46 protein-coding genes and 1 other annotated feature (2 of these 47 only partly in view) are annotated in these 57,671 nt (G+C 57.0%); of the genes, 30 read left to right on the top strand and 16 right to left on the bottom strand.

Going from position 1 to position 57,671, the window contains the following annotated elements; translation table 11 throughout:
• On the bottom strand, positions 1–478 hold the 5' portion of the coding sequence (gene arcA, locus ACUTSW_RS15660) for a two-component system response regulator ArcA (protein ID WP_004949989.1). Its footprint begins 239 nt before the window's first position; the window shows 478 of its 717 coding nt (coding positions 1–478); it begins with the start codon at positions 476–478; the stop codon falls past the left edge of the window.
• 631 nt (positions 479–1,109) lie between these two features.
• On the opposite strand from arcA, the gene ACUTSW_RS15655 reads away from it, so the two are divergent.
• The 5 genes from ACUTSW_RS15655 to thrC all read left to right on the top strand — a co-directional run bounded on the left by ACUTSW_RS15655 (position 1,110) and on the right by thrC (position 6,843).
• Positions 1,110–1,796, top strand: coding sequence for a tRNA/rRNA methyltransferase (locus ACUTSW_RS15655; RefSeq protein ID WP_006323532.1), 687 nt, complete (start codon positions 1,110–1,112; stop codon positions 1,794–1,796).
• A gap of 194 nt (positions 1,797–1,990) precedes the next feature.
• Positions 1,991–2,077 (top strand): thr operon leader peptide, encoded by an 87-nt coding sequence (gene thrL, locus ACUTSW_RS15650; protein ID WP_071531426.1) that lies wholly within the window; start codon positions 1,991–1,993, stop codon positions 2,075–2,077.
• Positions 2,016–2,134, top strand: a sequence feature (Thr leader region). It overlaps the preceding gene by 62 nt.
• Positions 2,135–2,159: 25 nt before the next feature.
• The gene (thrA, locus tag ACUTSW_RS15645; protein ID WP_445584814.1) at positions 2,160–4,619 is read left to right on the top strand and encodes a bifunctional aspartate kinase/homoserine dehydrogenase I; all 2,460 of its coding nucleotides are present in this window, start codon (positions 2,160–2,162) and stop codon (positions 4,617–4,619) included.
• A 1-nt stretch (position 4,620) separates the two neighbouring features.
• Positions 4,621–5,550 (top strand): homoserine kinase, encoded by a 930-nt coding sequence (thrB, locus tag ACUTSW_RS15640; protein ID WP_004949998.1) that lies wholly within the window; start codon positions 4,621–4,623, stop codon positions 5,548–5,550.
• Between the two features lie 3 nt (positions 5,551–5,553).
• The gene (thrC, locus tag ACUTSW_RS15635; RefSeq protein WP_004949999.1) at positions 5,554–6,843 is read left to right on the top strand and encodes a threonine synthase; all 1,290 of its coding nucleotides are present in this window, start codon (positions 5,554–5,556) and stop codon (positions 6,841–6,843) included.
• 58 nt (positions 6,844–6,901) lie between these two features.
• Here the strand turns inward: thrC and yaaA are convergent, their stop codons facing one another.
• Together yaaA and ACUTSW_RS15625 are read right to left on the bottom strand one after the other, a co-directional pair.
• The gene (yaaA, locus tag ACUTSW_RS15630; protein ID WP_062791352.1) at positions 6,902–7,675 is read right to left on the bottom strand and encodes a peroxide stress protein YaaA; all 774 of its coding nucleotides are present in this window, start codon (positions 7,673–7,675) and stop codon (positions 6,902–6,904) included.
• A gap of 93 nt (positions 7,676–7,768) precedes the next feature.
• Entirely contained in the window at positions 7,769–9,193 is a 1,425-nt protein-coding gene (locus ACUTSW_RS15625; RefSeq protein WP_445584813.1) for an alanine/glycine:cation symporter family protein, read from the bottom strand.
• A gap of 381 nt (positions 9,194–9,574) precedes the next feature.
• On the opposite strand from ACUTSW_RS15625, the gene tal reads away from it, so the two are divergent.
• From tal to ACUTSW_RS15610, 3 genes are all read left to right on the top strand, one after another.
• On the top strand, positions 9,575–10,528 hold the full coding sequence (gene tal / locus ACUTSW_RS15620; protein WP_004950006.1) for a transaldolase: 954 nt from the start codon (positions 9,575–9,577) through the stop codon (positions 10,526–10,528).
• 139 nt (positions 10,529–10,667) lie between these two features.
• Positions 10,668–11,255: a molybdopterin adenylyltransferase gene (mog, locus tag ACUTSW_RS15615; protein ID WP_004950007.1), complete on the top strand. Its 588-nt coding sequence runs from the start codon at positions 10,668–10,670 to the stop codon at positions 11,253–11,255.
• Between the two features lie 124 nt (positions 11,256–11,379).
• On the top strand, positions 11,380–12,687 hold the full coding sequence (locus tag ACUTSW_RS15610) for an MFS transporter (RefSeq protein WP_004950009.1): 1,308 nt from the start codon (positions 11,380–11,382) through the stop codon (positions 12,685–12,687).
• A gap of 46 nt (positions 12,688–12,733) precedes the next feature.
• On the opposite strand, the gene satP is transcribed toward ACUTSW_RS15610, so the two are convergent.
• On the bottom strand, positions 12,734–13,333 hold the full coding sequence (gene satP, locus ACUTSW_RS15605; RefSeq protein ID WP_062869592.1) for an acetate uptake transporter: 600 nt from the start codon (positions 13,331–13,333) through the stop codon (positions 12,734–12,736).
• 324 nt (positions 13,334–13,657) lie between these two features.
• Between satP and dnaK the strand changes: the two genes are divergently transcribed.
• From dnaK to nhaR, 4 genes are all read left to right on the top strand, one after another.
• Complete coding sequence (gene dnaK, locus ACUTSW_RS15600) at positions 13,658–15,571, top strand: molecular chaperone DnaK (protein WP_004950026.1); 1,914 nt, start codon at positions 13,658–13,660, stop codon at positions 15,569–15,571.
• Between the two features lie 106 nt (positions 15,572–15,677).
• Positions 15,678–16,808, top strand: coding sequence for a molecular chaperone DnaJ (gene dnaJ / locus ACUTSW_RS15595; RefSeq protein ID WP_006323543.1), 1,131 nt, complete (start codon positions 15,678–15,680; stop codon positions 16,806–16,808).
• A 243-nt stretch (positions 16,809–17,051) separates the two neighbouring features.
• Positions 17,052–18,218 carry a Na+/H+ antiporter NhaA gene (gene nhaA, locus ACUTSW_RS15590; RefSeq protein WP_062869594.1) on the top strand — a complete coding sequence of 389 codons (1,167 nt, stop codon included), beginning with the start codon at positions 17,052–17,054 and terminating at the stop codon, positions 18,216–18,218.
• Positions 18,219–18,412: 194 nt separating this feature from the next.
• Positions 18,413–19,312 carry a transcriptional activator NhaR gene (nhaR, locus tag ACUTSW_RS15585; protein ID WP_004950031.1) on the top strand — a complete coding sequence of 300 codons (900 nt, stop codon included), beginning with the start codon at positions 18,413–18,415 and terminating at the stop codon, positions 19,310–19,312.
• A gap of 72 nt (positions 19,313–19,384) precedes the next feature.
• On the opposite strand, the gene rpsT is transcribed toward nhaR, so the two are convergent.
• Positions 19,385–19,648 (bottom strand): 30S ribosomal protein S20, encoded by a 264-nt coding sequence (rpsT, locus tag ACUTSW_RS15580; RefSeq protein ID WP_006317535.1) that lies wholly within the window; start codon positions 19,646–19,648, stop codon positions 19,385–19,387.
• 390 nt (positions 19,649–20,038) lie between these two features.
• On the opposite strand from rpsT, the gene ribF reads away from it, so the two are divergent.
• Genes ribF through ispH form a run of 5 tightly spaced genes read left to right on the top strand, consistent with a single transcriptional unit; the run spans position 20,039 to position 25,755 of the window.
• Entirely contained in the window at positions 20,039–20,977 is a 939-nt protein-coding gene (gene ribF / locus ACUTSW_RS15575; RefSeq protein WP_004950032.1) for a bifunctional riboflavin kinase/FAD synthetase, read from the top strand.
• A gap of 32 nt (positions 20,978–21,009) precedes the next feature.
• Entirely contained in the window at positions 21,010–23,826 is a 2,817-nt protein-coding gene (gene ileS, locus ACUTSW_RS15570; protein ID WP_445584812.1) for an isoleucine--tRNA ligase, read from the top strand.
• 13 nt (positions 23,827–23,839) lie between these two features.
• On the top strand, positions 23,840–24,349 hold the full coding sequence (lspA, locus tag ACUTSW_RS15565) for a signal peptidase II (protein WP_445584811.1): 510 nt from the start codon (positions 23,840–23,842) through the stop codon (positions 24,347–24,349).
• 1 nt (position 24,350) lies between these two features.
• Positions 24,351–24,821, top strand: a complete 471-nt coding sequence (gene fkpB, locus ACUTSW_RS15560; RefSeq protein WP_013811451.1) for an FKBP-type peptidyl-prolyl cis-trans isomerase — start codon at positions 24,351–24,353, stop codon at positions 24,819–24,821.
• On the top strand, positions 24,802–25,755 hold the full coding sequence (gene ispH, locus ACUTSW_RS15555; RefSeq protein WP_006323551.1) for a 4-hydroxy-3-methylbut-2-enyl diphosphate reductase: 954 nt from the start codon (positions 24,802–24,804) through the stop codon (positions 25,753–25,755). The genes fkpB and ispH overlap by 20 nt, the downstream gene beginning before the upstream one ends.
• A 299-nt stretch (positions 25,756–26,054) precedes the next feature.
• Here the strand turns inward: ispH and ACUTSW_RS15550 are convergent, their stop codons facing one another.
• On the bottom strand, positions 26,055–26,978 hold the full coding sequence (locus ACUTSW_RS15550) for a LysR family transcriptional regulator (protein WP_006323552.1): 924 nt from the start codon (positions 26,976–26,978) through the stop codon (positions 26,055–26,057).
• A gap of 190 nt (positions 26,979–27,168) precedes the next feature.
• On the opposite strand from ACUTSW_RS15550, the gene pvcA reads away from it, so the two are divergent.
• The 8 genes from pvcA to kefC all read left to right on the top strand — a co-directional run bounded on the left by pvcA (position 27,169) and on the right by kefC (position 38,903).
• On the top strand, positions 27,169–28,134 hold the full coding sequence (gene pvcA / locus ACUTSW_RS15545) for an L-tyrosine isonitrile synthase (RefSeq protein ID WP_445584810.1): 966 nt from the start codon (positions 27,169–27,171) through the stop codon (positions 28,132–28,134).
• A gap of 91 nt (positions 28,135–28,225) precedes the next feature.
• Positions 28,226–29,089 (top strand): TauD/TfdA dioxygenase family protein, encoded by an 864-nt coding sequence (locus tag ACUTSW_RS15540; protein WP_445584809.1) that lies wholly within the window; start codon positions 28,226–28,228, stop codon positions 29,087–29,089.
• A gap of 24 nt (positions 29,090–29,113) precedes the next feature.
• Entirely contained in the window at positions 29,114–30,373 is a 1,260-nt protein-coding gene (locus ACUTSW_RS15535; protein ID WP_445584808.1) for a glycosyltransferase, read from the top strand.
• A 262-nt stretch (positions 30,374–30,635) separates the two neighbouring features.
• On the top strand, positions 30,636–31,457 hold the full coding sequence (dapB, locus tag ACUTSW_RS15530; protein ID WP_062869599.1) for a 4-hydroxy-tetrahydrodipicolinate reductase: 822 nt from the start codon (positions 30,636–30,638) through the stop codon (positions 31,455–31,457).
• A gap of 470 nt (positions 31,458–31,927) precedes the next feature.
• A complete protein-coding gene (carA, locus tag ACUTSW_RS15525; RefSeq protein WP_004950050.1) occupies positions 31,928–33,076 on the top strand; it encodes a glutamine-hydrolyzing carbamoyl-phosphate synthase small subunit in 1,149 nt (382 codons plus the stop codon).
• Positions 33,077–33,093: 17 nt separating this feature from the next.
• Positions 33,094–36,318 carry a carbamoyl-phosphate synthase large subunit gene (gene carB / locus ACUTSW_RS15520; RefSeq protein WP_004950052.1) on the top strand — a complete coding sequence of 1,075 codons (3,225 nt, stop codon included), beginning with the start codon at positions 33,094–33,096 and terminating at the stop codon, positions 36,316–36,318.
• A gap of 181 nt (positions 36,319–36,499) precedes the next feature.
• The gene (gene kefF, locus ACUTSW_RS15515; protein WP_311994043.1) at positions 36,500–37,057 is read left to right on the top strand and encodes a glutathione-regulated potassium-efflux system oxidoreductase KefF; all 558 of its coding nucleotides are present in this window, start codon (positions 36,500–36,502) and stop codon (positions 37,055–37,057) included.
• Positions 37,050–38,903 carry a glutathione-regulated potassium-efflux system protein KefC gene (gene kefC / locus ACUTSW_RS15510; protein ID WP_445584807.1) on the top strand — a complete coding sequence of 618 codons (1,854 nt, stop codon included), beginning with the start codon at positions 37,050–37,052 and terminating at the stop codon, positions 38,901–38,903. Before kefF ends, kefC begins: the two co-directional genes overlap by 8 nt.
• A 138-nt stretch (positions 38,904–39,041) precedes the next feature.
• On the opposite strand, the gene ACUTSW_RS15505 is transcribed toward kefC, so the two are convergent.
• Entirely contained in the window at positions 39,042–39,656 is a 615-nt protein-coding gene (locus ACUTSW_RS15505; RefSeq protein WP_062869602.1) for a LysE family translocator, read from the bottom strand.
• Between the two features lie 130 nt (positions 39,657–39,786).
• On the opposite strand from ACUTSW_RS15505, the gene ACUTSW_RS15500 reads away from it, so the two are divergent.
• From ACUTSW_RS15500 to ACUTSW_RS15485, 4 genes are all read left to right on the top strand, one after another.
• On the top strand, positions 39,787–40,587 hold the full coding sequence (locus ACUTSW_RS15500) for a threonine/serine exporter family protein (RefSeq protein ID WP_445584806.1): 801 nt from the start codon (positions 39,787–39,789) through the stop codon (positions 40,585–40,587).
• Positions 40,584–41,048 carry a threonine/serine exporter gene (locus tag ACUTSW_RS15495; protein ID WP_004950063.1) on the top strand — a complete coding sequence of 155 codons (465 nt, stop codon included), beginning with the start codon at positions 40,584–40,586 and terminating at the stop codon, positions 41,046–41,048. Before ACUTSW_RS15500 ends, ACUTSW_RS15495 begins: the two co-directional genes overlap by 4 nt.
• 142 nt (positions 41,049–41,190) lie before the next feature.
• Complete coding sequence (gene folA, locus ACUTSW_RS15490) at positions 41,191–41,673, top strand: type 3 dihydrofolate reductase (protein ID WP_004950065.1); 483 nt, start codon at positions 41,191–41,193, stop codon at positions 41,671–41,673.
• 179 nt (positions 41,674–41,852) lie between these two features.
• Positions 41,853–43,742, top strand: coding sequence for a PhoX family protein (locus ACUTSW_RS15485; protein WP_004950067.1), 1,890 nt, complete (start codon positions 41,853–41,855; stop codon positions 43,740–43,742).
• A 46-nt stretch (positions 43,743–43,788) separates the two neighbouring features.
• Here ACUTSW_RS15485 and apaH read toward each other — a convergent pair whose 3' ends face one another.
• From apaH to lptD, 6 genes are all read right to left on the bottom strand, one after another.
• The gene (gene apaH, locus ACUTSW_RS15480) at positions 43,789–44,640 is read right to left on the bottom strand and encodes a bis(5'-nucleosyl)-tetraphosphatase (symmetrical) ApaH (RefSeq protein WP_004950070.1); all 852 of its coding nucleotides are present in this window, start codon (positions 44,638–44,640) and stop codon (positions 43,789–43,791) included.
• A gap of 2 nt (positions 44,641–44,642) precedes the next feature.
• Complete coding sequence (gene apaG, locus ACUTSW_RS15475) at positions 44,643–45,020, bottom strand: Co2+/Mg2+ efflux protein ApaG (RefSeq protein WP_063198674.1); 378 nt, start codon at positions 45,018–45,020, stop codon at positions 44,643–44,645.
• Between the two features lie 12 nt (positions 45,021–45,032).
• On the bottom strand, positions 45,033–45,851 hold the full coding sequence (gene rsmA, locus ACUTSW_RS15470) for a 16S rRNA (adenine(1518)-N(6)/adenine(1519)-N(6))-dimethyltransferase RsmA (RefSeq protein WP_004950073.1): 819 nt from the start codon (positions 45,849–45,851) through the stop codon (positions 45,033–45,035).
• Positions 45,844–46,836: a 4-hydroxythreonine-4-phosphate dehydrogenase PdxA gene (gene pdxA / locus ACUTSW_RS15465; protein WP_445584805.1), complete on the bottom strand. Its 993-nt coding sequence runs from the start codon at positions 46,834–46,836 to the stop codon at positions 45,844–45,846. The genes rsmA and pdxA overlap by 8 nt, the downstream gene beginning before the upstream one ends.
• Complete coding sequence (gene surA / locus ACUTSW_RS15460) at positions 46,823–48,121, bottom strand: peptidylprolyl isomerase SurA (RefSeq protein ID WP_445584804.1); 1,299 nt, start codon at positions 48,119–48,121, stop codon at positions 46,823–46,825. The genes pdxA and surA overlap by 14 nt, the downstream gene beginning before the upstream one ends.
• Before the next feature lie 65 nt (positions 48,122–48,186).
• Positions 48,187–50,550 carry an LPS assembly protein LptD gene (lptD, locus tag ACUTSW_RS15455; protein WP_062869607.1) on the bottom strand — a complete coding sequence of 788 codons (2,364 nt, stop codon included), beginning with the start codon at positions 50,548–50,550 and terminating at the stop codon, positions 48,187–48,189.
• A 228-nt stretch (positions 50,551–50,778) separates the two neighbouring features.
• Between lptD and djlA the strand changes: the two genes are divergently transcribed.
• Positions 50,779–51,585 (top strand): co-chaperone DjlA, encoded by an 807-nt coding sequence (djlA, locus tag ACUTSW_RS15450; RefSeq protein WP_062869608.1) that lies wholly within the window; start codon positions 50,779–50,781, stop codon positions 51,583–51,585.
• 40 nt (positions 51,586–51,625) lie between these two features.
• On the opposite strand, the gene rluA is transcribed toward djlA, so the two are convergent.
• From rluA to ACUTSW_RS15435, 3 genes are all read right to left on the bottom strand, one after another.
• Entirely contained in the window at positions 51,626–52,276 is a 651-nt protein-coding gene (gene rluA / locus ACUTSW_RS15445; RefSeq protein ID WP_062869609.1) for a bifunctional tRNA pseudouridine(32) synthase/23S rRNA pseudouridine(746) synthase RluA, read from the bottom strand.
• A 54-nt stretch (positions 52,277–52,330) separates the two neighbouring features.
• Complete coding sequence (gene rapA, locus ACUTSW_RS15440) at positions 52,331–55,237, bottom strand: RNA polymerase-associated protein RapA (RefSeq protein ID WP_062869610.1); 2,907 nt, start codon at positions 55,235–55,237, stop codon at positions 52,331–52,333.
• 269 nt (positions 55,238–55,506) lie between these two features.
• A protein-coding gene (locus ACUTSW_RS15435) for a DNA polymerase II (RefSeq protein WP_445584803.1) crosses the window boundary here: on the bottom strand, positions 55,507–57,671 show its 3' portion. It continues 199 nt past the right edge of the window; only the last 2,165 of its 2,364 coding nucleotides appear in the window; the start codon falls outside the window, past its right edge; its stop codon occupies positions 55,507–55,509.

The following is a 57,671-nucleotide window of genomic DNA, read 5'->3' as shown; positions in this document are numbered from 1 at the left end:
TGTATTGTTCGCCCGCCGGGCTGATCAGTGAGCGGCTATTGATGTCCAGCTCCCAACCGTTGAATTTATAGCTTTCTACCAGTCGACGTTCTTCGCCGACGCTGCCCAGGTTCATGGTGCGAGACAGCAGGTTGCGTGCGCGAATGGTCAATTCACGCGGATTAAACGGCTTGGTGATGTAGTCATCAGCGCCGATTTCCAATCCGAGGATCTTATCCACTTCGTTATCGCGGCCGGTCAGGAACATCAGCGCGACGCTGGCCTGTTCGCGCAGTTCACGCGCCAGCAGCAGGCCGTTTTTGCCTGGCAGATTGATGTCCATGATAACCAGATTGATATCATTTTCAGACAGGATGTTGTGCATCTCTGCACCATCATTGGCTTCATGAACAACGTAGCCTTCCGCCTCGAAAATGCTCTTCAGGGTGTTACGAGTGACTAACTCGTCTTCGACAATCAGAATGTGCGGGGTCTGCATATTTGCTACCTAAAATTGCCAACAAAATAGAAAATAGGAAGTACAGAAGTCTTTGCTTTCTTAGACGAGGGCAGAGATAGCGCTCACGTTCCCTCTTACCAAATGACTAAAGTACGTAAACTCGTTCTTGATGCACTTTCCATCTAATGTCAACAAGATCGCTAGCTTGGTGGGGCGGTTATTCCTTACACCCCAAAGGTGCCAAAACGGCGGATATCCTAACCCTATTAACAGCAATATAACAGTGCGTGCCGAATTCATCACCCAACAAAACTACGCTTTGTTGACATATATCAAATTCAATTGTAGCACGTTAACAGTTTTGTGAAAAACACTTACAGAACTGCCAGCTTAAGTCACAGAACCACAAATTCTGTGTACGATTCAGCATTGTTGCGCTTAATAGGTTACAATTATGGGCTTATTGATAAGAATGCTATTTTAACGTATTGATTAATAAGAACAGTAAAACATAAGTGGCAATAATATCTATTCCACTCTATTTATCCGTTAAAAAACCTATTTATACATCTCTGTAGCAATTTTTGGGATTTTTGTTGCGCAGTTGTAAATATAATCAGACTATCCCGAACAGTCAAAAACTCGCGATTCCTCTTTCTGTGGAGTATTGATGCAGCTTCATATTGTTTTAGTGGCTCCGGCACGGCCGGAAAACGTCGGCGCCGCAGCGCGTGCAATGAAAACCATGGGATTCACCTCGTTGCGCATCGTCGACAGCGAAGCGCACCTGCAGCCGGCAGCGCGCTGGGTCGCTCATGGGGCGGGGGAGATCCTCGACGGCGTGCAGACTTTCGCCACCTTGGCTCAGGCGTTAGCGGACGTGGACTTCACCGTAGCCACCACGGCCCGCAGCCGTGCGCGTTTCCATTATTACTGTACGCCGCAGCAACTGTTGGGGCAATTGGGCGAGCGCAGCCAGTGGGTGAATCAGGCTGCCCTGGTATTTGGCCGCGAAGATTCCGGCCTGACCAATGAAGAGCTGGAACTGGCCGATCTATTGACAGGCGTACCTATGCAGGCGGACTACCCTTCGCTGAATCTCGGCCAGGCGGTCATGGTGTATTGCTATCAACTGTCGGAACTGATGAACGTCAGTGCGCCGCAGGAGACGATGGCCAATGAAGGGCAGTTGCGGGCATTGCGTCAGCGCGCCGAAGGATTATTGGGCGCGTTGGGGGTCAGCGATGACCAAAAATTGCGCGATTGGCTGCATCAGCGGCTGGGCGTTCTGCCACAACGGGATACGGCGATGTTGCACAGGTTGCTGCATGACATCGAAAAAAAGCTCACAAAGTGATACCTGCAAGCTCTGGTCATTATGCAGTGTGATCCACTGCAAAACTGCCTTCAGGTTGTTTTTTTGTTCTGCCATTTGGCTTTTCTGCTATCGCATTGCCCACTCGCCAAGCGGGGCGGAAAAGGGGCAAAAACAAGAAATAATTTGACTTGGGAAAGCGATTGCTTTAACCAATAGAGGGGACAGAGTATTTAATGAGACAGACAGAAAAAATGCGAAACATCAGCCTGAATATCACAATTATTACCACCACCGAAACCACAGGTAACGGGGCGGGCTGACGCGTACAGGAAACAAAAGAAAAAAGCCCGCACCTAAACAGTGCGGGCTTTTTTTTCGGCTTAAATTCGGGAGAGATCAGAAATGCGAGTGCTGAAATTTGGCGGAACTTCGGTAGCGAATGCAGAACGTTTTCTGCGCGTTGCCGACATCATGGAAAGTAACGCACGTCAGGGACAGGTAGCCACGGTATTGTCCGCGCCTGCAAAGATCACCAACCACTTGGTGGCGATGATTGAAAAAACGGTGGCCGGGCAAGACATTCTGCCAAATATGAGCGATGCGGAGCGCATCTTCGCCGACCTGCTGAGCGGCCTGGCGCAGGCTCTGCCAGGTTTCGAATACGATCGCCTGAAAACCCTGGTCGATCAGGAGTTCGCCCAACTGAAGCAGGTGCTGCACGGCGTAGCGCTGCTGGGGCAATGCCCGGACAGCGTGAACGCGGCGATTATCTGCCGTGGCGAGAAGCTCTCCATCGCCATCATGGAAGGCGTATTCCGCGCCAAAGGTTTCCCGGTGACGGTGATTAACCCGGTAGAGAAACTGCTGGCGCAGGGGCATTATCTGGAGTCGACCGTAGATATCGCCGAATCCACGTTGCGCATCGCCGCAGCGGCTATCCCGGCGGATCACATCGTGCTGATGGCCGGTTTTACCGCCGGTAATGACAAGGGCGAACTGGTGGTGTTGGGCCGTAACGGTTCCGATTACTCTGCTGCCGTACTGGCCGCTTGTCTGCGCGCCGACTGTTGCGAGATCTGGACCGACGTAGACGGCGTTTATACCTGCGACCCGCGCACCGTGCCGGACGCCAGGCTGCTGAAGTCGATGTCGTACCAGGAGGCGATGGAGCTTTCTTATTTCGGCGCCAGCGTGCTTCACCCCCGTACCATCACACCGATTGCCCAGTTCCAAATCCCTTGCCTGATCAAAAACACCTCCAATCCGCAGGCCCCCGGCACGCTGATCGGCGGTGAAAACGTGGATAGCGATACCCCGGTGAAGGGCATCACCAACCTGAACAACATGGCAATGATCAACGTCTCCGGCCCGGGGATGAAGGGCATGGTCGGCATGGCCGCGCGGGTGTTCGCCGTGATGTCGCGCACCGGTATTTCGGTCGTGCTGATTACCCAATCCTCTTCCGAATACAGCATCAGCTTCTGCGTGCCGCAGAGCGAGCTGCAGCGTGCGCGCCGTGCGCTGGAAGACGAATTCTATCTTGAGCTGAAAGACGGCTTGCTCGAGCCGCTGGACGTGATGGAGAAGCTGGCGATTATCTCTGTCGTGGGCGACGGCATGCGCACCTTGCGCGGCATCTCGGCCCGCTTCTTCTCCGCGCTGGCGCGCGCCAATATCAACATTGTCGCCATTGCCCAGGGCTCGTCGGAGCGTTCCATCTCGGTGGTGGTCAGCAACGATTCCGCCACCACCGGCGTTCGCGTCTGCCACCAGATGCTGTTCAATACCGATCAGGTGATTGAAGTGTTTGTCATCGGCGTCGGCGGCGTCGGCGGTGCCTTGATCGAGCAGATTTATCGCCAGCAGCCGTGGCTGAAGCAAAAGCATATCGATCTGCGCATCTGCGGTATCGCCAATTCCCGAGCCATGCTGACCAATGTGCACGGTATTGCTCTGGAGAGTTGGAAAGAGGAACTGGCCGCGGCTAAAGAACCGTTCAATCTGGGCCGCCTCATCCGTCTGGTGAAGGAGTATCACCTGCTGAACCCGGTGATTGTCGACTGTACCTCCAGCCAGGCGGTTGCCGACCAATACGCGGATTTCCTGGCCGATGGTTTCCACGTGGTGACGCCGAACAAGAAGGCCAACACCTCGTCGATGAACTACTATCAACAGCTGCGCACCGCCGCTGCCGGCTCACGCCGCAAGTTCCTGTACGACACCAACGTCGGCGCGGGTTTGCCGGTTATCGAGAACCTGCAAAATCTGCTGAATGCCGGCGACGAACTGACGCGTTTCTCCGGTATCCTGTCCGGTTCGCTGTCGTTTATTTTCGGCAAGCTGGACGAAGGCATGTCGCTGTCGGCGGCGACCCTGGAGGCCAAGGCCAAAGGGTTCACCGAGCCGGATCCGCGTGACGATCTTTCCGGCATGGACGTGGCCCGCAAGCTGCTGATCCTGGCCCGCGAGGCGGGTTACAAACTGGAACTGGGGGACATTGAGGTCGAGTCGGCGCTGCCGCCGTCCTTTGACGCTTCCGGTGATGTGGAAACCTTCCTGGCGCGCTTGCCGGAGTTGGATAAGGAATACGCGCGCAACGTGGCTAACGCCGCCGATCAGGGTAAGGTGTTGCGCTACGTCGGCGTGATCGAAGATGGCCGCTGTCAGGTGCGCATTGATGCGGTAGACGGCAACGATCCGTTGTATAAAGTGAAGAACGGTGAGAACGCCCTGGCCTTCTACAGCCGTTACTATCAGCCATTACCTTTGGTGTTGCGCGGCTACGGCGCCGGTAATGATGTGACTGCGGCGGGGGTATTTGCCGACCTGTTGCGCACACTGTCATGGAAGTTGGGAGTTTAATATGGTTAAGGTGTATGCACCGGCCTCAATTGGCAACGTCAGCGTCGGCTTCGACGTTCTGGGTGCAGCGGTGTCTCCGATCGACGGCACCCTGTTGGGCGATTGCGTCAGCGTGGAAGCCGCCGAAACGTTCAGCCTGCAAAACGCCGGCCGCTTCGTCAGCAAACTGCCTGACGATCCGAAAGAAAATATCGTCTACCAGTGCTGGGAGCGTTTCTGCCAGGAGATAGGCCGGCAGATCCCGGTGGCGATGCGGCTGGAGAAAAACATGCCGATCGGTTCCGGGCTGGGCTCCAGCGCCTGTTCGGTGGTCGCCGGATTGATGGCGATGAATGAATTCTGCAATCGTCCGCTGGACAAAATGACGCTGCTTGGCCTGATGGGCGAGCTGGAAGGCCGCATCTCCGGCAGCGTGCATTACGACAACGTGGCGCCATGCTACCTGGGCGGCCTGCAGCTGATGTTGGAAGAAGAGGGGTTCATCAGCCAGGAAGTGCCCTGCTTTAAAGATTGGTTGTGGGTGATGGCCTACCCGGGCATCAAGGTGTCCACCGCCGAAGCGCGCGCTATCCTGCCTGCGCAGTACCGCCGTCAGGACTGCATCAGCCATGGTCGCTATCTGGCGGGCTTTATCCATGCCTGCCATACCCAGCAGCCGCGTCTGGCAGCCAAATTGATGCAGGACGTGATTGCCGAGCCGTACCGCACCCGCCTGCTGCCGGGCTTTGCCGACGCGCGCAAGGCCGCGCAGGACATCGGCGCTCTGGCTTGCGGCATCTCCGGCTCCGGCCCGACGCTGTTCGCCGTCTGTGACGACGGCGCCACCGCACAACGCATGGCCGACTGGCTGACCAATCACTATCTGCAAAACGACGAAGGTTTTGTTCATATTTGCCGTCTGGATACCGCAGGCGCACGACTACTGGGATAACGCATGAAACTGTACAACCTTAAGGATCACAACGAGCAGGTCAGCTTCGCACAGGCGATCAAACAGGGCCTGGGCAAACAGCAAGGGCTGTTTTTCCCGCTGGATCTGCCGGAGTTCGAACTGACCGAAATCGATCACCTGCTGGAGCAGGACTTTGTCACCCGCAGCACCCGCATCCTGTCGGCGTTTATCGGCGATGAAGTATCGGAAGAGGCGCTGCATAAGCGCGTGGCGGCGGCGTTTGAATTCCCGGCGCCGGTTGCGCCAGTAGAAGACGACATTGCCTGCCTGGAGCTGTTCCACGGCCCGACGCTGGCATTCAAAGACTTCGGTGGCCGCTTTATGGCGCAGATGCTGGCGGAAGTGGCGGGCGATCAGCCGGTGACTATCCTGACGGCGACCTCCGGCGATACCGGCGCCGCCGTGGCGCACGCTTTCTACGGCCTGAAGAACGTACGCGTGGTCATCTTGTATCCGCAGGGCAAAATCAGCCCGCTGCAGGAAAAACTGTTCTGCACCCTGGGCGGCAATATCCACACCGTGGCGATCGACGGTGACTTCGATGCTTGCCAGGCGCTGGTGAAACAGGCCTTTGACGATCAGGAGCTGAAAGAGGCGCTGCACCTGAACTCGGCAAACTCCATCAATATCAGCCGCCTGCTGGCACAGATTTGCTACTACTTCGAAGCGGTGGCGCAATTGCCGCAGGAAGCGCGCAATCAACTGGTGATCTCGGTGCCAAGCGGCAACTTCGGCGATCTGACCGCCGGTCTGCTGGCCAAGTCGCTGGGCCTGCCGGTGAAGCGTTTTATCGCCGCCACCAATGCCAACGACACCGTGCCGCGCTTCCTGACCAACGGTCAGTGGCAGCCGCACGCTACGGTCGCGACGCTGTCGAATGCGATGGACGTTAGCCAGCCGAACAACTGGCCGCGGGTGGAAGAGCTGTTCCGCCGTAAAATCTGGCAGTTGAAAGATCTGGGCCACGCTACGGTGAGCGATGAAACCACCAGGGACACCATGCGGGAACTGGCGCAATTGGGGTATCTCTCAGAACCGCATGCCGCGATCGCTTACCGCGCTCTGCGCGATCAACTGCGGGAAGGGGAGTTTGGTTTGTTCCTCGGCACCGCGCATCCGGCCAAGTTCAAAGAGAGCGTAGAAGAGATCCTCGGCCAGGAGTTACCGCTGCCGAAGGCGCTGGCGCTGCGTGCCGATTTGCCGCTGCTGTCCCACAGCCTGCCGGCCGGTTTCGCCGAGTTGCGTAAATTCCTGATGGCTCTGCCGGCCTGAAATCGCCCAGCCTAAAAACGAAAGCCGTCATTGCGACGGCTTTTTTTTGCGTTCTTTTTTACTGTTCGGGGCGTTTGAACACCAGTTCATTGCCCTGGGAACCGGCTTCGTCAAAGACATAGCCTTCCAGGTTAAAATCCACCAATTGCTCGCGCTGCGTCAGGCGGTTTTTGATGATAAAGCGGCTCATCAACCCACGCGCTTTTTTGGCGTAGAAACTGATCACCTTATATTTGCCGTTCTTCTCGTCGAGAAATACCGGTTTGATCAGCGTGCCGTGCAGTTTGGCCGGTTTCACCGACTTGAAGTACTCGTCGGAAGCCAGATTGACCACCACGTCGTCACCCTGTTGTTCCAGCGCTTCGTTCAACTTTTTGGTGATCTGCTCGCCCCAGAAACTGTACAAGTCCTTGCCCTTGGGATTCTCCAGCCTGATGCCCATCTCCAGCCGATAAGGCATCATCAGATCGAGCGGGCGCAGCACGCCATATAAGCCGGACAGCATCCGCAGGTGCTGCTGGGCGAAATCAAAGTCCTCTTCGCTGAAGTCCTGCGCCTGCAGGCCGGTATACACATCGCCTTTAAACGCCAATAACGCCTGGCGGGCGGTGTCTGGGGTGAATTTAGGCTGCCAGTCGCTGAAGCGAGCGGCATTCAGGCCGGCCAGTTTATCGCTGATGCCCATCAGGCTGGAGATTTGCGCCGGCGTCAGCTCGCGGCAGATTTTGATCAGTTGCTTCGACTTGTCCAGCAATTCGGGCTGCGTGAAGCGTTCTGTCGCCAGCGGGCTTTCGTAATCAAGGGTTTTTGCAGGTGAAATAATAACGAGCATGGCCAGATCCTGTTTATCCAAGAGCGGATACTGTAGCAAAAAGCGCGAGAAAAAGGGGCAATGGGTCTGATAGGCGAGACGCGCCCGTAAAAGTTAACCTTTATCCCACACGCCCGGTTCAAGCTGGGATTTCAGCTCGGGAAAACGCTTCGCGTCGAAAGTGGGCAATTGCCCCAGCTTGCGCTGGCGGTGGTAGTCGTTGGCCAGCCTCAGCGCCACGCGCGACAGCAGCAGGATCGCCGTCAGGTTGGTGATCGCCATCAGCGCCATCGAGGTGTCGGCCATTTTCCATACCACCGGCAGCTCGGCCAGCGCGCCAAACATCACCATGCCCAGTGCCGCGCAGCGGAAAATCGTCAACCCGGCCGGGTGGTTATGCTCAAGGAACACCAGATTGCTCTCGGCGTAGGCATAGTTGGCAATGATCGAGGTGAAAGCGAAAAAGAAAATGGCGATGGCGACAAACGGGGCTCCCCAACTGCCGACGGCGGCGGACAGCGCCCGTTGGGTCATATCGATGCCGCTGACGCTGGCTACCGGCTGATCCAGCACCCCGGACGAGAGAATTATCGCGGCGGTGGCGCTGCAGATAACGACAGTATCGATGAAGACCCCGAACATCTGCACGTAGCCCTGCGAGGCGGGGTGCGGCGGGTAAGGTGACGCGGAGGCCGCCGCATTGGGCGCGGAGCCCATGCCGGCCTCATTGGAGAACAGACCGCGCTGAACGCCTTGGGCCATCGCTTGCGAAATGCCATAGCCGACGGCACCGGCCGCCGCTTCCTGTAGCCCGAAGGCACTCTTGAGCACCAGCGTTAGGATCGTCGACATCTGCTCAATATTGTGGCCAATCACCCAGAAAGCCAGCAGCAGATAAGCGCCGGCCATCAGCGGCACCACCCGTTCGGCCACGCGCGCGACGGAACGTATACCACCGAAGATCACGATGCCGCTCAGCAACACCAGGCCGATCCCCACGTGCAGCGGCTTCGCGTTGAAAGCGACAGCGGAAGCCCGGGCGATGGAGTTGGCCTGGACGGCATTAAACACCAAGCCGAAGGCGATGATCAGGAAAAGGGAGAACAGCACGCCCATCCAGCGCATGCCCAGGCCCTTTTCCATATAGTAGGCCGGGCCGCCGCGGTAGTTGCCCTGATCGTCTTTGGTTTTGTAGAGCTGGGCGAGACTGCTTTCAACGAACGAGGTGGACATGCCGATAAACGCCACCACCCACATCCAGAAGATCGCCCCCGGGCCGCCGGCAGTGAGGGCTATCGCCACGCCGGTCAGGTTACCGGTCCCGACACGTGCCGCCAGGGTGGTACACAGCGCCTGAAAAGAGGAGATGCCTGCGCTGTCGCTTTTGTTGCTGTGCTTCAGCACCGAGAACATGTGGCTGAAATGGCGGACCTGAATAAAGCGGGTGCGGAGGGTGAAATAAATGCCCGTACCCAGCAGCAAATAAATCAGTACCGAATCCCACAAAACAGTGTTTATAAAATCTATCAGGTCCGTCACGGATCCCTCCTTGATGAAATTTACCGCACACCGTGCAGCATCCACCGCGGGTGAAAATACATTGAGTCAGTTTTTACAATAGCTTAGCTGAAATTAGCCGGGTTCAGATGAATTGAGATTTGTCTCAAGGCTCAGGATCTCTCGCCTCATTGGGCGCGAATTTAACATAATTCATTTCATCGATAGCACGTTATTGCCTTTTCATTAGCTCGGGAATGACGAAAGATATCTGCGTAAACGGTTGCTCGCCCAAGGAAAAAATCAACGCCGTCTGGCCGCGATTTTCCAGCCTTGCACCGGGCCTTGCGCATGTTATTATCAGGGCAGGGCATGGTTGAACGATGCCAAAAGTTCATGCACAAACGATGAGATAATGCCAACATGACCGATAAATTAACTTCCCTGCGCCAGCTCACTACTGTGGTTGCGGACACGGGCGATATCGCGGCAATGAAGCTGTATCAACCGCAAGACGCCACAACCAATCCTTCGCTGATCCTCAATGCAGCTCAAATTCCTGAATACCGTAAACTGATTGACGAAGCCATTGCCTGGGCGCGCGAGCAGAGCAGCGATCGCGAACAGCAGATCGCCGATGCCGCCGACAAGCTGGCCGTCAACATTGGTCTGGAAATCCTTAAACTGGTTCCGGGCCGCATCTCCACGGAAGTGGACGCACGCCTGTCCTACGACACCGTCGCCAGCGTTGCCAAGGCCAAGCGCCTGATCAAACTGTACAACGATGCCGGCATCAGCAACGATCGCATCCTGATCAAACTGGCTTCTACCTGGCAGGGCATCCGCGCAGCGGAGCAACTGGAAAAAGAAGGCATCAACTGTAACCTGACCCTGCTGTTCTCCTTCGCTCAGGCGCGCGCCTGCGCTGAAGCCGGCGTGTTCCTGATTTCTCCGTTCGTTGGCCGTATCCTCGACTGGTACAAAGCCAATGGCGACAAGAAAGAGTTCGCGCCAAACGAAGATCCGGGCGTGGTTTCCGTTACCGAGATCTACCAGTATTACAAAGAGCACGGTTACAACACCGTGGTGATGGGCGCCAGCTTCCGTAACGTGGGTGAAATCATCGAACTGGCCGGCTGTGACCGTCTGACCATCGCCCCTGCACTGCTGAAAGAACTGGCAGAGAGCGAAGGCGCACTGGAGCGTAAACTGGCTTATACCGGCGAAGTAAAAGCGCGCCCTGCTGCGCTGACCGAGCCTGAGTTCTACTGGCAGCACAACCAGGATCCAATGGCGGTTGAGAAACTGACCGACGGTATCCGCAAGTTTGCCGTAGACCAGGGCAAGCTGGAAAAAATGATCGCCGATCTGCTGTAATTACCGCAATCAGCGCGAAAAAGGTGGCTTAGGCCGCCTTTTTTTATGCTCGCCGCGCCCGGCGGTGGGCCAGACACTTTATACTCTCAGGATTAATAACAGGATGGGAAGTGAACCCATCAGGCTGTAGAGGTTACGCATGGACATATTACGTATTGGTTTGGTTTCTGTTTCCGACCGCGCTTCCGGCGGTGTTTACCAGGATAAAGGCATTCCGGCATTGGAAGAGTGGCTGACCGCCGCACTCGTCTCGCCCTTTAAACTGGAAACCCGTCTGATCCCCGATGAGCAGACGCTTATCGAACAGACTCTGTGCGAGCTGGTGGATGAAATGGGCTGCCACCTGGTGCTGACCACCGGCGGTACCGGCCCGGCACGGCGCGATGTTACGCCTGACGCCACCCTGGCGATAGCCGATCGCGTGATGCCCGGCTTCGGCGAGCAAATGCGCCAAATCAGCCTACACTATGTGCCAACGGCAATTCTTTCGCGCCAGGTCGGGGCGATCCGCAAACAGGCGTTGATCATCAACCTGCCGGGGCAGCCGAAGTCGATCAAGGAAACGCTGGAAGGAGTGAAGGATGAGCAGGGCAAGACGGTGGTGCACGGCATTTTTGCCAGCGTCCCTTATTGCATCCAATTGCTCGAAGGGCCTTATGTGGAAACGCAGGCGGCGGTGGTAGCAGCATTTCGCCCGAAGAACGCACGCCGCGAGATAAACCTCTAAATTTCAGCGATCTGTGAGATTAGCTTCAGTCCGTCTGGTGTGAAAATAATTTGCCGCTATAGTAAGAATTCGTTTACAGAAAGCCTGCGGCTTTTATTTCTACAGCCTTTTCCGACGGTACCCTATGCCTCACGACAATAATCGCCGGTTAAACCGGCAAGACTACAAAACTCTGACGTTGGCTGCCCTCGGCGGTGCGTTGGAGTTTTATGACTTCATCATTTTCGTCTTCTTTGCCGCGGTGATGGGCGAGCTGTTTTTCCCGGCGGACATGCCGGAATGGCTGCGACAGGTGCAGACCTTCGGTATCTTCGCCGCCGGTTATCTGGCCCGGCCGCTGGGCGGCATCGTGATGGCGCATTTCGGCGATCGGGTTGGTCGCAAAAAAATGTTCAGCCTGAGCATTCTGTTGATGGCGTTGCCGACGCTGGCGATGGGCCTGTTGCCCACTTACGCCAATATCGGCATTGCCGCACCGCTGTTACTGTTGTTGATGCGTGTGTTGCAAGGGGCGGCGATTGGCGGTGAAGTGCCGGGCGCCTGGGTATTTGTCGCCGAGCATGTGCCGCGCCGCCGTATCGGCTTCGCCTGTGGCACATTGACCGCCGGCCTGACCGTCGGCATCCTTCTGGGGTCGCTGGTCGCGACGGTGATCAACACCACCTTGAGCCAACAGACCATTCTCGACGGCGGCTGGCGTATCCCGTTCTTGCTCGGTGGCATCTTCGGGCTGGTGGCGATGTATTTGCGGCGCTGGCTGCAGGAAACGCCCATTTTCATCGAGATGCAGGCGCGCAAAGCGCTGGCCAAGGAGCTGCCGCTAAAATCCGTGGTGCTTAATCATCGCAAGGAAGTGGCGGTGTCTATGCTGCTCACCTGGTTGCTGTCCGCGGGTATCGTGGTGGTCATTCTGATGACGCCAACCTACCTGCAAAAACAGTTTGGCATCGCCCCGGCGCTGTCGCTGCAGGCCAACAGCATCGCCACCATTATGCTGATTGCCGGCTGCATTGCCGCCGGGCTGTCGGCGGATCGCTTTGGCGCCAGCAAAACCTTTATCGTCGGCAGTCTATTGCTGGCCGGTTGCAGCTGGCTGTTCTATCAGACGGTGGGCGTACACCCGGAAATGCTGTTTGCTTGCTATGCCCTGGTAGGCTTCAGCGTGGGGGTAGTGGGTGCGGTGCCTTATGTGATGGTGCGAGCCTTCCCGGCAGAAGTGCGGTTTACCGGGATTTCGTTCTCATACAATGTCGCATACGCTATTTTTGGCGGTTTAACCCCCATATTTGTCACGCTGATCATGAAGTTAACCCCGTTAGCCCCCGCTTACTACGTGCTGGCGTTGTCCGGTATCGGGCTTCTGCTGGGCATCTACCTGCACCGCGATTTAAACAGCGAAACCAAGGTGCAACGCGCCGGTTCCTACAGCTAAAAAAAAACCCTGCGACGCAGGGTTTTTTGTTTCAGGCCAAAGGCCATTACGCCGTCGCCGGAACAGGCTCCGCACCTTTGGCAGTCACTGCGCCAATCGGCAGCACCGTACGGCCAAACTGCTCGTTGAGCACTTCCGCCATGGCCAGGTAAATGGCGCTGGCGCCGCAGATCACCCCTTCATAACCGGCAAAGGTCAGCAGCGCATGGTTGCCGGTGATGTTGCCAATCGCCAACAGGGCGAACAGCAGCGTCAGGCTGGCAAAGATGAATTGCAACGCACGATTGGCGCACAGCGTGCCGAAGAACATGAACAGGGTGAAAACGCCCCACAGCGCCAGGTAAATGCCCAGAACGGTAGCGTCGGTCGGTTCGGCCAGGCCCAGGCGTGGCAGCAGCAGAATGCCGACCAGGCTCAGCCAGAAGCTGCCGTAAGAGATAAAGGCGGTCATGCCGAAGGTGTTGCCCTTCTTGTATTCCAGCAGGCCGGCCATAATCTGGGCCAGGCCACCGAAGAAAATCCCCATGCTGATGATGACGGAAGTCAGTGGGAAAAAGCCCGCGTTGTGCAGGTTCAGCAAGACGGTGGTCATCCCGAAGCCCATCAGGCCGAGAGGGCCGGGATTTGCCAACTTGTTGGTGTGCATATGTCCTCTGCGATAACAGAAAATTAACGGAAATAGCTAAGTAAATTCATAAATGGTCTGAATGGCCGAAAAAACCGTAACTTCCATCAGAGCGCGCGGCATCATAATGATCCCCTGAGCAGGAAACAATGATCTGAGTGACGATAAAAAAGAAATTTTTTTCACCTTGCCCCTTGATGCTGAGTGGGATGGCCCCATCTTATTTGCAACCGCAGTTGCTGACCGCGGGAAAGACTGAGATAGCGGGCAGTTGAAAAGCAAAAAATCGCCCGCATATAGGTTAGCAACCTGACCGATTATGAATTTATTAGTGGAGACGTTTAGATGGGCAAAATTATTGGTATCGACCTGGGGACTACCAACTCCTGCGTAGCAATTATGGATGGTGGTAAGGCGCGCGTGCTGGAAAACGCCGAGGGCGACCGCACAACTCCTTCTATTATCGCCTACACCCAAGACGGTGAGATTCTGGTTGGTCAGCCGGCTAAGCGTCAGGCTGTGACTAACCCACAAAATACCCTGTTTGCGATCAAGCGCCTGATTGGCCGTCGTTTCCAGGACGAAGAAGCACAGCGTGATAAAGACATCATGCCGTACCAAATCGTGGCCGCGGATAACGGCGACGCCTGGATTGAAGTGAAAGGCCAGAAAATCGCGCCTCCGCAGATTTCTGCTGAAGTGCTGAAGAAAATGAAGAAAACGGCGGAAGATTACCTGGGTGAACCGGTAACTGAAGCGGTTATCACCGTACCTGCCTACTTCAACGACGCACAGCGTCAGGCGACCAAAGACGCCGGCCGTATCGCAGGTCTGGAAGTAAAACGCATCATCAACGAACCGACTGCTGCAGCTCTGGCTTACGGCCTGGACAAAGAAGTCGGCAACCGCACCATCGCGGTTTATGACCTGGGCGGCGGTACTTTCGATATTTCCATTATCGAAATCGACGACGTTGACGGCGAAAAAACCTTCGAAGTTCTGGCAACCAACGGTGATACCCACCTGGGTGGCGAAGACTTCGACAGCCGTCTGATCAACTATCTGGTTGAAGAGTTCAAGAAAGAACAGGGCATGGATCTGCGTAAAGATCCGCTGGCAATGCAGCGTCTGAAAGAAGCCGCAGAGAAAGCGAAGATTGAGCTGTCTTCCGCTCAGCAGACCGACGTCAACCTGCCGTACATCACGGCAGACGCGAGCGGCCCGAAACACATGAACATCAAAGTGACCCGCGCCAAACTCGAGTCGCTGGTTGAAGATCTGGTTGCTCGTTCCATCGAGCCACTGAAAGTTGCGCTGAAAGACGCAGGCCTGTCGGTTTCCGACATTCAGGACGTGATCCTGGTAGGCGGTCAGACCCGTATGCCAATGGTTCAGAAGAAAGTCGCTGATTTCTTCGGTAAAGAACCGCGTAAAGACGTTAACCCGGACGAAGCCGTTGCGGTAGGTGCTGCGGTACAGGGCGGCGTGTTGGCCGGTGATGTGAAGGACGTTCTGCTGCTGGACGTTACCCCGCTGTCGCTGGGTATCGAAACCATGGGCAGCGTGATGACTCCGCTGATCACCAAAAACACCACCATCCCGACCAAGCACAGCCAGGTGTTCTCTACCGCTGAAGACAACCAGTCTGCGGTAACCATCCATGTGCTGCAGGGTGAGCGTAAACGCGCTAACGATAACAAGTCACTGGGCCAGTTCAACCTGGACGGCATCCAGGCTGCTCCACGCGGTATGGCGCAGATCGAAGTGACCTTCGACATCGACGCCGACGGTATTTTGCACGTGTCTGCCAAAGACAAGAATACCGGCCGTGAGCAGAAAATCACCATCAAGGCTTCTTCTGGTCTGAACGAAGAAGAAATCCAGAAAATGGTGCGTGATGCCGAACTGAACGCCGAAGCTGACCGTAAGTTCGAAGAGCTGGTGCAGACCCGTAACCAGGCCGATCACCTGATCCACGGCACCCGTAAGCAGTTGGAAGAAGCGGGCGACAAACTGCCGGCGGAAGACAAAACGGCTATCGAAGCGGCGCTGAAAGATCTGGAAGTGGCGGTTAAAGGCGAAGACAAAGCCGAGATCGAAGCCAAGACCCAGGCGCTGGTGCAGGTTTCCGGCAAGCTGCTGGAAATGGCTCAGGCGCAGCAGGCTCAGCAAGGTGCTGATGCCGGTGCTGACAACGCGGCGCAGAAAGACGACGACGTGGTTGACGCTGAGTTCGAAGAAGTTAAAGACAAGAAATAATCGCCCTTAAGCGGGCACGTAACGGCCGTCAGGCCGTTACTGGAAACCAGCACGGGCGTCGAGGCAACTCTACGCCCGTGCACGCATGTTAAGGGTAAGAGAAATAATGGCGAAGAAAGACTATTACGAGATTCTCGGCGTCTCCAAGACGGCGGAAGAGCGTGAGATAAAAAAGGCGTATAAGCGCCTGGCGATGAAATACCATCCTGACCGCAACCAGGAGAAAGACGCCGAAGCCCAATTTAAAGAGGTTAAGGAAGCCTACGAGGTCCTGACCGACGCTCAAAAACGCGCGGCCTACGATCAGTACGGCCATGCCGCCTTTGAACAGGGCGGTATGGGTGGTGGTGGCGGGTTTGGCGGCGGCGGCGCCGACTTCAGCGATATCTTTGGCGACGTATTCGGCGACATCTTTGGTGGTGGCCGCCGTCAGCGCGCCAGCCGCGGTTCCGATCTGCGCTACAACATGGAGCTCTCCCTCGAGGAAGCGGTTCGTGGCGTTACCAAAGAGATCCGCATCCCGACGCTGGAAGAGTGTGGCGTTTGTCACGGCAGCGGCGCGAAGCCCGGCAGTTCGCCGGTGACCTGTCCGACCTGTCATGGTCAGGGCCAGGTGCAAATGCGCCAGGGCTTCTTTACCGTGCAGCAGGCCTGTCCGCACTGTCATGGCCGCGGTCAGATCATTAAAGATCCTTGCAACAGCTGCCACGGCCACGGCCGGGTAGAGAAAGCCAAAACGCTGTCGGTGAAAATCCCGGCCGGCGTAGATACCGGCGACCGCATCCGCCTGGCGGGTGAGGGTGAAGCGGGTGAGCATGGCGCACCGGCGGGGGATTTGTACGTTCAGGTTCAGGTGAAAGCGCACCCGATCTTCGAGCGTGAAGGCAATAACCTGTACTGTGAAGTGCCGATTAACTTCGCGATGGCAGCATTGGGCGGCGAGATTGAAGTGCCGACGCTGGATGGCCGCGTGAAGCTGAAGGTACCTGCGGAAACCCAGACCGGCAAACTGTTCCGCATGCGCGGCAAGGGCGTCAAATCTGTGCGTGGCGGCAGCCAGGGCGACCTGCTGTGCCGCGTGGTGGTGGAGACCCCGGTTAACCTTAACGACAAGCAGAAGCAGTTGTTGAAAGAGCTGGAAGAGAGCCTTGGTGGCCCATCCGGCGACAAAAACAGCCCGCGTTCGAAGACCTTCTTCGACGGCGTGAAAAAGTTCTTTGACGACCTGACGCGTTAACCTGCTGTTTACGTTAGCGTAATGCATAAAACCCCGGCGTCGAATCCGGGGTTTTTTATTGATTTTCGGATCTCAACGTCCCCTCATTAGAATGTGACTTACATCGTTAATTACTCGGTTTTTACGATGTTAATAGCATTTATAAACGTGTTTTATCGAGTTAAAACGGCGTCTATACTCATTCCATTACTTTGTCTGAGGGGCGGTTTCTATAAGCCCCGCAATGCTGTGGAGAGACGTATTGTGACCAACATTATTCGTCAGTTTTTACGTCAGGAAGCCGCGGGCGGCATTATCCTGATTGTGGCCGCGATTATCGCGTTGATCATGGCCAACACCCCGGCTCAGGGGATTTATCACGCTTTTCTCGATTTACCTGTCATGGTGAAAATCTCCTCGCTGGAGGTTGGCAAACCCTTGTTGCTGTGGATTAACGATGGCCTGATGGCGATCTTTTTCCTGGTGGTCGGGCTGGAAGTTAAGCGTGAGTTGATGGAAGGCTCATTGGCCGGGCGTGACAAGGCGGTATTTCCGGCGATCGCCGCGTTGGGCGGTATGCTGGCGCCGGCGCTGATTTATTTGATGTTCAACGGCGCGGATGAGGTCACCCGTCAGGGCTGGGCAATCCCGGCGGCAACCGATATTGCGTTCGCCCTTGGGGTTATGGCGCTGTTGGGGAACCGCGTTCCCACCAGCCTGAAGGTGTTCCTGTTGGCGCTGGCGATTATCGACGACCTGGGCGTGATCGTGATTATCGCGCTGTTCTATACCCATGAAGTGTCGATGACGGCGCTGGGCGTGGCTGCGGCTTCCATTGCCGTGCTGGCGTTGATGAACTGGCGCGGCGTGGGAAAAACCTCGCTCTATATGTTTGTCGGCCTGGTGTTGTGGGTGGCGATCCTCAAGTCAGGGGTGCATGCGACGCTGGCTGGGGTGATCGTCGGCTTTATGATACCGCTGCATGTGAAAAAGGGGCCGTCGCCGTCAGAGACGCTGGAGCATGGGCTGCACCCCTGGGTGGCGTTCCTGATACTGCCGCTGTTTGCTTTTGCCAACGCCGGTGTTTCATTGCAGGGCGTGTCGCTGAGCGGGCTGACTTCGCTGTTGCCAATGGGGATTACAGCAGGGCTGTTTATCGGTAAACCCTTGGGTATCTTCACTTTTAGCCTGCTTGCAGTGAAGCTGGGGATTGCCCGTCTGCCTGAAGGAATTGGTTTCAAACAGGTGTTTGCTGTTTCTGTGCTCTGTGGTATTGGTTTCACCATGTCGATCTTCATCGCTTCGCTGGCTTTTGGCGATGCGGATGTTGCATTAAGCACCTACTCGCGGCTGGGTATCCTGATGGGTTCCACCACCGCGGCGGTCGTGGGATACGGTCTGTTGCGTCTGTCGTTACCTCGAGTCAGATAACTCCTTTAGGGGATCCCCTGTTGATGGGGACACACTACAATAGCTGGTCGGAGTTGTTCAGTATAAAATATGTTCAACTTCGACCATTCTGTTTAGGACGAATGCAGCAACAGGTTGTCTGAAACATTACAAGGACATTAATCGCTCATCACGGCAGGTCTTTTGCCGATGCGAAACGTTAAGGAGAGCACCTCGTGAGGATGTCGCATATCAACTTTAATCACCTTTACTACTTCTGGCAGGTCTGCAAAGAAGGTTCGGTGGTCGGTGCCGCCGAAGCGTTGTTTCTGACGCCGCAGACCATTACCGGCCAGATCAAGGCGCTGGAAGAACGTTTGGACGGCAAGCTGTTCAAGCGTCAGGGGCGTGGGCTGGTGCCTTCAGAGCTGGGGCAGCTGGTTTTCCGTTATGCTGACAAGATGTTTATGCTTAGCCAGGAAATGCTGGATATCGTCAACTATCGCAAAGAATCGAATCTGCTGTTCGACGTGGGGGTGGCGGATGCGCTTTCAAAACGTCTGGTGAGTCAGGTTCTGGAAACGGCGGTGGTGGTGGACAACGAGCAAATCCACCTGCGTTGCTTTGAATCAACGCATGAGATGCTGTTGGAACAGCTCAGCCAGCACAAACTGGATATGATTCTGTCAGACTGCCCGGTGGATTCCAGCCAGCAGGAAGGGTTGTTTTCGCTCAAGCTGGGCGAGTGTGGCATTAGCTTCTTCTGCCGCCAGCCGGCGCCGGACCTGCCGTTCCCTGCTTGTCTGGAGCAGCGCAAGCTGTTGATCCCCGGCCGCCGTTCGATGCTGGGGCGTAAACTGCTCAACTGGTTTAACACCCAGGGTATCCAGGTGGAGATTCTGGGCGAGTTTGATGATGCTGCACTGATGAAGACATTTGGCATGTACCACAACGCGATCTTCGTTGCGCCGACTTTGTATGCGCAGGACACTTATAACGATGATGACGTGGTGGAGATTGGGCGTATAGATAGCGTGCAGGAAGAGTACTACATTATCTTTGCCGAGCGAATGATCCAGCATCCGGCGGTACAAAGGGTGTGCAACAAGGATTTCTCGGCGCTGTTTGCTTACTAGATAGAACGGGTATTGCAGACGTAAAAAAACCGGCCTGAGCCGGTTTTTTTTATCAAGCAGACAACACGATGCTTATTGCATTGCGTTGATGCGCGCCGACAAGTTTGACTTATGACGTGCTGCTTTATTTTTGTGGATCAGACCTTTAGCAGCCTTGCGGTCCACGATTGGTTGCATTACGTTGAATGCGTTTTGTGCTACTTCTTTGTCGCCAGCTACGATTGCCGCTTCTACTTTCTTGATGTAGGTACGCATCATTGAACGACCACTAGCGTTGTGCTTGCGGCGTTTCTCAGACTGTACGGCGCGTTTCTTAGCTGATTTGATATTAGCCAAGGTCCAACTCCCAAATATATTCTATTGAGGACAATTCGAAGGCCGAGGAATATGCCCTTTTGGCCTGCGTTTGTCAATGAATTTGTGCAAATAAGCGCCGTTTGTACGGGCGGCACTTGCTACGTTGTGATGGCGCAGGATTTTACCAGCTTCGGTCATGGGAATACAGTCTTTCGCGAGAAAATTCGCCAATGATTTGTCGCCTTGGTCGCAAGCCATTGGCTGTAGTCGGTAATCGCGTTTATAGCACCGGATAAACTGCGGTCTGGGCGTTTCACCTGCAGATTATCTCCGGTATGGTATGTCTATTACATAAAGGCACCAATCGCGGGTTAACCTTAACCGCTGTACAAGGTATAATCCGGCGATTTCCACTGTTTTGAGCCAGCTATGCAGCTAATTCGCGGCGTTCACAATATCCGGGCACGTCACCATGGTTGCGTGCTCACCATCGGCAACTTTGACGGCGTACACCGCGGTCACCAGGCGTTGCTGGAGCAGCTGAAGCAAGAAGGGCAGCGTCTGGGGTTGCCCGTGATGGTCATGATCTTTGAGCCACAGCCGCTGGAAATGTTTGCAGCGGACAAGGCGCCGGCCCGGCTCACGCGTTTGCGTGACAAGGCCAAATACCTGGCACAGGCGGGGGTAGATTACCTGCTGTGCGTCAAGTTTGATCCGCGTTTCGCCGCCAACACCGCCCAGGCGTTCGTCGCCGAACTGCTGGTGGAAAAGCTTGGCGTGAAATTCCTGATGGTCGGGGATGATTTTCGCTTTGGCGCAGCCCGCCAGGGCGATTTTCCGTTATTGCAAAAAGCCGGAGAAGAATACGGCTTTGAGGTGATCAGTACGCCGACCTTCCGCGAAGGCGATCAGCGTATCAGCAGCACGGCCATTCGCAATGCGCTGCGCGATGATGACCTGGCGCAGGCGGAAACGCTGCTGGGCCATCCGTACAGCATTTCTGGCCGGGTGGTGCACGGCGATGAACTGGGCCGCACCATTGGCTTCCCAACCGCCAACCTGCCGCTGAAGCGCCTGGTTGCGCCGGTGAAAGGGGTTTATGCGGTGGATGTTTATGGTCTGGGCCCTGAACCGCTCCCTGGCGTGGCCAATATCGGCACGCGCCCGACCGTTGCCGGCGTGCGACAGCAGCTGGAAGTCCATCTGCTGGATGTCACAATGGATCTTTACGGGCGCCATATTGACGTGGTGCTCCGCGCGAAATTGCGCAATGAACAGCGTTTTGCTTCGCTCGATGCGCTGAAGCAGCAAATCGCCAATGATGTGGTGACGGCCCGGAAGTTCTTCGGGCTACAGACACCGGTTTAATCTCTATAGCCGAAAACGGAACCGAGAATCTAATGAGTGACTACAAGAATACCCTGAACTTGCCGGAAACAGGGTTCCCGATGCGCGGCGATCTCGCCAAGCGTGAACCTGGCATGCTGCAACGTTGGTATGAACAGGATCTGTACGGGATGATTCGTACTGCCAAAAAGGGCAAAAAATCCTTCATTTTGCATGACGGCCCTCCGTATGCGAACGGCAGCATTCACATTGGTCACTCGGTTAACAAGATTCTCAAAGACATCATTATCAAGTCTAAAGGGATGTCCGGTTTCGACTCGCCTTATATTCCGGGTTGGGACTGCCATGGTCTGCCGATCGAACTGAAAGTAGAGCAGCTGTACGGTAAGCCGGGCGAGAAACTGACGCCGGCGGAATTCCGTCAGAAATGCCGCGAGTACGCCGCTGAGCAGGTTGAAGGCCAGAAGAAAGACTTCATCCGTCTGGGCGTACTGGGCGACTGGGATCACCCGTACCTGACCATGGACTTCAAAACCGAAGCCAACATTATCCGCGCGCTGGGCAAAATCATCAGCAACGGTCACCTGCTGAAAGGCGCCAAGCCGGTGCACTGGTGTACCGACTGCGGTTCTTCGCTGGCGGAAGCGGAAGTTGAGTATTACGACAAAACTTCGCCGTCAATCGATGTGGCTTTCCACGCGGTTGACGCGGCTGCCGTGGCGGCCAAATTTGGCGTGACCCACTTTAACGGCCCGGTTTCTCTGGTGATCTGGACCACGACGCCGTGGACATTGCCGGCTAACCGCGCTATCTCCCTGCACCCAGAGTTTGCTTATCAGCTGGTACAGGTTGAAGGTCAGTGCCTGATCCTGGCGGCCGAACTGGTCGAGAGCGTGATGAAACGCGCCGGCATCAGCGCGTGGACCGTGCTGGGCAGCTGTAAGGGCGCCGATCTGGAGCTGTTGCGCTTCGAACACCCGTTCATGGGCTTCGACGTGCCGGCAATCCTCGGCGATCACGTCACGCTGGACGCCGGTACCGGTGCGGTGCATACCGCGCCTGGCCACGGCCCGGACGACTTCGTGATCGGCCAGAAATACGGCCTGGAAGTGGCCAACCCGGTAGGGCCGAACGGCTGCTACCTGACTGGCACCTACCCGCTGCTGGACGGCAAGTTCGTGTTCAAGGCCAACGATCTGATCGTTGAGCTGTTGCGTGAGAAAGGCGCACTGCTGCACGTGGAAAAACTGGTTCACAGCTATCCTTGCTGCTGGCGCCACAAAACGCCGATCATCTTCCGCGCTACCCCGCAATGGTTCATCAGCATGGATCAGAAAGGCCTGCGTCAGCAGTCGCTGGAAGAGATCAAAGGCGTGCAATGGATCCCTGAATGGGGCCAGGCACGTATCGAAACCATGGTCGCCAACCGCCCGGACTGGTGCATTTCGCGTCAGCGTACCTGGGGCGTGCCGATGTCGCTGTTTGTGCACAAAGACACTGAGCAGTTGCACCCGCGCAGCGTAGAGCTGATAGAAGAAGTGGCGAAACGCGTTGAGCAGGACGGCATTCAGGCCTGGTGGGATTTGGACGCGGCCGATATCCTCGGCGCTGACGCTGCCGACTACATGAAAGTGCCCGATACCCTGGACGTGTGGTTCGACTCAGGTTCGACCCACTCTTCGGTAGTGGACGTGCGCCCTGAGTTCAACGGCCACGGCGCCGACATGTATCTGGAAGGTTCCGATCAGCATCGCGGCTGGTTCATGTCATCACTGATGATCTCTACCGCCATGAAGGGCAAAGCGCCTTATAAAGAAGTGCTGACTCACGGTTTCACCGTTGACGGTCAGGGCCGCAAGATGTCCAAGTCGATCGGCAACACCGTCAGTCCGCAGGACGTGATGAACAAGCTGGGTGGCGACATTCTGCGTCTGTGGGTGGCGTCTACCGACTACACCGGCGAGATTGCGGTTTCCGATGAAATCCTGAAACGCTCCGCCGATTCTTACCGCCGTATCCGCAACACCGCGCGCTTCCTGCTGGCCAACCTGAACGGGTTCGAGCCGAGCACCGACTGCGTGGCACCGGAAGAAATGGTGGTGCTGGATCGCTGGGCGGTCGGCCGTGCGCTGGCGGCGCAGCAGGATATCGAGCAGGCTTACGCCAACTACGATTTCCATGAAGTGGTGCAGCGTCTGATGCAGTTCTGTTCGGTCGAGATGGGCTCCTTCTATCTGGATATCATCAAGGATCGTCAGTACACCGCGAAGAGCGACAGCATCGCCCGCCGCAGCTGCCAGACCGCGCTGTTCCACATCGCGGAAGCGCTGGTACGCTGGATGGCGCCGATCATGTCGTTCACTGCCGATGAAATCTGGGGCTTCCTGCCGGGCAAGCGCGCGCAGTACGTGTTCACTGAAGAGTGGTACGACGGCCTGTTCGGTCTGGCCGAAGGCGAAAGCATGAACGATGCCTTCTGGGCCGAACTGCTGAAAGTACGTGGCGAAGTGAACAAGGTGCTGGAACAAGCGCGGGCCGATAAGCGCCTTGGCGGTTCTCTGGAAGCGGCGGTCACGCTGTATGCCGACAATGAGCTGGCTGAGCGCCTCACTAGCCTGCAAGACGAATTGCGCTTCGTGCTGCTCACCTCGGCGGCGCGCGTTGCGCCTCTGGCCGATGCGCCGGCGGATGCGCAGGCGTCGGAACTGGTGAAAGGTCTGAAGATTGCCTTCAGTACTGCAGAAGGCGAGAAGTGCCCGCGCTGCTGGCATTACACCACTGACATCGGCCTGGTGGCGGACCACGCAGACATCTGTGGCCGCTGTGTGATCAACGTAGCCGGCGACGGCGAAAAGCGTAACTACGCCTGAGAACAAGTGCCTGATGAGTAAACCAATCTGTTCGACCGGCCTGCGTTGGCTATGGGTGATGGTAGTGGTGCTGGCGCTGGATTTTGCCAGCAAGCAGTGGATCCTCGGTAACTTCGTGCTGGGCCAGTCCCAGCCGTTGATCCCGTCGTTCAATCTGTTCTATGCGCGCAATTACGGCGCCGCGTTCAGCTTCCTCGCCGATCACGGCGGCTGGCAGCGCTGGTTCTTCGCCGGTATCGCTGTCGCCATCGTGGCGGTGCTGCTGGTGATGATGTACCGCAGCCAGGCGCAACAGAAGCTGAACAATATCGCCTATGCTTTTATCATCGGCGGTGCGCTAGGCAATCTGTTTGATCGCCTTTGGCACGGCTTCGTGGTCGATTTTATCGATTTTTATGTGGGCAACTGGCACTACCCGACCTTCAACCTGGCGGATAGCTTTATCTGCGTGGGGGCGGCGATGATTGTGCTGGAAGGCTTCCTGTCGCCGGCGAGCAAAGGCGCAAAGAGTAAAGGTGAGTAATATGACGGCTCAGGTTAACGGTGACAGCGCCGTATTGGTTCATTTCACGCTGAAACTGGAAGACGGCTCAACCGCAGAGTCGACCCGCGGTAACGGCAAACCGGCGTTGTTCCGCCTGGGTGACGGCAGCCTGTCGGCACCGCTGGAAGAGCAACTGCTCGGCCTGCGTGCGGGCGATAAATGCGCCTTTACCCTGCAGCCGGAAGCGGCGTTCGGCGCAGAGAATCCGGATCTGGTCCAGTTCTTCTCACGCCGTGATTTCGCGGAAACCGGGGTGCCGGACGTGGGCACCATCATGCTGTTTACCGCCATCGACGGCAGCGAAATGCCGGGTGTGGTGCGTGAAGTGGCGGAAGAGTCGATTACCGTTGATTTCAACCATCCACTGGCGGGCCATCCTGTGAGCTTCGATATCGAAGTGCTGGAGATTGACCCGCAGCAGGAGGAGACGCATGCAAATATTGCTGGCTAACCCACGCGGCTTTTGCGCCGGGGTTGATCGTGCGATCAGTATCGTTGAGCGCGCGCTGGAAATTTACGGCGCGCCTATCTACGTGCGTCACGAAGTGGTGCATAACCGCTACGTGGTGGACAGCCTGCGCGAGCGCGGGGCCGTGTTCATCGAAGAGATTGCCGAAGTGCCGGACGGGTCGATTCTGATCTTCTCGGCGCACGGGGTTTCCCAGGCGGTGCGGGCAGAAGCCAAAGCCCGTGATCTGACCATGCTGTTTGACGCTACCTGCCCGTTGGTGACCAAGGTGCATATGGAGGTGGCGCGAGCCAGCCGCCGGGGTACCGAGGCGATCCTGATTGGCCATGCCGGTCATCCGGAAGTGGAAGGCACCATGGGCCAGTACAGCAACCCGAAGGGCGGCATGTATCTGGTGGAGTCGCCGGAAGACGTGTGGAAACTGCAGGTGAAGGACGAAAGCAACCTGTGCTTTATGACGCAGACCACGCTGTCGGTGGATGACACCTCAGAAGTGATCGACGCCCTGCGCCAGCGTTTCCCGAGCATTATCGGGCCGCGCAAAGACGACATCTGCTACGCCACCACCAACCGTCAGGAAGCGGTGCGCAATCTGGCCGGCGATGCTGACGTGGTGCTGGTGGTCGGGTCGAAAAACTCGTCCAACTCCAACCGTCTGGCCGAGCTGGCCCAGCGCGTTGGCAAGCCGGCGTACCTGATCGACTCTGCGGCGGATATTCAGGAAGCCTGGCTGAAAAACGCCCGCAACATCGGCGTGACCGCCGGAGCGTCGGCGCCGGACGTGCTGGTCCAGGATGTCATCAGCCGCCTGAGAACGATGGGCGGTGTGGATGTGCATGAAGTCAGCGGCCGTGAAGAGAATATCGTATTTGAAGTGCCGAAAGAGCTGCGTGTTGATATCAGACAGGTCGAATAAGCTTTTTGGCAAAAGTGTTACCACGGGGGGCTACGGCTCCCCGTTTTGCATTTTGGGGATACGCTGCGGGATAAATAGCAAAATTGAGAAGGGCTGATTCAAATTTTCTGTTACTTAAAGCCAGGTTCGTTCTGACTATTTGAATTAACCCTGCAGGAATGATTATATTGGCGAATATAAAGTCATTAAGGATAATATCATTAGGCTGCAATCTAAAAATAACGCTCTGGTGCTGGTCAGCAATCGGCTGAAAAGTTAAAAAACTAAAGTAATTGGTGTTACAGATACTTCTTATTTAATTAAGTGCGTAACTGGTCTACGGAATTTTGTTCTTTTTCTTTTAAATGGATTTTCATATGTTCCAGTAAACGGCGAACCTTTAATGGTTGGCTGTCACGGCGGGGCATAATCGCATAGCAATTAATCTCCGGTAATCGCCATTCAGGCAACACTTCCACTAAATCACCGCTGCGTAATTCACGTTCAACATTGACGAAGAAATTACGGATAATCCCCTTGCCGGCCAGCGCCAATTCTTTCATCGCCATGCCGTTATTGGTAAATAAACGCCCGGTCATGCGCAACCGGTGCTCATCGCCATTCGCGTGGTTCAGCCGAACAAACTGCGGGTTTCCCAACGGGGTGAAGGTGACCCATTGATGACGGGTTAAGGCCTGTGGAGACTCCGGCACACCGTGGTCGGCAAGGTAGGCTGGGGAGGCGCACAACACTTCGCGAAAGCGCGCCAGGCGGGTGGAGACGTAGCTGGAGTCGGCCAGCACGCCGCCGCGGATCGCCAGATCTATCCGTTGGCCTATCAGATCGATTTTCTCGTCATGGATTTCCAGCCGCAGCGTGATGCGCGGGTGTTCATCCAGAAAGCTTTGCAACGCCGGCACCAGATAATGGGTGGCGAATTCCGTGGAGGTGGCGACGCGCAGTTCACCTGCCAGTTCGCCGCGCAGCGCGGCAATACGCTGTTGACCCCGCTCGGCGGCATGGATCATCAGCACGCAATCCTCATAAAAACATTGTCCGGCCTCTGTCAGGCTCAGTGAGCGAGTAGAGCGCAAAAGTAATTGAATGCCCAGTTCGTTTTCCAGCTGGCGGATATGCTGGCTGACGGCTGAGGTGGTAATGCCTAATTCTTTGGCTGCCATGCTGAACGCGCCGCAATCGACAACTTTAGAAAAAATAGCCATGCGTTTTAGAATATTACTCATAGTTTGTTAAGTTCAACTTAACCAAGATTGCAAATTATAAGGGCTAATAATATAGCATTATCTCTTCTATATTGCCTGAAGCAGATAAACGCACGGTGAGACTTATTGCCTGCACGTCATTCCTCTTTTTGATAAGTCTTATTGCGTTTGCGAATAAAAATCTTATGCCACATCTGAACAGGAGTTAATTGTGGATATTGCCTATATTGAAACCGTGTCATTAAAAATTCTCCATGAGTTATTACAATATCGGCGTCGCTTTCCCGGCCTTGAAACCTCAAATACTGAGGAGGAACGGGTCGTTTCTCAGGTGCAATTGCCGCGTATCCGGGCATTCATTGCAAACAATCAGCGCATCGAATTTGTGCTGCCGGCCTTCCCGACAAAATCACCCAATACCAATAAAGTGATCGGCGCGGTGCCCGACATGGCGGAACGGCTATCGTTGATATTCCTAAATTCTCTGTGTCAGCGCATCCAGCTTTATTACCCGCCGGGAGCGCATATCGTGATCTGCTCTGATGGTCATGTGTTCGGTGATTTGATCCGCGTCAGCGACGATGCCATCAACCATTATCAGCGCGAAATTGAAAACCTGTTGAACGAGGTGGGGGCGACGCACCTGAGCGTGTTCAACCTGGGTGACGTCGAAGGGCTGGCGGAACATACCGACGACTACGACCTGTTGCGTCAACTGCTGGTCGACGGCTACGCCGAACCGGAGGAGGCAATCAAGCAGCAACTGATGCAGGACGAGCAGGGATTGCAGCTGTATCGCGCCATTACCCGTTTTCTGTATGAAGACAGCCAGTTGCCGGGTTACAGCGGCTCCAATGCGGCGTTGCAGAAAGACGCCAAACAGCGCGCCTGCGGCGTAATACAGCGCAGCTGGGCATGGGGCAACCTGCTGGCCCAACATTTCCCGGCGGCGATACGCCTGTCTATCCACCCGCAACCCGCTGACAGCCTGAAAATGGGCATCCATATGATGCCGACCAAAGACGACTGGCTGACGCCGTGGCACGGCGTGGCGGCAAACGTCAACGGCCAGTTCGTGCTGATGAAGCGCAAAGACGCGCAGCAACTGGCGGGTGAACTGGTGGCGATCCGCGGCACGCCAAGCCATTACCTGATCGAACAGCCTCAGGTGGCGTAACACGCCACGTTGCGCCCGCAGCGTTGGCGGGCGTGTTTTTAACGGCACTGTTGCCGTGTGAGCAGCAAATTCGCTTCAAGGAGAGTCACTGATGGACAATCAACAACTGAACTGCCGCATTGAACTGAATACCCCGTTTGGCGCAGTGCTGACCCCGAAATATCCCGGACAGCCAATCAGCGAGCTACCGGTAGCGGCGCTGCGGGCGCTGGCGCAAAGGCACCATCTGCTGGTGCTGCGCGGTTTCGATTCCGGCTTTACCGATCCTCAGGTGTTGACCCGCTATGCCGGCGGTTGGGGAGAGATCATGATGTGGCCGTTCGGCGCTGTGCTGGACGTGAAGGAGCATCCGGACGCCAAAGATCACATTTTCGACAGCAGCTACGTCCCGTTGCACTGGGACGGCATGTACAAACCGACCATTCCCGAGTTTCAGCTATTCCACTGCGTGGCGGCACCGTCGCAGGATGAGGGCGGGCGCACCACCTTTGTCGATACTACGCGGCTGCTGGCCAATGCCGATGAGTCGCTGTTGGCGCAATGGCTGAAGGTGTCTATTTCTTATCGGATCAAGCAAGTGGTTCACTATGGCGGCGAGGTCTGTTCGCCGCTGGTGGTGACGCATCCGAGCGGCAGCGGGGTGATCATGCGTTACAACGAACCGCCGACGGAGGGCAAGAAGTTCCTTAATCAGCATGCGCTTGAATATCATGGCGTGCCGCAAGAAGAGCAGGACACTTTCCATCAGACTCTGCAACAGCATCTCTACGATCCGCGCCACTATTACGCCCACCAGTGGCAGCAGGGCGATGTGGTGGTAGCGGATAACTTCTCGCTGTTGCACGGACGCGAAGGTTTCACCGCCCGCTCCGCCCGTCATCTGCAGCGCGTGCATATTCAGAGCAACCCGGTGTGCGCCAACCTGGCGCTGAAGCCGGCCAACGCAGAGGCTTAACAAGACATTATGGCAAGGATACTGATGGCGGCCGTCGCCACTCCAGGGCACGTTTATCCGATGCTGGGGATTGCCCGCTACCTGATTGCACAGGGCCACCGGGTGCGGCTGATGACCGGTGCGCTGTTCCGCGAACGCGCCGAAGCGGTGGGCGCGCAGTTTGTGCCTTTCGATGCGCAGGTGGATTTCGATTATCGCTACCTGGAACAGCATTTTCCCGAACGCGCCGCGCTACCACCGGGCAATGTACAGATGGCGCTGGCGCTGAAAGATTTCTTCGCCGCGCCGATCCCGTTGCTGGATCGGCAACTGAGGGCGGCGATAGCCGCCGAGGCGACCGATCTGCTGATGGTGGAAAACTGCTTCTACGGAGTATTGCCGCTGTTGCAGGTAACCGACCGCCTGCCGGTGATCGGCATTGGCGTGACGCCGTTGTCGTTCTCGTCCGAAGATTCCATCTTTTACGGGCCGCGCATTCCCCCGGCGCTGTTGCCGCGCGAACTGCAACGTGAACAATTGGTGGACGAAGCCACGCGTGTCTTGATCGATGAGGTACAGCAGAGCTTCAACGTCGCGATGGCGCAATCCGGCGGCGGGCCGCTGCAACAGCCGTTCACGGATGCGTTGATAGGCGGCTGCGATCGCTTTTTGCAACTGGCTACCCCGGCGCTGGAGTATCCGCGTGACGATCTGCCGGCAGGCGTGCGATTTATCGGCCCGTTGCGCGGTGCGGCGGCGGCACAGCAAGGCGCAGGCGAGTGGGATGAAACGGATCCTCGCCCGTTGGTGATCGTGACGCAGGGTACGTTGGCGAATGTCGATCTGCACCAGCTGATTGTTCCGACGCTAAAAGCGCTGGCCGGGTTACCGGTGCGGGTGCTGGCGACCACCGGCGGCCGCCCGGTTGATGAGGTGTTGGCGCAACTGCCGGACAACGCCAGAGTACGGGAGTTTATCTCTTTCGAACACTGGCTGCCGCAGGCGGCGCTGTTGATCACCAACGGCGGTTATGGTTCGATCAATTACGCGTTGGATCATGCTGTGCCCTTGATTGTTGCCGGGACCGGTGAGGATAAGCTCGAGGCGGCTTCTCGGGTGGTGGCCGCGGGCTGCGGGATTAACCTGCATACCAGCGAGCCGGATGAGGCGCAACTGCGGCAGGCTGTGCAGCAAATCCTGTCGCAGCCGGTTTATCGGCAACGCGCGGCGCTGGTTCAGGCCGACTATGCCCGCCATGATGCATTGGCGGCGATTGCCGAAGAGGTGGCAGCCTTAACCGGCTGAAAGCCGTCATCGAGTTCCTCAAGGCGCCCTTTGCGGCGCCTTTTTTATGCAGGTTTCTCTCATCAAATTTGCATGATTATGTACAATTAAAAAATGGGCTTTATTTGACCGGTTGTTAACCCATTGACAACATTACTGATGAAAAGCGGGAGATATCATAATTTTCTAATTATGAAATGAATCTTCTGGCGGTGATCCTATGGGGCAGTTACCCTAAACCTATAGCCTATGGAGTAGGCGTCTAATCAAGAAGAGAGCAAGCATGACTGATTCACAAATCCGCATTGCGATTGCGGGTTCCGGCGGCCGCATGGGGCGCCAATTGATCCAGGCGGTACATCAGGCGCAGGGCGTGGTGTTGGGGGCTGCGGTGTCGCGTCCGGGTTCAAGTCTGATCGGCACCGATGCCGGCGAACTGGCGGGCGTGGGCACGCTGGGCGTGACCGTCAGCGACAGCCTGGAAAAGGTGGTCGATGACTTCGATATTCTGATCGACTTCACCCGCCCGGAAAGCACGCTGGCGTACCTGGCTTTCTGCGTCGAACATCGCAAGGCGATGGTGATCGGCACCACCGGTTTTGACGATGCGGGCAAAGAGGCCATCCGCGCCGCCGCGCAGCAGATTGGCATCGTGTTCGCCGCCAACTTCAGCGTGGGCGTCAACCTGGTGCTGAAACTGTTGGAAAAAGCCGCTCAGGTGATGGGCGACTACACCGACATTGAAATTATTGAAGCGCACCACCGCCATAAAGTGGATGCCCCTTCGGGCACAGCGTTGGCGATGGGCGAGGCGATTGCCGGCGCGCTGGGGCGTGACCTGAAAGAATGCGCCGTCTACGCGCGTGAAGGTTATACCGGCGAACGCGATCCCAAGAGCATAGGCTTCGCCACCATCCGTGCCGGCGATATCGTCGGGGAGCATACCGCCATGTTTGCCGACATCGGTGAGCGGGTGGAAATCACCCATAAAGCCTCCAGTCGCATGACTTTTGCCGCTGGCGCGGTTCGGGCGGCATCTTGGTTGCATAGCCACGATAAAGGTCTGTTTGATATGCGGGACGTGCTCGGATTGGACCAGTTATAATCTATTTGAATACCATCGTGATGTGGTTGTATTGATCATAAAGCTATGATTAACGGACAATAATTTTATTGTCCTTTTTTTTAACATTAAAAATGAATGCTTTATCCATTTTTTATTGCTTGATTATTATTTCTTGTTGTTTTCTTGCGTTTTATGGCGAGTAATTTCCCTGATAGATACTTTTCACCCGATAACAGACCTTTGGAAAGGTGATTTTTTGTCATTCTTCCTCGCAACCGTTTACCCACCCGAGTTTAGCTGTGTTTTTATGGCTGCTGACCCTATTAAACGTTGAGAAGTGCAAAAATAAGAGAAAAAATGGCGCTTTGGGTAGACAAGTGGAGCACTCATCATTAAAATGCGCCCAATTTGCCAAAAATTGGCCTTGAGGGCGGTTTTTGCATTGATTTAGATCGCGATATCTGAATTAATATGCAGATATTGTGATTGATTATTCCTCGGAGGGTGTTTTGATTAAGTCAGCGCTATTGGTTCTGGAAGACGGAACCCAATTCCACGGTCGGGCCATCGGGGCAGAGGGTACGGCAGTGGGGGAAGTGGTCTTCAATACGTCGATGACCGGCTATCAAGAAATCCTCACTGATCCTTCCTACTCTCGCCAGATCGTTACTCTTACTTATCCTCATATCGGCAATGTCGGCACCAATGCTTCCGACGAAGAATCCTCCGCGGTACACGCCCAAGGCCTTGTCATTCGTGATCTCCCTTTGATTGCCAGCAACTACCGCAGCGAAGAAGGCCTGTCAGAATATCTGAAGCGTCATAACATCGTGGCGATTGCCGATATCGATACCCGCAAGCTGACCCGCCTGTTGCGCGAAAAAGGCGCACAGAACGGCTGCATCATCGCCGCCGATTCACCGGACGCCGCGCTGGCGCTGGCCAAGGCGCAGGGTTTCCCGGGCTTGAAAGGCATGGACCTGGCGAAAGAAGTGACCACCAAAGAAGCTTACAGCTGGCAGCAGGGTAGCTGGACGCTTGAAGGCGACCTGCCGGAAGCCAAGCCGGCCTCCGAGCTGCCGTTCCACGTGGTGGCTTACGACTACGGCGCCAAGCGCAACATTCTGCGCATGTTGGTGGATCGCGGTTGCCGCCTGACGGTAGTGCCGGCGCAGACCCCGGCAGATGAAGTATTGAAGATGAATCCGGACGGCATTTTCCTGTCCAACGGCCCGGGCGACCCGGAGCCTTGCGATTACGCCATCACCGCCATCAAACAGTTCCTGGAAACCGACATTCCGGTGTTCGGCATCTGCCTCGGCCACCAGTTGCTGGCGCTGGCCAGCGGTGCGAAAACCGTGAAGATGAAGCTGGGCCACCACGGCGGTAACCACCCGGTGAAAGATCTGGATAACGACTGCGTGATGATCACTGCACAGAACCACGGGTTTGCGGTTGACGAAAATAACCTGCCGGCCGAACTGCGCGTAACGCACAAATCACTGTTTGACCACACGGTGCAGGGCATTCACCGCACCGACAAAGCGGCGTTCAGCTTCCAGGGCCACCCGGAAGCCAGCCCAGGCCCGCACGACGCCGCGCCGCTGTTCGACCACTTTATCGAACTGATCGAGACTTACCGTTCTAACGCCAAATAATCAGGAGCAGTAAAAAAATGCCAAAACGTACAGACATAAAAAGCATCCTGATCCTCGGCGCTGGCCCGATTGTCATCGGCCAGGCGTGTGAGTTCGACTATTCGGGTGCCCAGGCGTGTAAAGCGCTGCGCGAAGAGGGTTACCGGGTCATTCTGGTGAACTCCAACCCGGCCACCATCATGACCGACCCGGAAATGGCCGATGCGACCTACATCGAGCCGATCCACTGGGAAGTGGTGCGTAAAATCATCGAAAAAGAGCGCCCGGATGCGGTATTGCCGACCATGGGGGGCCAGACCGCGCTGAACTGTGCGCTGGAGCTGGAGCGTCAGGGCGTGCTGGCCGAGTTCGGCGTGACCATGATTGGCGCCACGGCCGACGCTATCGATAAAGCCGAAGACCGCCGCCGTTTCGACGTGGCGATGAAGAAAATCGGCCTGGATACTGCGCGTTCCGGCATCGCGCATAATATGGAAGAAGCGCTGGCGGTTGCCGCTGACGTTGGCTTCCCGTGCATCATCCGCCCTTCCTTTACCATGGGCGGCACCGGTGGCGGCATCGCTTATAACCGCGAAGAGTTCGAAGAGATCTGCGAGCGCGGCCTGGATCTGTCGCCAACCAAAGAGCTGTTGATCGACGAATCGCTGATCGGCTGGAAAGAGTACGAGATGGAGGTGGTGCGCGATAAGAACGATAACTGCATCATCGTCTGCTCTATCGAAAACTTCGACGCCATGGGCATCCATACCGGTGACTCCATCACCGTGGCTCCGGCGCAAACGCTGACCGACAAAGAATACCAAATCATGCGTAACGCCTCGATGGCGGTGCTGCGTGAAATCGGCGTGGAAACCGGCGGTTCCAACGTGCAGTTCTCGGTTAACCCGAAAAACGGTCGCCTGATCGTCATCGAAATGAACCCGCGCGTGTCCCGTTCTTCGGCGCTGGCGTCAAAAGCCACCGGCTTCCCGATTGCCAAAATCGCCGCCAAGCTGGCGGTGGGTTACACCCTCGACGAACTGATGAACGACATCACCGGCGGCCGCACTCCGGCGTCCTTTGAGCCGTCCATCGACTACGTGGTTACCAAAATTCCTCGCTTTAACTTCGAGAAATTTGCCGGCGCTAACGACCGCCTGACCACCCAAATGAAATCCGTCGGCGAAGTGATGGCGATTGGCCGCACTCAACAAGAGTCGCTGCAGAAAGCGCTGCGCGGTCTGGAAGTGGGCGCCACCGGCTTCGACCCGAAAGTGAACCTGGACGATCCGGAAGCGCTGACCAAAATCCGTCGCGAACTGAAAGATGCCGGTTGCGACCGTATCTGGTACATCGCGGACGCGTTCCGTGCCGGCATGTCGGTTGACGGCGTGTTTAACCTGACCAACGTTGACCGCTGGTTCCTGGTGCAGATTGAAGAGCTGGTGCGTCTGGAAGAGCAGGTTGCGGAATCCGGCATCAACGGCCTGACCCAGGAATTCCTGCGTACCCTGAAGCGTAAAGGTTTCGCCGATGCGCGCCTGGCCACGCTGGCCGGCGTAGCCGAGAGCGAAATCCGCAAGCTGCGCCACGGCTATGGCCTGCACCCGGTTTACAAGCGTGTGGATACCTGTGCGGCGGAATTCGCCACCGACACCGCCTACATGTACTCCACTTATGAAGAAGAGTGCGAGTCCAACCCGACCAATGACCGTCCGAAAGTGATGGTGCTGGGTGGCGGTCCGAACCGTATCGGCCAAGGCATCGAGTTCGACTATTGCTGCGTGCACGCCTCGCTGGCGCTGCGCGAAGACGGTTACGAAACCATTATGGTCAACTGTAACCCGGAAACCGTCTCTACCGACTACGACACGTCCGACCGCCTGTATTTCGAGCCGGTTACGCTGGAAGACGTGCTGGAAATCGTACGCATCGAGAAACCGAAAGGCGTGATCGTGCAGTACGGCGGCCAGACTCCACTGAAGCTGGCGCGTGAGCTGGAAGCGGCAGGCGTGCCGATTATCGGTACCAGCCCGGATGCGATTGACCGTGCCGAAGACCGTGAGCGTTTCCAGCAGGCGGTACACCGCCTGGGCCTGAAACAGCCGGCCAATGCCACCGTTGCCACCATCGAACAGGCGGTAGAGAAAGCGGCCGGTATCGGTTACCCGCTGGTGGTACGTCCTTCCTACGTACTGGGCGGCCGTGCGATGGAAATCGTCTACGACGAGATCGACCTGCGCCGTTACTTCCAGAACGCCGTCAGCGTCTCCAACGACGCGCCAGTGCTGCTGGACCGCTTCCTGGATGATGCGGTAGAAGTGGACGTCGATGCCATTTGCGACGGTGAGCGCGTGCTGATTGGCGGCATCATGGAACATATCGAACAGGCTGGCGTGCACTCAGGGGATTCCGCCTGTTCACTGCCTGCTTACACCCTGAGCAAAGAAATTCAGGATGTGATGCGCCAGCAGGTCGAGAAACTGGCGTTCGAGCTGCAGGTGCGCGGTCTGATGAACGTACAGTTCGCGGTGAAGAACAATGAAGTCTACCTGATTGAAGTCAACCCGCGTGCCGCACGTACCGTGCCGTTCGTTTCCAAAGCCACCGGCGTGCCGCTGGCCAAGGTAGCCGCACGGGTCATGGCGGGCAAGACGCTGGCCGAGCAGGGCGTAACGGAAGAAGTTATCCCGCCTTACTACTCAGTGAAAGAAGTGGTGCTGCCGTTCAACAAGTTCCCTGGCGTCGACCCGATTCTGGGGCCGGAAATGCGTTCTACCGGGGAAGTGATGGGCGTGGGTCGCACCTTCGCGGAAGCCTTCTCCAAGGCGATGCTCGGCAGCCAGTCAGGCATGAAGAAACAAGGCCGTGCGCTGCTGTCGGTGCGTGAAGGCGATAAAGCCCGCGTGGTGGATCTGGCGGCAAGCCTGCTGAAACAGGGCTTCGAGCTGGACGCGACCCACGGCACCGCGGTAGTGCTGGGCGAGGCGGGCATTAACCCGCGTCTGGTCAACAAGGTGCATGAAGGCCGTCCGCACATTCAGGACCGTATCAAGAATGGCGAGTACACCTACATTGTGAACACCACGGCCGGTCGCCAGGCGATTGAGGACTCCAAGCTGATTCGCCGCAGCGCGCTGCAGTACAAGGTGCATTACGACACCACCCTGAACGGCGGCTTTGCCACCGCGATGGCGCTGAAAGCGGATCCGACCGAGCAAGTTACCTCAGTGCAGGAGCTGCATGCTCGCATCACCAAGTAATTCAGTGATGCCGTAATGCCAAAGGGCGCTGCATATGCAGCGCCCTTATTTTTTTATCTTGTTCAGCAAATTTGTTGCCTTGAATTAGAAATTTCCGCTATCAATCATTCAGCAAAATGTCACGCTGTGTGATTGGTATATGCTTGATAAATTGGCAAGGGACAAAGGAACGACGACAACAATGATTCTGATTATTTACGCTCACCCGTATCCCCGGCATTCGCATGCCAATCACCGTCTGCTGCAGGCGGTAAAAGACATTCCGGACGTGGAAGTACGCGCGCTCTATGAGCTGTATCCTGACTTCAACATCGATATCAACGCCGAGCAACGTGCGCTGGAGCGTGCCGATATGGTGGTGTTTCAGCATCCCATGCAGTGGTACAGCCTGCCGCCGCTGCTGAAACTGTGGATCGACAAAGTGCTGGAGCACGGCTGGGCTTACGGCCATGACGGCGATGCGCTGGTGGGCAAAGATTGCCTGTGGGCGGTCACCAGCGGCGGGGACGAGCATCATTTCGAACTGGGCGATTACCCAAATTTCGCCGCGCTGGGGCAGCCGCTGCAGGCGACTGCGCTCTACTGCGGCATGAACTGGCAACCCTACTTTGCCGTGCATAATACCTTTACCTGTAACGAACCGGCGCTGATTGCCGCCGGCGAGGCCTACCGCCAGCGTTTGGTAGAGTATCTGATGGAACACAGTGAGCCTGCGGATCAGGGAGTCGGCCATGGATAATCACAAGATGATGATCGAGGGGCTGATCTATCTGGGGTCGGCCGCGCTGTTCGTACCTATTGCAGTGCGTCTCGGACTGGGCTCGGTGCTCGGCTACCTGATCGCCGGCTGCATTATCGGCCCCTGGGGGCTGAAGCTGGTCTCCGACGCAGAGTCTATTTTGACCTTTGCCGAGATTGGCGTGGTACTGATGTTGTTCATCATCGGGCTGGAGCTGGATCCTAAACGGCTGTGGACGCTGCGCGCCTCGGTGTTTGGCGGGGGCAGTATCCAGATGGTGGGGTGTGGGCTGGCGCTGAGCGCGTTCTGTTATTTCCTCGGGCTGGACTGGAAGGTGGCGTTGCTGATTGGCCTGACGCTGGCGCTGTCTTCAACGGCCATCGCCATGCAGGCGATGAGCGAGCGTAACCTGATGCCGGCACCGATTGGCCGCAGCTCGTTCGCGGCGCTGTTGTTCCAGGATATTGCGGCGATCCCGCTGGTGGCGATGATCCCCTTGTTGGCCAGCAGCGGCGCGACCACCACACTGGGCGCGTTCGCGCTGTCGGCGGCGAAGGTGGTGGGCGCGTTGGCGATCGTGGTGCTGCTTGGGCGCTATGTCACCCGTCCGTTGCTGCACTTTGTCGCTCGTTCGGGCATGCGTGAAGTGTTCAGTGCCGTAGCGCTGTTCCTGGTGTTCGGTTTTGGCATCCTGCTGGAAATGGCCGGGCTGTCGATGGCGATGGGCGCTTTCCTTGCCGGGGTGCTGCTGGCGAGTTCGGAATATCGTCATGCGCTGGAAAGCGACATTCAACCCTTCAAGGGTCTGTTGCTTGGGCTGTTCTTTATCGGTGTCGGGATGTCGATCGACTTCGGCACCCTGTTCCATCATCCGTTGCTGATTGCCTCGCTATTGCTGGGTTTTATGCTGATCAAGGCGGCGTTGCTGTGGCTGATTGGGCCGTGGCTGGGCGTGCCAAAACGCCAGCGCGGCATGTTTGCCATTTTGCTGGGGCAGGGCAGTGAGTTTGCCTTCGTGATCTTCGGCGCCGCACAGCTGGCCGGCGTGTTACCACCGGACTGGGCCAAATCGCTGACGCTGGCGGTGGCTCTGTCGATGGCGGCGACGCCGCTGTTACTGGTGGTGGCCGCAAGGCTGGAGAAAAATGCGCCGAAGGACGAACGCCCGGCGGATGTGATTGATGAAGAAAACGCCAGCGTGATCATTGCCGGTTTCGGCCGTTTCGGCCAGATTGCCGGCCGTTTGCTGTTGGCCAACGGCGTCCACACCGTGGTGTTGGATCACGATCCTGACCACATTGAAACGCTGCGAAAATTCGGCACTAAAGTGTTTTACGGCGACGCAACCCGTGCCGATCTGCTGGAGGCGGCGGGTGCTGCGCATGCCAAAGTACTGATTAACGCCATCGACGATGTGGAAGCCAACCTGCAACTGACCGAACTGGCCAAACGGCACTTCCCGCACCTGAAAATTGTGGCGCGTGCGCGCGATGTCGATCACTGGTATCAGTTGCGGCAGTTAGGGGTGGAAAGCCCGGAACGCGAAACCTTCGAAAGTTCGCTGCGCATTGGCCGTGAGACACTGGAGTTACTGGGGCTGGACGCCTACGAGGCGCGGGAAAAGGCAGATACCTTCCGCCGCTACAACCTGAAGATGCTGGAAAACACGCTGGAGAATTACCAGGATACCGAGTTCCGCATCGCCAGCCTGCAGCGCGCTAAGGAAATGCTCAGTGCGGCCATTGAGCAGGATCAAAACCGGCTGGCTCAGGTACCGCAAACCGGTTGGCGCGGCAGTATTGACGGCAAGGCACCGGAAGACGAAGTGGTGGAAGCCAAAGGCTAACCATGGTGATCTTTACCCAAAATGCCTGGTGCTGCAGCTAGGCGGCAAGTACGTGAATCCCCGGGAGCTTGGTGAATCAAGTGACCGGGGTAAATGTACGCAGCCAACAAAGCTGCGGTGACAGGTATGACGGGTAAATCAGCTCAACGCAACCTTGATGCCCAGCGCGATCAGCATGCCGCCCAGCAGCTTGTCGACCACCTTCTGCGTTTTCTCCAATCCGCGACGTACCGGCCCGCTTTGGAACAAGAACACCAGTACCGGCCACCAGACGGCGGACAGGCCCAGGATAATCCCCGCATACCACAGTTTTTCGCTCAACCCGGAGTCGATCTGCAGCACCTGAGTGAAGACCGCCAGGAAGAACAGCGTGGCTTTGGGATTGAGCAGATTGCACAGATAACCTTGCACAAAAGCGCTTTTCAGGCTCACCTGCTGCTGCGGCAGGTGGCTGACGTTCATCTTGCTGCCCCCGCGCGACAGCAGCGCCTGAATGCCCACCCAGATCAGGTAGACCGCACCGGCATATTTCAGCACGTTGAACAGCCACGGCGTAGTGGTGATCACCACCGCCAACCCGGCAACGCAGTAAGACATGTGGGTCGCGACGCCGCAGATCACCCCGAGGGCGGTCATCATGGCTGCGGGGCGCGGATAGCGAGCGGCATTCTTGATCACCAAGAAAAAGTCCGGGCCGGGTGACAGCATGCCCAGGGCGACAATACCGGCGACGAACAGCGAAGTTTCAAGCATGGTTTTGAGTCTCTGCACAAAAGGCGTAATTGCGCTGATAATAACGCTGCTTCTCCTGATTAGCATCAACCCATTGAGACCCCGTTAGGCAATATGATGAACTTTTATTCAGGGCACACCACGGGACATTATGAATCAAACCACAACGACCGATATGCCGGAGCCGCACCGGCAACAGCGTGAAATCACCCGCCTGTGCATTCAATGCGCCTTGTTGCTGTTGCAGCATGGCGCTGAAAGCATGGTGGTGGAACAGTTATCGACCCGGCTGGGAATAGCGCTGGGCATGGACAGCGTGGAAAGCTCCATTTCGGCCAATGCGGTGGTGCTGACGACCATCAGCCATGGCGAATGCCTGACCACCACGCGCAAGAACATCGATCGGGGCATCAATATGCAGATGGTGACCGAGGTACAGCATATCGTCATTCTGGCGGAGCACCGGCTGGCGGATGCGCGCGATGTTGCCCGGCGTTTCGAGAAAATTCGTCCGCTGCGCTACCCGCGTTGGCTGGTGGTGGTGATGGTGGGGCTGTCGTGTGGCTGTTTCAGCATGCTCAACGGCGGCGGCGGTGATGCGTTCATGGTCACCTTTATCGCCAGCGGTGTGGCGATGCTGGTACGCCAGATGCTCACTGCCCGCCATATGAATCCGCTGATCAACTTTTGTCTGACGGCGTTTGTCGCTACTTCGGTTTCCGGCCTGTTGCTGCGGTTACCCGCGTTCAGCGACACCTCCAGCGTGGCGATGGCCGCCAGCGTGCTGCTGCTGGTGCCGGGATTCCCGCTGATCAACGCGGTGGCGGACATGTTTAAAGGCCATGTGAATACCGGATTGGCGCGCTGGGCTATGGCCAGTCTGCTGACTTTGGCTACCTGTATCGGCGTGGTGATGGCGATGTCGCTGTGGGATTTGCGGGGGTGGTCATGAGCCTGTTGTGGGCCTTGTTGCTGGAAATGCTGCTGGCGGCGGTGCCGGCGCTGGGTTTCGCCATGGTGTTCAACGTGCCGCTGCGCGCGCTGCGCTATTGCGCCCTGCTCGGCGCAGTGGGCCGGGGTTCACGCATGTTGATGATACACGCCGGCATGAATATCGAGTGGGCGTCGCTGCTGGCGGCGATTTTGATCGGCATCATCGGCATCTATTGGTCGCGCTGGTTGTTGGCGCACCCGAAGGTCTTTACCGTAGCGGCGGTGATCCCGATGTTCCCCGGCATTTCCGCCTATACCGCGATGATCACGGTGGTGGAGATTTCGCATCTGGGCTATAGCGAAGCCTTGATGGAAACCATGGTCACCAATTTTCTCAAGGCCAGTTTCATCGTCGGCGCGCTATCGATAGGGCTGTCATTGCCGGGGTTGTGGCTGTATCGAAAACGTCCAGGGGTATGAAACCTGGCAGCCGTAAACGCTGGTTATTAGATATACTGATAAGAGCTATCTTATATATTCATCTTGCTTGATTAGCCTATCGACGACGGATAGGCCTTTACGTATAGTGTGAGCAATTTTGCTGCCTACACAGGGTTTAACAATGATTATCAGCCTGATCGCTGCCTTGGCGGCGGATCGCGTTATTGGTATGGAAAACGCCATGCCGTGGCATTTGCCGGCGGACTTAGCGTGGTTTAAACGTAACACGCTGAATAAACCGGTCATTATGGGCCGTAAAACGTTCGAGTCCATTGGTCGCCCGCTGCCGGGCCGCCATAACATCGTTTTAAGCAGCCGTCCCGGCAGTGAAACCGGGGTGACCTGGGCTACGTCTTTGGACGAGGCGCTGGCCGCGGCCGGTGATGTGGAAGAAGTCATGGTCATGGGCGGTGGGCATATCTATACCCAGTTCCTGGCGCGTGCTGACCGTATGTATCTGACGCATATCGACGCCGAAGTCGGTGGCGACACCCATTTCCCGGACTATGAGCCGGACGAATGGGAAACTTCGTTCAGCGAATTCCACGATGCTGACGAGCTGAACTCTCACAGCTACTGCTTTGAGATTTTAGAACGCCGTTGATTTTCGGGCGTTAGCTACCTCCTCCCAAAGGGCACAAGAGATTGTGCCCTTTGTCGTTTTTGCGCCGCTTAGTTGTAACATTTTCGTCACACTTCCTGATTAGTATGAAGCTCAACTTCGAGCGCCCGGCAACTCTGGTGAATCTTGATCGCGGCGCCATTTAAAAAGGAAGCAGACACATGACGAGCAAAATTGAGCAACTAGACGCCGACCGCCTGACCGATCCCACCCGTCGTAAACTGCTGCTCGGCAGCGCAGGCGCTGTTGGCCTGGCGGGATTCCTTGGCGGCGGCATCTGGACGGTTTCCGCCGAGGCGCTGGCCGAGGATTTGCCGCCGAACAAGCTGTTGGGCTTTAAAGGCATTGCAGCCTCCACCGCCGACGAAGTGGTGATTGCGCCGGGGTATCGCGCCGAGGTGTTGATCTCCTGGGGGGAGCCGCTGGTGGAGGGCGCCGCCGCATTTGACGCCCAGGGCAACAACAGCGCCGCCGATCAGGAGAAGCAGTTTGGCGACAACAATGACGGCATGAGCTTCTTCCCGATTGATGACAATCACGGTGTGATGGCCATCAACAACGAATACGTGAATGAGCAGTACCTGTTCGCCCACGGCGGCAGCAAGGCCACCAGCCTGGAGGACGTACGTAAATCCCAGGCGGCGCATGGCGTTTCCATTGTGGCGGTGAAGCGCGCCGGCGATAGCCAACGCTGGGAGGTGGAGCGCCCTTCGCGCTACAACCGCCGTATCACCGCCAACACCGAAATGCAGTTCAGCGGCCCGGCCGCCGGTCATCCGCTGCTGCAAACCGCGGCCGATCCCACCGGACGCAAAGTATTGGGTACTTTCGGCAACTGCGCTAACGGCAAAACGCCCTGGGGCACCTACCTGACCTGCGAAGAGAATTTCGATACCTATTTCGGCACCCACCAGGCCGACTATCAAACTACGGCAGAACAGAAGCGCTATACGCTGAAGGTCAGCGAACCTGAGCGCAACTGGCCGGACTATGATGAGCGCTTTGACGTGGCGAAGAACCCGAACGAATTCAACCGCCACGGCTGGATCGTTGAAATCGACCCGATGAACCCTACGTCAACGCCAATCAAACACACTGCGCTGGGTCGCTTCAAGCATGAAAATGCCGCGGTGACCGTCGCTAAAGATGGGCGTCTGGTGGTCTATATGGGTGACGACGAGCGTGGCGAGCATATCTACAAGTACGTCTCTAAAGGCCTGGTTGACATCGCCAATCCGGCCAATAACCGCAGCTTGCTGGATGAAGGCACGCTGTATGTGGCGCAGTTTGACGGTGACGCCGGCGGTACGCCGCTGAAAGGGACTGGGCGCTGGATTGCGCTGGAATTCGGCAAAAACGGCCTGACGCCGGAAAACGGCTTCCGTGATGAGGCGGAAGTGTTGATCTTCGCACGCAAGGCAGCGGCGCAGGTGGGGGCAACCAAAATGGATCGCCCTGAATGGATCGCCGTGAACCCGCATGACGGGCGCGCTTATTGCACGCTGACCAATAACAGCAAGCGCGGTGAAGAAGGCATGCCGCTGAACGCCGCCAATCCGCGACCGAACAATGTTTACGGCCAGATTATCCGCTGGGATGAGGGCGGCGACGCCACCGCAGCCGCTTTTACCTGGGATATTTATGCGCTGTGCGGCAACCCGATCGCGCATCCGGAAGGGGTCAATCGCGGTACGCCGAACATCACCGCAGATAATACCTTTAACAGCCCTGACGGGCTGGGTTTTGATAAGGCTGGGCGCCTGTGGATCCTCACCGACGGCAAGTACAGTAACAAGGGCGATTATGCCGGGCAGGGGAATAACCAAATGCTGGTGGGGGACCCGCTGAGCGGTGAAATCCGCCGCTTTATGGTTGGGCCTAAATCGTGCGAGCTGACCGGCATCACCTTCACGCCGGATTACAAGACGATGTTCGTCAACGTGCAGCATCCGGGGGAAGAAGGCGACTCCCATTTCCCGAACAACAGCCCGCGTCCGCGTTCGTCAGTCTTGATGATTACGCGTGAGGATGGCGGGGTGATTGGCGCTTAAGCTTAAACGGAAAAGGCCGGGGCGGCGTCGAACCGCCCCGGTTTTATTATGACGCTGCCAGCGTATTCGCGTTGTCGAGTATATCGCGGCGGTTCGAAGGTTGAGTGAAGTACTGTTGGTCTTCCCAGCGCAACATGGTCAGATCGCCTCCCCAGCAACAGCCGGTATCGAGGCCGACAATGCCTTCTGGCGTGCCCTTACCTTCCAGCGACGCCCAATGACCAAAGATAATGGTGTATTCAGGATCCACTAAACGCGGCAATTCAAACCAGGGCTTCAGCGGCGCAGGGGCGGTGCCCGGCGCATCTTTGCAGATCATGTCGAGCTGGCCATTCGGGAAACAGTAGCGCATGCGCGTCAGGGCATTGGTACTGAAACGCAGGCGCGCCAACCCACTCAGTTCCGGGGCCCAGTTGTTCGGCATATCGCCGTACATGGCATCCAGGAACAACGGATAGCTGTCGCTGCTCAGTACCGCTTCTACTTCGCGGGCGCACAGTTGGGCGGTTTCAATATCCCACTGCGGCGTGATGCCGGCATGCGCCATCACCAGTTTGAGTTCCTCATCCACCTGCAGCACCGGCTGGCGGCGCAGCCAGTTGATCAGCTCATCGGCATCCGGGGCTTCCAGCAGCGGGGTAATGCGGTCTTTGGGTTTGTTGCGGCTAATACCGGCATAGACGGCCAGCAGATGCAGATCGTGGTTGCCCAACACCATGCGTACCGCAGGGCCAAGCGAACGCACGTAGCGCAACACGTCCAGCGAGCCGGGGCCGCGGGCGACAAGATCGCCGGTCAGCCACAGTCGGTCGCTTTGAGGATCGAAAGCCACCTGGGCCAATAGCGATTGAAGTTCATCAAAACAACCATGAACGTCGCCGATAAGATATGTCGACATAGTTAGTGAATCAGCGTTGGGATAGCTAAGCGGAACACGGGAATGGCAGTGCGGAATGGCTGACCCTGATGATCAACCATCTCGTAATGGCCTTCCATGGTACCCAACGGCGTTTCAAGAACCGCGCCGCTGGTGTATTGGAATTCACCGCCGGGCGGGATGAGCGGCTGTTCGCCGACCACGCCTTCGCCCTGAACTTCGGTTTGGCGGCCATTGGCGTTGGTGATTAGCCAATAACGGCCGAGCAGTTGCACGTTGAAACGCCCCAGGTTGCGGATGGTGATGGTATAAGCGAAGACGTAACGTTCTTCTTCAGGTATCGACTGTGATTCCACGTAGATACTTTGTACCTGAATACATACACGGGGCGAATCAATCATGACCACTACTCCTTATTGCTGCGGCGTGGGGTTGGCTGAAAGCCAGTTAGCCAGCTTACAGTATTGCGCCACAGAAATATTCTCTGCTCTTAACGTCGGATCGACACCTAATTCCGTCAACTGCTCTGGGGTGAACAGATCGCCCAGGCTGTTGCGAACGGTTTTCCGGCGTTGGTTGAATGCCTGAGTGGTAATGCGGCTAAGCATACGCACATCACCCACCGGATTTGGGTTCACCTGGTGCGGCACCAGACGTACCACGGCGGAATCCACTTTCGGCGCCGGCGTGAACGAGGTGGGTGGCACTTCCAGCACCGGAATCACGTTGCAGTAGTACTGCGCCATCACGGTCAAACGCCCGTAGGCTTTGCTGTTCGGGCCTGCAACCAGGCGGTTGACCACCTCTTTTTGCAACATAAAGTGCATGTCGCGAATGGCCTGAGTATAGCTGAAAAGGTGGAACATCAGCGGCGTCGAAATGTTGTACGGCAGGTTGCCAAACACGCGCAGCGGTTGGCCGGCCTGCTCGGCCATCTCGGCGAAATTCACCGTCATGGCATCTTGCTGGTGAATGGTCAGTTTGTCTTTCAGCTGCGGGTGGTTTGCCAGGCGGGCCGCCAGATCGCGGTCCAGCTCAATCACCGTCATGCGGTCCATGCGTGCGCCTACCGGCTCGGTCAGTGCGCCCAGGCCGGGGCCTATTTCAACCACCGCTTCACCCGGCATCGGGTGAATGGCGGAGACAATGCTATCGATGACAAACTGATCGGTTAAAAAGTTCTGTCCAAAGCGTTTGCGGGCAAAGTGCCCTTGGTGGACTTTATTATTCATTACAATTAATTATCATTTTAATGGCGAGATTCAAGGCCGTTTTGAAACTGCCCGCATCGGCGGTGCCGGTGCCTGCAAGTTCTAAAGCGGTACCGTGGTCGACCGAGGTACGGATAAAAGGCAAACCGAGGGTAATATTTACCGCCCGGCCGAACCCTTGGTATTTTAGCACCGGCAGACCCTGATCGTGATACATCGCCAGCACAGCATCGGCATGTTGCAGATACTTGGGCTGGAACAGGGTGTCCGCCGGTAGCGGGCCGATAAGATGAATACCTTCAGCCCGCAGCGCATCGAGCGCCGGGATGATGGTATCAATCTCTTCGCGCCCCATGTGGCCGCCTTCCCCGGCGTGCGGGTTCAGCCCGCAGACATAAATCTGCGGCTGGGCGATGCCAAATTTGGTTTTCAGATCCTGGTCGAGTATGCGGATGACTTCGAACAGGCTTTGACGAGTGATGGCGCCCGGCACCGCCAATAACGGCAGGTGAGTGGTCGCCAGCGCTACGCGCAGTTCTTCGGTTGCCAGCATCATCACTACGCGATCGCAACCGCTGCGATCGGCAAAGAATTCGGTATGGCCGATAAAGGGCACGCCAGCGTCGTTGATCACGCCTTTGTTCACCGGGCCGGTAATCAGCGCGGCGAACTCGCCGTTCAGGCAACCATCGCAGGCGCGTGCCAGGGTTTCCACCACATAGGCGCTGTTGCCCACGTTCAGCTCGCCCGCGACCACCGGCTGGGCGGTGGCGACCGGCAGCACCGTCAGGGTACCCGCGCGCTGCGGCTGGGCGGGGTGGCCCGCCTGATAGTCGCGAAGCTGCAACGGCAGGTTCAACTGCCGGGCGCGCTCAAGCAACAAGGCCGGATCCGCGCACACCACCAGTTCAACAGGCCAATCCTGTTGCGCCAGCGCTGCCACTAAATCCGGCCCAACCCCGGCAGGCTCGCCGGGGGTGATGACTATGCGATTATTGTTGTGCATTACCGTCGAGGATCTTCACGTAAGCCTGTGCACGTTGTTCCTGCATCCAGGTCTGCGCTTCTTCAGCAAACTTGCGATTGAACAGCATGCGGTAAGCGCGATCTTTCTGCGCGGCGTCGGTTTTGTCCACCTGGCGGGTATCCAGCAACTGAATCAGGTGCCAACCGAAGGAGGAGTGCACCGGTTTGCTGACTTCGCCTTTGCTTAGCTTCATCAACGCATCGCGGAAGGCCGGATCGTAAATGTCCGGAGAAGCCCAGCCCAGATCGCCGCCCTGCAACGCAGAACCCGGATCCTGAGACAGCTGTTTGGCTTCGTCAGCAAACTTGGCGTTACCGCTCTTGATGGCTTCGGCTACTGCCTGAAGCTTGGCGCGAGCCTGATCGTCGGTCAGCACCACAGAAGGTTTCAGCAGAATGTGGCGTGCATGAACCTCGGTGACGGACACGGACTGGTTGGCACCGCGGATATCATTCACTTTCAGAATGTGGAAACCGACACCGGAGCGGATCGGGCCGACCACGTCGCCTTTTTTGGCGGTAGCCAGTCTTTCGGCAAACAGGGTAGGGATTTCCTGCAGCTTGCCCCAGCCCATGTTGCCGCCTTTCAGCGCCTGTGAGTCGGCAGAATAAGAGATCGCCAGTTTGCCGAAATCGGCGCCGCCGTTGATTTCACCCATCAGCTTTTTGGCCAGGGCTTCCGCTTCGTCAACCTGCTGCTGCGACGGGTTTTCCGGCAACGGGATCAGGATATGGCTGATGTTCATCTCAGTATCGCTGCCGTTCTGGGCACCAACCTGTTTTGCCAGTGCGTCGACTTCCTGAGGCAGGATAGTGACGCGACGGCGCACTTCGTTGTTGCGCACTTCAGAAATCAGCATTTCCTTGCGGATCTGGGAACGATAGGTGTTGTAGTTCAGCCCTTCGTACGCCAGGCGGCTGCGCATCTGGTCGATGCTCATTTTGTTCTGTGCGGCGATATTGCCGATGGCTTTGTCCAGATCGGCGTCGGAAACGGCGATCCCCATTTTCTTGGCCATCTGCAGCTGGATGTTATCCATAATCAGACGTTCGAGGATCTGGTGACGCAGCGTAGCGTCATCCGGCAATTGCTGGCCGGCCTGTTGCGCGTTGAGCTTCACCGACTGCAACAGACTGTTAACGTCGCTCTCAAGCACTACGCCGTTATCCACGACGGCGGCGACTTTATCCACTTCTTGGGGTGCTGCGAACGCGGTATTGGCGCAAACCACCAATCCGAGAATAAGCGTTCTCCAGTTCTTCATACATTTCCCATTCTGTAATCCGCAAATGCGGGTGAAAGTTGTCGTTTTCAAAGTGTTACAAAGTATCAAAACGCACGCTGGTAAGGCAGAATGCCGGAACGCAGCATTTCCGCGGAGCCCAGGCTGTGATCGCTGCTCAGGCCACGCAGTTCGATATTGAATGAAACTTTGTTGTCATAAACGCTGCTTTGGTTGCTGTTGTTCCAGTCGGTGATCTTGCGTTCATAGCCCAGAGTCACCGCCCAGCAGCAGGTGTTGTACTTCAGACCGAGCAACTGATCGGCGGACTGTTGCGCGCGGGTGTCGTAGTAATAAGCGCCCACGATTGACCAGCGATCGACAATCGGCCAACTGCCGGTTACGCCCACCTGAGAGATCCCGTCCTGATAGGCTGGAACCTGCCGGGTGTTCAGCGCCGTCTGGATATATTCCGGCGTTGCGTAGCGGTAGTTCAACTGCAGAACGCGTTCAGCGTCCTGGCGGTACTCCAGCACGCCGTTGCCCAATGAAATGCTGTTCAGGCGCGTATCATACTGCAGCCCGCCACGCAGTCCCCAACGATCGTCAATCTTCCAATAGGTATCGCCAGCCCAAGCCAGGCTGCCGGTATTATCGTTGTTGTCGTAGTTCGTCGTCTGGTCGCCGGTACGCGAACGGCTGAAGTAGTAGATTTGACCCACGGAAGCGTTAAAACGTTCAACCAGCGCGTCATCATAAATTCGCGTGGTTAAACCGGTGGATACACGGTTCTGCGAGGCGATGCGATCCAGGCCGCTATATGTCCGGTCGCGGAACAGGCCGGAGTAGTCGGTCTGCAGCAGCGTGGTGTCGTAGGTGTAGATGTTGCTTTGGTCGCGATAAGGCACGTACAGGTACTGGAAGCGCGGTTCGAGGGTCTGGGTAGCGCCTTCTGTCCAGATCATCGGGCGCTCGAACACCAGCTTGCCGTCGACCTTGAACTGCGGTAGCACACGGTTGACCGAGTCTTGCAGGTCTGGCGCGTCGTTGCCGGTACGGCTCTTGTAGTTGTTGGCAAAGCCGTCAGGAATATCCTGCTGATAATGGGTGGCCAGCAGTTTGGCTTCGGTGTTCAGGCTGGCCCAACCGTTGGTCAACGGCAGATTGAGCGTCGGCTCCAGGTGCAAACGGGTCGCATCCGGGCTGTAGGGGTTAACGCTGGTGAACTTGGCCGCCTGGCCGTAAATGCGTAAATCGAACGGACCGAGATCGTTTTTATAGTAGTTCAGGTCCAACTGCGGCTGAACCTTGTACGAATCCGATTGGCTGCGGTCGGTGTCGTCATAGATCTGGAACTGCTTGGAGCTTAAGGTGGCATCCCAGTTGTCGATGGCATAGCCGACGCTGAATTTCTGCGTTGCGTAACCGTCGGTGGTTGAGCCGTATTTCGAGTCCAGATCGGTAAAGTATTTGGAGTCGCTGACTTTGGTGTAGTCGACGTTGAAACGCCACACCTGATCCATCACGCCGTTGTGTTTCCAGAAGAACAACCAACGGGTGCTGTCGTCAGGGTTATCCTTGCTGTATTCCTTGTCGTCCGGCAACCAGTCGAACTCCATCAGGCCCAGGCCGGGTTGCACCAGATAGCGGAATTCGTTCTGCCACTGCAGGCCACGTTTGGACATGTAGTGCGGTGTGATGGTGGCGTCGAAGTTAGGTGCGATGTTCCAGTAATACGGCAACATGAACTCAAAGCCATTGCTGCTGCCGTATTTTGCATTCGGGATCAGGAAACCTGAACGGCGTTTATCGCCGACCGGCAATTGCAGGTACGGGCTGTAAAACACCGGTACGCCACCGATTTTGAAGCGGGCGTTCCAGACTTCGGCCACCTGCTCTTCGCGGTCGTGGATCACTTCTGAACCGACGACGCTCCAGCTGTTGTCGCCAGGCAAACAAGAGGTGAAGGTACCGTTTTCCAGAATGGTGTAACGGTTGGCGCCGCGCATCTTCATTTTATCGGCGTCGCCACGCCCCTGACGGCCTACCATTTGGTAGTCGCCTTCATAGACGTCGGTATCTTTGTTGTTCAGATTTGACCAGGCTTTCGGGCCTTTCAGCTTGATCTGATTGTCGCTGTAGTGCACGTCGCCAGTCGCAGTCACGGTGCGCACCGGTTCGGCCTGCCCCGGAGTTTGCGTCTGGTTCAGTTCCACTTGCTTGGCGGTCAGGGTGCTGTTGCCTTGTTCAATATTCACGTTGCCAGTGAACAGGGCGCTTTTCGGATAGTCTGCTTTAGAGTCATCCGCATTGATAGTGACAGGCAGGCTGTTCGGATCGCCGCTGACCAGCGGTTTGTCATAAACAGGGACGCCAAGCATGCATTGCTCGGCCAGATCAGCCAGCGCGTGCTGACTGTAGAGTGCCGTCCAAATCATTGTGGCCAGCAGTGTTGGGAAACTTTTTTTCATACGCGGTTTTGGTGTTCCGTCATCAGAGGCGTCATGTCCGGCAAACGGTCAGAGACTATATCACTCATCTGCGTTGCGCTAGTGTTAAATCCTGCCGTTTACTTGCGTCGTCGTTAGGCGCAAAGATAAATGACAGGTATGATAATCCAAATCCTGGGAAAAATCGCCTTAACCCTTATCTAAGACACAAGGGAGCCGGCGGCTTTCGGCATGATAATTGAGGAGTATATGCAGTATTGGGGAAAACTGCTCGGGGTCATCGTTGCCATTTGGGCTGGCGCGGGATTCTGGGGTGTAGTTTTGGGGCTGATTGTCGGTCATATGATCGACACTGCGCGCAGCAACAAGCGCAGCCGGGGCTTTTTCGCCGATCAGCAAACGCGGCAAACGCTGTTTTTCCGCACCACTTTTCAGGTGATGGGTCACCTGACCAAATCAAAAGGGCGCGTTACCGAGGCGGATATTCAGATCGCCAGCCTGTTTATGGATCGTCTGCAACTGCACGGGGAAGCCCGTACGGCGGCGCAGCAGGCGTTTCGCGAAGGCAAACAGAGCCAGTTCCCGCTGAGAGAGACGCTGCAGCAGTTCCGCAGCATCTGTTTCGGGCGTTTTGACCTGATTCGGATGTTTCTGGAAATTCAAATCCAGGCGGCGTTTGCCGACGGCTCGCTGCATCCGAACGAACGTCAGGTGCTGTATGTGATCGCTGAAGAACTGGGCATTTCACGCGCGCAGTTCGATCAGTTCCTCAGCATGATGGAAGGCGGGCGCCAGTTTGGCGGCGGACAACAGGGCGGCTATCAGCAAGCGCAACGCGGACCGACGCTGGAGGATGCCTGCAAAGTGCTGGGCGTCAGCAGCAGTGACGATGCCACCACCATCAAGCGCGCCTACCGCAAGCTGATGAGCGAACACCATCCGGATAAACTGGTAGCGAAAGGTTTACCGCCGGAAATGATGGAAATGGCCAAGCAGAAAGCGCAGGAGATTCAGGCGGCGTATGACCTGATCAAACGCGAGAAAGGCTTCAAATAAGAAAAAGGGCTCAGCATGCTGGGCCCGTTTTAAATGCGATTCAGAAATCCGGTTCGGCGCGGAAATGCATCGGCGTCAGGAATGCCGGGTGGGTGATGCGCAGTTCCTGCGCATGCAGTTGCAATCGCGGCGCCATTGCCTTGGCTTCGGGATGCGCATAGAACCCATCGCCGAGGATCGGGTGGCCCAGCGCCAGCATATGCACTCGCAACTGGTGAGAGCGGCCGGTGATCGGCGTCAGTTTTACCCGCGTACTGCCATCGGCATCGCGCGACAACACCAGATACTCGGTTTGCGCCGCTTTGCCGGTTTCGAAACACACCTTCTGCAGCGGCCGGTTCGGCCAGTCGCAAATCAGCGGTAAATCCACCAGCCCTTCATCGTGCTCCAGATGGCCCCACACGCGGGCGATATAAGATTTCTTCGGCTCGCGTTCGCGGAACTGACGCTTGAGCTCACGCTCTGCGGCCTTGTTCAGCGCCACCACAATCACTCCGCTGGTCGCCATGTCCAGGCGATGTACCGATTCGGCTGCCGGAAAGTCCGCCTGAATGCGCGTCATCAGGCTGTCTTTGTTTTCCGGCGCTCGGCCGGGCACCGACAGCAGGCCGCTGGCCTTGTTGACCACGATAATGTGCTCATCCTGATACAGAATATGCATCGGGTCCTGAGGGGGATTGTAGGGTTCCATCTTGGCTCCGCTGAAAGTGACCGTACGAGGAACCGGAGTTCCCCGTGCCGCAGGTTACTGGTGAGTGACCACCACCAGACGGATAGCGTCCAGACGCCATCCCGCTTCATTCAGGTTGACCAGTACCTGTTTACGGTTGAACTCCAGCGCTTCCACTTCGTCATCACGGATGTTCGGGTTAACCGCCTTCAGCGCTTCCAGACGCGCCAGTTCGGTGCTCAGCTTGTCGTCCGCTTCTTGTTTCGCCTGTTCAATCAGCGCGCGCGCCTGGTCTTCAACCAGGCTTTCCGCCTGTTGCAGCATGGCGTGTACGTCCTGCTGTACGGCGTTGACCAACTTGCTGGAGGTATGGCGGTTGACCGCGTTCAACTGACGGTTGAAGCTTTCGAATTCGACCTGCGCCGCCAGGTTGGTGCCTTTGCGGTCCATCAGCATGCGGATTGGCGTCGGTGGCAGGAAGCGGGTCAGTTGCAGGTGTTTCGGCGCCTGCGCCTCCACCACGTACACCAGTTCGACCAGCAAGGTGCCGACCGGCAGCGCCTTGTTTTTCAACAGGGACACCGCACAGCTGCCGGTATCGCCGGACAGGATCAGGTCCAGGCCGTTACGGATGATCGGGTGTTCCCAACTGACGAACTGCGCGTCTTCACGCGACAGCGCCTGTTCGCGATCGAAGGTGACGGTGCAGCCGTCTTGCGGCAGGCCAGGGAAGTCCGGCACCAGCATGTGATCGGACGGCGTCAGCACAATCAGGTTGTCGCTGCGATCGTCCTGGTTGATGCCGACGATGTCGAACAGGTTAAGCGCAAAGCCCACCAGATTGACGTCGTTGTCCTGATTGGCGATGGCCTCCGCCAGTGCCTGAGCTTTCTCGCCGCCGTTGGAGTGCATTTCCAGCAGGCGATCGCGGCCCTGCTCCAGTTGCGCTTTGAGGTGATCGTGCTGTTGGCGGCAGGCGTGAATGAATTCGTCCAGCCCTTCATGCTCGGTCGGCGCAGCCAGGAAGCCGATCAACTGCTCGTAACCGCTGTCATAAATGGTGCGGCCGGTCGGGCAGGTGTGCTCAAAGGCATCCAGCCCTTCATGGAACCAACGCACCAGCACCGCCTGAGCGGTGTTTTCCAGGTACGGCACCATGATTTCAATTTCATGCATCTGGCCGATACGGTCCAGACGGCCGATACGCTGCTCCAGCAGATCCGGGTTGAACGGCAGATCAAACATCACCAGGTGGCTGGCGAACTGGAAGTTGCGGCCTTCGGAACCGATCTCCGAGCACAGCAACACCTGGGCGCCGTCTTCTTCTGAAGCGAAGTAGGCGGCGGCGCGGTCACGTTCGATAATCGACAGCCCTTCGTGGAACACCGCAGCGCGGATCGCTTCACGCTCACGCAGCACCTGTTCCAGTTGCAGCGCGGTGTCGGCCTTGGCGCAGATCACCAGCACTTTCTTATCGCGGTTGGCCACCAGGTAGTCCAGCAACCACTCCACGCGCGGATCAAAGTTCCACCAGGTGGCGTTCTCGCCTTCGAATTCCTGGTAGATTTGCTCTGGGTACAGCATATCGCGTGCGCGCGCTTCAACCGTTTTCTTCGCCCCCATGATGCCGGACACTTTGATGGCGGTCTGGTACTGGGTCGGCAGTTGCAGCTTGATCTGGTGCAGATTGCGATGCGGGAAGCCTTTAACGCCGTTGCGGGTGTTGCGGAACAGCACGCGGCTGGTGCCGTGGCGGTCCATCAGCATGGTGACCAGCTCCTGGCGCGCCTGCTCGGCGCCCTCGGCGTCGCTATTGGCGGCCTTCAGCAGCGGTTCGATGTCCTGCTCGTCGATCAGTTCGCCCAGCATGTTCAGCTTGTCATCGGCCAGACGCTCGCCGCTCAGCAGCAGGGTAACGGCATCGGCGACCGGGCGGTATTTTTGCTGTTCGCTGACGAATTCTTGGTAATCGTGGAAACGGCTCGGATCCAGCAGGCGCAGACGAGCGAAGTGGCTTTGCTGGCCAAGTTGTTCCGGGGTTGCGGTCAGCAGCAGTACGCCGGGGATGTGTTCCGCCAACTGTTCGATGACCTGGTATTCGCGGCTTGGCGCGTCTTCGCTCCAGGCCAGGTGGTGGGCTTCATCGACCACCAGCAGATCCCACTGGGCGTCCGCCAGCTCTTCCAGGCGCTGCTTGTTGCGGCGCACGAAGTCCAGCGAGCAGATCACCAGCTGTTCGGTTTCAAACGGATTGCTGCTGTCGAGTTTGGCTTCCGAGTAACGGCTGTCGTCGAACAGCGAGAAATAGAGGTTGAAGCGGCGCATCATTTCGACCAGCCACTGGTGCTGGAGCGTTTCCGGCACCACGATCAGTACGCGCTCGGCGCGGCCTGCCAGCAGTTGCTGATGGATGATCATCCCGGCTTCGATGGTTTTCCCCAGACCGACTTCATCCGCCAGCAGTACGCGCGGCGCATGGCGCTGCCCGACTTCATAAGCGATGTGCAACTGGTGTGGGATCAGGCTGGCACGCATGCCGCGCAGGCCGGCGAACGGCAGGCGATACTGCTCGCTTTGGTATTTACGCGCGCGATAACGCAGGGCGAAGCGATCCATACGGTCGATCTGGCCGGCAAACAGACGGTCCTGCGGCTTGCTGAAGGTCAGCTTGCTGTCCAACAGCACTTCGCGCATCGCCACGCCGCTTTCCTGGGTGTCCAGGCGGGTGCCGATATAGGTCAGCAGGCCGTTATCCTCTTTGACCTCTTCTACCTGCAGCTCCCACCCTTCGTGGTTACTGATGGTGTCGCCCGGATTGAACATCACGCGGGTGATTGGCGAGTCACTTCTGGCATAGAGGCGGTTTTCACCGGTGGCGGGGAAAAGCAGGGTAACCATGCGCACATCCAGCGCCACGACGGTTCCCAGACCTAATTCGCTTTCCGTATCGCTGATCCAGCGTTGACCAAGTGTAAAAGGCATATGTTGTTGGCTCGATTCTTTTTAAGTAAGTCTTGTTACCGGGCGGGAAGGGCCGCGGCACCTGTATCAAACGTTTGCTAATCCCGGTTTATTTTAATTTGACGGGCAATAGCTGTTCACGCCATGCGGGCGTCGCGAGACGGCATGGGCGCAGCGTGGTTCAGAATTTGGGAAGGGCGCTATGGTAATGGAAGGCGGCGCGTTCGTCACCTGCAAAACCCGATGATTTTTCTTAACCCTTCGCCAAAGCCCGCATGGCGGACGCAATGTCAGAATAGCCCCATCTGCCCGGTGACCAGCGTGGTAAAATCGTCATGCAGAAAAGGGAGTATAGCGTCTGCCACCGGTTGCAACTGGCGGTCCAGATAATGCTGGTAATCTATTGCCGACTGCTGGGTCTCCAGGGGTTCCGGCCCGGCCACGGTCATGACGTAGCTGATCCAGCCGCCGCTCTGGTATTGCAGCGGTCGACCCTGTTGACGATTATAGTCGTCGGCGATACGTGCTGCGCGGACGTGCGGCGGCACGTTGCGCTGATACTCGTCGAGTTTCCTGCGCAGGCGCTTGCGGTAGACCAGCCGATCGTCAAAGTCGCCGTTAAGCGTTTTGCTGACGTATTCACGCACAAAATCCTGATACGGCTGCTGTTTGAATATGCGCTGGTACAGCAACTGCTGGAATTGTTGCGCCAGCGGCGTCCAGTCGGTACGCACCGTTTCCAGGCCTTTGTAGACCATTTCTTCGCTGCCGTCGGGTTTGACGATCAACCCGGCATAGCGCTTTTTACTGCCTTGCTCGGCGCCGCGGATGGTGGGCATCAGGAAGCGCGAGTAATGGGTTTCAAACTCCAGTTCCAGCGCGTTCTCGAGCCCGAATTGCTGCTGAAGATGCTGCTGCCACCATTGGTTTACCTGCTGCACCAGCGCCCTGCCAATCTGCGCCGCTTGCTGTTCGCTGTGCGGTTGCCTGAGCCAGACGAAGGTGGAATCGGTGTCGCCGTAGATCACCTGATAGCCCTGTGCCTCGATCAGTTCGCGCGTCTGGCGCATGATCTCATGGCCGCGCAGGGTGATCGACGACGCCAGACGGGGATCGAAAAAGCGGCAGCCGCTCGATCCCAACACGCCGTACAGCGCGTTCATGATGATTTTTAAGGCCTGGGATAACGGTTTGTTCTGTTGGCGCTTTGCCGCTTCGCGCCCTTGCCAGATCTGTTCGACGATCGCCGGCAGGCAGTGTTTGCCGCGCGAGAAACGCGCGTGGCGAAAACCGGGTACCGAATCGGCATCGCCCGGGTGCTGCATGCCCTCCACCAGCCCGACCGGATCGATCAGGAAGGTGCGGATGATCGACGGGTACAGGCTTTTGTAATCCAGCACCAGCACCGAGTCATACAGGCCGGGTTGGGAATCCATGACAAAGCCGCCGGGGCTGTGTTCCTCCGGCTGCTCGCCGAGGTTGGGCGCCACAAAACCCAGCCGGTGCATACGCGGCATATACAGATTACTGAACGCGGCCACCGAACCGCCGCTGCGGTCCGCCGCCAGCCCGGTGACGGTCGCGCGCTCCAGCAAGAAGGTCAGCAGCTCGGCTTTGGCGAAAATCCGCGTGACCAACTCGCAGTCCTTCAGGTTGTAGCGCGCCAGCGCCGGTTTGTCTTCGGCGAAGCGCCGATCGATTTCTGCCATCCGCTGGTAGGGGTTATCGATGGATTTGCCTTCTCCCAGCAGCGCCTGCGCTACGTATTCCAGGCTGAAAGAAGGGAAGTTCCAGGTGGCGGATTTCAACGCTTCTATGCCGTCGATAATCAGCCGCCCGGCGGCAGAGGCGAAAAAGTGATTCTGCTTGAAGCCGTGTTCGCGCCATTCCAGCAGGTTGCCGCCACGGCCCAGCCGCAGAGGGATTTGGTAGCGCTCGGCGTGTTTTTGCAGCACGCGCAAATCGAACTGCACCAGGTTCCAGCCGATGATGGCGTCCGGATCGTGCCGTTCCAGCCACTGATTCAGCCGTTCCAGCATCTGTGGACGGCTGGTGCAGTATTCCAGCTCGAAATCCAGCGGTTCATTGCCGCCGTTGGCCGGCCCCAGCATGTACACCTGGCGTTGACCGCACCCTTCCAGCGCTATTGAATACAGCTCGCCGTGGGCGGTGGTTTCAATGTCCAGCGAGACCATTTTCAGCGTCGGGCGGTAATCCGGCGCCGGTTTCATCTGGCCGTCGAGCAGTGGGCCGCTGCCATTGGGCCGGCCGCTGAACCACACCGGCGCGGTGATAAAACGCTCCATCAGGTAGCGCTCCGGCGGGCGGATATCGGCTTCGTAGACATTGACGCCGCCGTCTTTCAGCAGCTTTTCCAGTTTGATCAATTGACGGTGCTGGCGGCAATACAACCCCAGCACCGGGCGGTGATGGAAATCGGTCAGCGGCAGGGTTT

Source organism: Serratia sp. TSA_198.1, from assembly GCF_052686505.1.
This window is presented reverse-complemented; position numbering and strand designations above follow the sequence as displayed.

What these genes read in the sequence shown, in the direction of transcription:
- rluA (WP_062869609.1), bottom strand. Translation starts at nt 52,276, where the DNA reads ATGGAACCCTACAATCCCCCTCAGGACCCGATGCATATTCTGTATCAG.
- thrB (WP_004949998.1), top strand. Translation starts at nt 4,621, where the DNA reads ATGGTTAAGGTGTATGCACCGGCCTCAATTGGCAACGTCAGCGTCGGC.
- dnaJ (WP_006323543.1), top strand. Translation starts at nt 15,678, where the DNA reads ATGGCGAAGAAAGACTATTACGAGATTCTCGGCGTCTCCAAGACGGCG.
- apaH (WP_004950070.1), bottom strand. Translation starts at nt 44,640, where the DNA reads ATGTCGACATATCTTATCGGCGACGTTCATGGTTGTTTTGATGAACTT.
- mog (WP_004950007.1), top strand. Translation starts at nt 10,668, where the DNA reads ATGGACATATTACGTATTGGTTTGGTTTCTGTTTCCGACCGCGCTTCC.
- yaaA (WP_062791352.1), bottom strand. Translation starts at nt 7,675, where the DNA reads ATGCTCGTTATTATTTCACCTGCAAAAACCCTTGATTACGAAAGCCCG.
- ACUTSW_RS15655 (WP_006323532.1), top strand. Translation starts at nt 1,110, where the DNA reads ATGCAGCTTCATATTGTTTTAGTGGCTCCGGCACGGCCGGAAAACGTC.
- ACUTSW_RS15495 (WP_004950063.1), top strand. Translation starts at nt 40,584, where the DNA reads ATGAGCCTGTTGTGGGCCTTGTTGCTGGAAATGCTGCTGGCGGCGGTG.
- thrL (WP_071531426.1), top strand. Translation starts at nt 1,991, where the DNA reads ATGAGACAGACAGAAAAAATGCGAAACATCAGCCTGAATATCACAATT.
- fkpB (WP_013811451.1), top strand. Translation starts at nt 24,351, where the DNA reads ATGACGGCTCAGGTTAACGGTGACAGCGCCGTATTGGTTCATTTCACG.
- thrC (WP_004949999.1), top strand. Translation starts at nt 5,554, where the DNA reads ATGAAACTGTACAACCTTAAGGATCACAACGAGCAGGTCAGCTTCGCA.
- djlA (WP_062869608.1), top strand. Translation starts at nt 50,779, where the DNA reads ATGCAGTATTGGGGAAAACTGCTCGGGGTCATCGTTGCCATTTGGGCT.
- dnaK (WP_004950026.1), top strand. Translation starts at nt 13,658, where the DNA reads ATGGGCAAAATTATTGGTATCGACCTGGGGACTACCAACTCCTGCGTA.
- satP (WP_062869592.1), bottom strand. Translation starts at nt 13,333, where the DNA reads ATGCACACCAACAAGTTGGCAAATCCCGGCCCTCTCGGCCTGATGGGC.
- rsmA (WP_004950073.1), bottom strand. Translation starts at nt 45,851, where the DNA reads ATGAATAATAAAGTCCACCAAGGGCACTTTGCCCGCAAACGCTTTGGA.
- apaG (WP_063198674.1), bottom strand. Translation starts at nt 45,020, where the DNA reads ATGATTGATTCGCCCCGTGTATGTATTCAGGTACAAAGTATCTACGTG.
- carB (WP_004950052.1), top strand. Translation starts at nt 33,094, where the DNA reads ATGCCAAAACGTACAGACATAAAAAGCATCCTGATCCTCGGCGCTGGC.
- ACUTSW_RS15485 (WP_004950067.1), top strand. Translation starts at nt 41,853, where the DNA reads ATGACGAGCAAAATTGAGCAACTAGACGCCGACCGCCTGACCGATCCC.
- ACUTSW_RS15610 (WP_004950009.1), top strand. Translation starts at nt 11,380, where the DNA reads ATGCCTCACGACAATAATCGCCGGTTAAACCGGCAAGACTACAAAACT.
- kefF (WP_311994043.1), top strand. Translation starts at nt 36,500, where the DNA reads ATGATTCTGATTATTTACGCTCACCCGTATCCCCGGCATTCGCATGCC.
- pdxA (WP_445584805.1), bottom strand. Translation starts at nt 46,836, where the DNA reads ATGCACAACAATAATCGCATAGTCATCACCCCCGGCGAGCCTGCCGGG.
- rapA (WP_062869610.1), bottom strand. Translation starts at nt 55,237, where the DNA reads ATGCCTTTTACACTTGGTCAACGCTGGATCAGCGATACGGAAAGCGAA.
- lptD (WP_062869607.1), bottom strand. Translation starts at nt 50,550, where the DNA reads ATGAAAAAAAGTTTCCCAACACTGCTGGCCACAATGATTTGGACGGCA.
- ileS (WP_445584812.1), top strand. Translation starts at nt 21,010, where the DNA reads ATGAGTGACTACAAGAATACCCTGAACTTGCCGGAAACAGGGTTCCCG.
- folA (WP_004950065.1), top strand. Translation starts at nt 41,191, where the DNA reads ATGATTATCAGCCTGATCGCTGCCTTGGCGGCGGATCGCGTTATTGGT.
- ACUTSW_RS15550 (WP_006323552.1), bottom strand. Translation starts at nt 26,978, where the DNA reads ATGAGTAATATTCTAAAACGCATGGCTATTTTTTCTAAAGTTGTCGAT.
- thrA (WP_445584814.1), top strand. Translation starts at nt 2,160, where the DNA reads ATGCGAGTGCTGAAATTTGGCGGAACTTCGGTAGCGAATGCAGAACGT.
- ispH (WP_006323551.1), top strand. Translation starts at nt 24,802, where the DNA reads ATGCAAATATTGCTGGCTAACCCACGCGGCTTTTGCGCCGGGGTTGAT.
- lspA (WP_445584811.1), top strand. Translation starts at nt 23,840, where the DNA reads ATGAGTAAACCAATCTGTTCGACCGGCCTGCGTTGGCTATGGGTGATG.
- dapB (WP_062869599.1), top strand. Translation starts at nt 30,636, where the DNA reads ATGACTGATTCACAAATCCGCATTGCGATTGCGGGTTCCGGCGGCCGC.
- ACUTSW_RS15540 (WP_445584809.1), top strand. Translation starts at nt 28,226, where the DNA reads ATGGACAATCAACAACTGAACTGCCGCATTGAACTGAATACCCCGTTT.
- tal (WP_004950006.1), top strand. Translation starts at nt 9,575, where the DNA reads ATGACCGATAAATTAACTTCCCTGCGCCAGCTCACTACTGTGGTTGCG.
- kefC (WP_445584807.1), top strand. Translation starts at nt 37,050, where the DNA reads ATGGATAATCACAAGATGATGATCGAGGGGCTGATCTATCTGGGGTCG.
- surA (WP_445584804.1), bottom strand. Translation starts at nt 48,121, where the DNA reads ATGAAGAACTGGAGAACGCTTATTCTCGGATTGGTGGTTTGCGCCAAT.
- ribF (WP_004950032.1), top strand. Translation starts at nt 20,039, where the DNA reads ATGCAGCTAATTCGCGGCGTTCACAATATCCGGGCACGTCACCATGGT.
- ACUTSW_RS15500 (WP_445584806.1), top strand. Translation starts at nt 39,787, where the DNA reads ATGAATCAAACCACAACGACCGATATGCCGGAGCCGCACCGGCAACAG.
- ACUTSW_RS15505 (WP_062869602.1), bottom strand. Translation starts at nt 39,656, where the DNA reads ATGCTTGAAACTTCGCTGTTCGTCGCCGGTATTGTCGCCCTGGGCATG.
- ACUTSW_RS15535 (WP_445584808.1), top strand. Translation starts at nt 29,114, where the DNA reads ATGGCGGCCGTCGCCACTCCAGGGCACGTTTATCCGATGCTGGGGATT.